Source organism: Bradyrhizobium ferriligni, from assembly GCF_056837965.1.
This window is the reverse complement of sequence record NZ_JBXEJO010000015.1, coordinates 1-57,671: the sequence shown is the minus strand read 5'-3', so window position 1 is coordinate 57,671 and position 57,671 is coordinate 1. Positions and strand designations below refer to the sequence as shown.

Genomic DNA, 57,671 nt, shown 5'->3' with positions numbered 1-57,671 from the left:
CTGCTCGGGCAGCATCGAGAATTTTCCGGTTGCCTTGTCGTACTCGATGTAGCCGGAGGCCGCCTGCGCCGACAGCCACTCCTGGATGTAGCGCTCGGCCGTTCCCGTCGCCTTGGCCAGGGCCGCGGCATTCATCGGCCCGCCCTGCGCGAGAGCCCTGTAGAGCCCGAGCTTGTCGCCCAGCAGCATCAGCGAGGCATTCATCGCCGCGCCGACATCGCCGATCATCTTTCCCATGAATGAATTGAGGCGCTCTTCGTTGACGTCCATGATGTTCCTCCATCGCAATCGCGTTTGGCCAAAAGCCATCATTCGCAATTTCACGCATGCGTCGTCGTCCAGCCGTGTGGCGACGTGATCGCCTGAAAGGTTCGGTGCAATGACCCGATTGTTACCGGGCCGGTGGGATCCCACAGCCGCCGGGCTTCACAAGCCCGCGAGGCGAGCCGCCTACGCCATCACGCGCGGCATGATCAGCCTTTTGTACAGCGCACCATAGCAGGCGGCCGACAGGTCCCAGCTGTAGGACTTGGCCATCGCGCTGGAGCGCATGGCGTTGAGCCGGTCCTTGGCGCGGTAGGCGTCGAAGGCGCGCCTGACGCCGCCGAGGAAGGATTCCGCCGACGGCTGCGCAAACAGGAAGCCGGTCTCGCCGTCGGCGATGGTTTCCGCAAGCCCGCCGGTCTGGTGGCCGATCGGCAGTGAGCCGAAGCGCTGCGCATACATCTGGCTGAGGCCGCAGGGCTCGAAGCGCGACGGCATCAAAGTGAAATCGCTGCCGGCGAAGATCCGGCGCGCCTGCGCGTCGCTGAAGCCGATGATCACGCCGATCGCATCGGGCCGGCGGCGATGCGCGGCCACCAGTGCATCCTCGATGGCGGGCTCGCCGCTGCCGGTGACGACGATCTGTCCGCCGTCCCTGATGATCTCGTCGGCGGCGGATAGCACGAGGTCGACGCCCTTCTGATGCACGAGGCGTGCGACGAGGCCAAAGATCGGTCCGCGCGAGACCGCAAGGCCGAACTGACGGCGGACATAGTCGGCGTTGGCCTGCTTGCCCTTCCAGTCGCCGGAGCCGAACGGCTGTGCGAGCTGCGCGCAGTGGCGCGGGTCCCAACTCTCGTCGATGCCGTTCAGGATGCCGGTCAGCTGGTCGGCGTCGGAGCGCACGCGGAGCAGGCCTTCCAGGCCGCAGCCGAGCTCCGCGGTTGTGATCTCCCTGGCATAGGTCGCGCTGACCGTGGTCAGATGCGAGGCGTAGACGAGGCCGCCCTTGAGGAAGGAGAGCTTGTCGTAGAACTCCAGCCCGTCGATGTGGAACGAGCTTTCCGGTGCGCCGATCCGCCGCAGCGAGTCCTTCGGAAACAGGCCCTGATAGGCGAGATTGTGGATGGTCAGGATCGACGGAATCCGCGCGTTGCGCCAGGCGAGGTAGGCCGGTGTGAGCGCGGCCTGCCAATCGTTGGCGTGTACGAGGTCCGCTGCCCAATTCGTGTCCAGCATTCCGGCTGCAAGTTCGGCAGCGGCCGAGGCAAAACGGCCGAAGCGGATGTCGTTGTCGGGCCAGTCGCGGCCGGACTCATCGCCATAGGGATTGCCCGGCCTCTCGTAGAGTTGCGGGCACAGCAGCACGTAGACCGGAAGTCCGTCCCTGGTCGACGCACGCCCGAGCGTGCAGGCCGGCATCTCGGCGAGCGCTCGGCATTGCCCAACGATTTCAATATGCGTGAACTGTTCGACCACATCCCGGTAGCCGGGAAGCATGATCCTGACGTCGCTCCACGGGCGGAGCGCCCGCGGAAGGGCAGCGGAAACGGCGGCGAGCCCGCCGACGCGGACGAAATCGTCCATCTCCGTCGTGACGAATAAGACCTTCAACAAGCGCCCTCGTTCCAGCCCGTGACAGGGCCATGCAAGATCGGGTCCAATCTGCCTTTGAGTAAAATGCAAGACGGCCCGCGCTCCCGGTCTGGACGAGACGCTTTCCTGCCAGGGCGGCTCACTTTAGGGTCACGCGACGCCGAACAACCCATGACGAAGGTGGAGGAAGCCTTGCCGACGACCATAGCCGCTGACGATGAGGGGAATTTGACACGGAGCTTCGACGGCCTTCGCGTGCTCGATTTTTCGACCACGATCGCCGGACCTCATTGCACGCGGATGCTCGCCGACATGGGCGCGGAGGTGATCAAGATCGAGCCCACTGAGGGCGAGACGATGCGGACGCGGCCGCCGGTGCGCAACAATTGCTCGACGGCGTTCGGCCAGCTCAATATCGGCAAGAACAGTCTGGTGCTCGACCTGAAGTCGGCGGCCGGCGTCGAAGCCGTGCGCCGGCTGATCGCCACCGCCGACGTGCTGGTGGAGAATTTCCGTCCCGGCGTGATGCGGCGGCTGAAGCTCGACTATGCCTCGGTCCGAGACATCAATCCGAAGCTGATCTTCTGCTCGATCTCCGGCTACGGCCAGACCGGCCCGTCGGCGGAATTGCCGGCCTATGCGCCGGTGATTCATGCCGCCTCGGGTTACGAGATGGCGCATCTCGCCTATCAGCCGGGACGCAGCCGGCCGGACTATTGCGGCATCTATCACGCCGATGTGCTGACCGGCGTTTACGCGTTCGGTGCGATCTCGGCGGCGCTCTACCAGCGCGCCGCCAGCGGAAAGGGCCAGCACATCGACGTCTCGATGCTGGAATCGATGCTGAGCCTGACCCTGAACGAGTTGCAATGGTCGCAATTCGAGGTGAAGCAAACCCAGCGCCCGATGTTCGGCCCGATCGAAACCACCGACGGCTACGTGATGGTGGCGATCGCCAGCGAGAAGACGTTCCAGAACCTGATGCAGGTGATCGGCCGTCCCGATTGGGTGTCCGATCCGCGCTTCGCCAAATATTCCGATCGGCGGGACAACTGGGCGGGCCTGATGGAGGGCGTCGAGGCGTGGTCGCGCTCGGTCAGCACGCAGGCCTGCCTTGCCGCGCTCAACGAGTATGGCGTGCCGTCATCCGCCTATCGCACCGTGCGCGAGGCACTTGCCGATCCGCAAATCGCCCATCGCGGCGCGCTGACCGAGGTTGCGGACGGCGGCGGCAGCTTCAAGGTGCTCAATCTGCCGTTCCGCATGTCCGGCGCGACGGTCGGTGCGCGCAAGCGGATGTCGACGCTCGGCGAGCACACACTGTCCTATCTGAAGGAGATCGGCCTCTCCGACGATCAGATCGCAGGCTTCGCAGCGCAACCGGCGAAGACGGGTGCGTAGTTAGAGCATGATCCGGACCCGGAGGGCCGCGTTCACGTAAAGTGGGTACCGGTTTTCCGAAAGATCATGCTCGAACAAGTAGATCAGATCACGATGCGAGCTCACGAGATCGCATCGTGATCGCCCTGCGGCTTTTCATCCGTATTACGGTCTTGTCGCGCGCGGCGATTCCGGACAATCTGCCGCCCAACAGACGACGATCCGGAACACCGGACGTCGCCCACCTGGGAGGGAGCATTGATGAAGCTGGTCGGGCGCGCGCGCGCAGTTGCGCGCATATTTCTTGTGGCGGGATTAGGTGGGGCGATGTCAGCTGCACCGGCCCATGCGCAGAAGCAGGGCGGCACGCTCACCGTCGGCCAGGAACTGGACATTCCGGGCTTCGACCCGCTCAAGGTCGGCGTTTACGATACCTCGGCCAACACCGCAGCGGCCGCGATCTTCGACACGCTGATGACGCTCGACGAGAAGGGCGAGCCGAAGCCGAAGCTCGCGCTGTCGTGGGAGCATTCCGACGACTTCAAGACCTGGACCATCAAGCTGCGGCCCGGCGTGAAATTCCACGACGGCACGCCGTTCAATGCGCAGGCGGTGAAGGAGAACTTCGACCGCCAGAAGGACCCGGCCAACAAGTGCCGCTGCGCCTTCTACATCTCCAGCATCAGCAGTGTGCAGGTGGTCGATGACCTGACGGTGGTCTACAATTTCAGCGACCCGTCGGTGAATTTTCCGGCGACCCAGTCGATCCAGAGCTCCAACAATGTGATGCAGTCGCCGACCGCGTGGAAGACCAAGGGCGAGGATTACAATCGCAATCCGGTCGGCACCGGTCCCTACATCCTGAAATCCTGGACCGCCGGCGACCGCATGGTGCTGGAGAAGAACCCGGACTATTGGGACAAGGGCAAGCCCTATCTCGATCGCATCATCTTAAAGCCGCTGCCGGACGCGCAGTCGCGTTTTGCCTCTCTGCAATCGGGCGAGGCCGACGTCGTCTGGGACGACGAATACGACGCCGACAACATCGTCAAGGCGCAGAAGGACAAGAGCCTGACGGTCCACTCCTATGCCGGCTCCGGCGCGCAAGTCTACGCGTTCAACACCAAGGCGGCGCCGTTCGACGATGTCCGCGTGCGCCAGGCGCTGGTCATGGCGCTCGACCGCAAGAAGATATCGCAGGCGATCACCAACGGCCTGGCGCGGCCGGCCACCAATCCCTATGGCGACGGCTCCTGGGTCAAGTGCAAGGACGACGGCGCGCTGCCGGAAGACGCGGCGAAGGCCAAGGCGCTGATCAAGGACTACGGCAAGCCGGTTGATTTCAAGATGATCGTCTCGGCGACGCCGCGCGGCCGCACCATCGGCCAGGTGCTGCAGCAGCTCTGGAAGCGGGTCGGCGCCAACATGGAGATCGAGCAGGTCGATCAGGCCACGATCGTGCCGCGCGCGTTCATGCGCCAGTTCCAGCTCACGCCGTGGCGCATCGTTGACCTCGCCGATCCCGATCCGCAGATGTATGCCAATTTCCACACCGGCAGCCCGGTGGCGCTGGCGAACTTCTCCGATCCGGAGCTCGACCGGCTGCTGGAGCATGCGCGAACCACCGCCGATGTCGCCCAACGCACCGACGACTATTGCGCGATCAGCCGCCTGATCAACAAGGAGGCGCTCTGGTTCTGGACCTTCCAGAACACCTACTACGCAATCTCGAGCGCGAAGGTGAAGGGCGTGCCGAAGATGTTCAACGGGGTGCTCGACGTCTCCTACGCCTGGAAGGAATAGCCTTTCATGCTGTTCTTCGTCGCGCGCAGGCTCCTGTACCTGGTACCGGTGCTGATCGCGGTCTCGGTGCTGACCTTCGTGATCGCCTCGCTGTTGCCTGGCGATCTGGCCTACGTGATCCTCGGCGACCAGGCGACGCCCGAGAACGTCGCGGCCCTGCGTCACGACATGGGGCTCGATCAGCCGATCTGGCTGCGCTATCTCGGCTGGCTGTGGCACATCCTGCAGGGTGATTTCGGACGGTCCTTCCGCACCGGGCAGACCGTGTTGCAGGCGGTCAGCGAACGCATCCCGGTCTCGTTCGAGCTGATGATCCTGGCCGAGCTGATCGGGCTTGCGATCGGCGTGCCGCTCGCGATCGCCTGCGCGGCCAAGGCCGGCAGCGCGTTCGACCGCTTCACGACCGGCTCGGCCTTCGGCATGCTGTCGGTGCCGACCTTCCTGTCCGCGATCCTCTTGATCTATCTGTTTGCGGTCGAGCTGCGCCTGCTGCCGGCGACCGGCTATGTGCCGTTCACCGAGGACCCGGTCGCCAATCTGCGCTTCATGGTGCTGCCGGCGCTGACGCTCGGACTTGCGGAATGGCCGGGCATCATGCGCGTGCTGCGCTCCGACATGATCGCAGCGCTGCAGGAGGACTATATTGCGCTCGCCAAGGCGAAGGGCCTCAAGCCGTCGCGCATCCTGTTCGTGCACGCGCTGAAGCCGTCGTCGCTGACGCTCGTCACCATCACCGGCATCAATATCGGCCGCCTGATCGGCGGCGCCGTCATCGTCGAGTCGATCTTCGCCTTGCCGGGGATCGGCCGCCTCCTGGTCGGCGCGATCTATACCCGCGATCTGATCATCCTGCAGGGCGTGGTGCTGCTGGTTGCCGCGGGCTTCGTGATCATGAACTTCGTCGTCGACATGCTCTACGCCCTTCTCGACCCGAGGATCCGCCATGGCCACGCTTGAGCTCAGCCTCGAGGAAGAGGCCGGTGCGACGCCGGTCCGGCGCCGCCGCGGGCTCGGCATGCTGTTCTGGATTGCGATCGGCTGGATGGCGCTGGTGTTCGCGGTCGCGATCTTTGCCGACCTGCTGCCGCTGCCGAGCCCGACCGACATGGACATGCTGGAGCGGCGGGCGCCGATCTCGGCCGAGCATTGGCTCGGCACCGACGGTCTTGGCCGTGACGAGCTGTCGCGGTTGATCTATGGCGCGCGTATCTCGCTGATCGTCGGCCTCTGCGCACCGATGATCGGTGTCACGATCGGCGGCGCGCTCGGCATGCTCGCGGGCTATTTCCGCGGCCGGTTCGAATCCTTCGTGGTCGGCAGCATGGACGTGCTGCTGGCGTTCCCGCCGCTGATCCTGGCGCTTGCGGTCACCGCCTATCTCGGCCAGTCGATCTTCAATCTGACCTGCATCCTCGGCGTGCTTGGCATTCCCGCCTTCATGCGGGTGGCGCGGGCGGCGACCTTGTCGCTGGCGCGGCGCGAGTTCGTCATCGCGGCGCAGGCGCTCGGCGCCACGCATGCGCGCATCCTGCTGCGCGAGCTGCTGCCCAATGTGATGCTGCCGCTGCTCGCCTTCTTCCTGCTCGGCGTCGCCGTCACCATCGTGGTCGAGGGGTCGCTGTCGTTCCTCGGCCTCGGCGTGCCGCCGCCGATCTCGAGCTGGGGCAGCATGATCGGGGAGGGCCGTGAGAGCCTCGAGGTGGCGCCGCGGCTCGCCTTCATTCCGGCGATCGCGATGTTCCTGACCGTGCTTTCGTTCAACCTGATCGGCGATACGATGCGCGCGCTGACCGATCCCAGGCAGGGGGCGCTATGAGCCGGACGCTGCTCTCGGTCGAGAATGCGGTGGTCGACCTGCCGACGCCGCGCGGCAATCTGCGGGCGGTCGATCATGTCGATCTTGCCGTCGGCGCCGGCAGGACGCTCGGCATCGTCGGCGAGTCCGGGTGCGGCAAGACCATGCTGTCGCGCGCGATCCTGCAGCTGCTGCCCAAGAAGGCGAAACTGTCCGGCCGCGTGATGTTCGACGGGCAGGATCTGACGAAACTGCCGGCGGAGAAATTGCGCAAGCTGCGCGGCCGCTCGCTCGCGGTCGTGTTCCAGGACCCGATGACCTCGCTCAATCCGGTGCTGACCATCGGCACCCAGCTGATCGAGACCATTGTGGAACATCTCGAGCTCGACGTGGCCCAGGCCAGGCAGCGCAGCATCGAACTGTTGGCGGCGGTCGGCATTCCCGCGCCCGAGCAGCGCCTGGCGCAATATCCGCACCAGCTCTCCGGCGGCATGCGCCAGCGCGTCGCGATCGCGGTGGCGCTGTCCTGCGAGCCGCAGCTCCTGATCGCGGACGAGCCGACCACCGCGCTCGACGTCACGATCCAGGCCCAGATCCTCGATCTCTTGGCGCGCGAGCAGCAGCGCCGTCACATGGCGATGATCATCATCACGCATGACCTCGGCGTGGTCGCCGGCCGCACCGACGAGGTCGCGGTGATGTATGCCGGGCGCGTCGTCGAACGCGCGCCGACGCCGGCATTGTTCAAGCAGATGCGGATGCCCTACACCGAGGCGCTGCTCGCCGCGCTGCCGAAGCTCGACGTCCCGCCGCATACGCCGCTGCCGGCGATCTCGGGACGGCCGCCCGACCCGACCCGGCCGCTCAAGGGTTGCTCGTTCTCGCCGCGCTGCCGTTACTCCGCGGAGCGCTGCGGCACGGAGAAGCCGCAGCTCAGCCGGGCGGAAACGCCGGAACATCTCTACGCCTGCTTCCATCCGATCACCGCGGGGGTCGGCGCATGATGCTGCAGGCCGCACCCGATCCGCTGATGAAGGTGGAAAACCTCGTCGTCGAATATTCGGTGGGAGGCAAGACCATCCATGCCGTCTCCGATGTCAGCCTCGAGATCGCGCGCGGCGAGACGCTGGGGCTGGTCGGCGAATCCGGCTGCGGCAAGTCCACGCTCGGCCGCGCCGTGCTGCAACTGCGCCAGGCCGTCTCCGGCAAGGTGCTGTTCGACGGGCACGATCTCACCGCCCTGAAGGGCGAGGCGCTGCGCAGGATGCGGCGGCGCGTGCAGCTGATCTTCCAGGACCCGATCGCCTCGCTCAATCCGCGGCGGCGGATCGGCGACATCGTCGCCGAGCCGCTGGTGATCGCAGGCGTCAAAGATCCCGAGGAACGCCGGCGGCGGGTCAGCGACGTGCTGTCGGCGGTCGGCCTCGATCCGGCGCTGGTGAGCGGGCGCCTGCCGCATGAATTCTCCGGCGGACAATGCCAGCGCATCTGCATCGCCCGCTCTCTGGTGCTCAATCCGGAATTCGTGATCTGCGACGAGCCGGTGTCCGCGCTCGACGTTTCAATTCGTGCCCAGATCCTCAATCTGCTGGAGGAGATGAAGGCGCGCTACGGCCTGACCCTGCTGTTCATCGCCCACGACCTCGCCGTGGTGAAGGCGGTCTCAGATCGCGTCGCGGTGATGTATCTCGGCCGGCTCTGCGAGGTCGGCCCGTCGGAGCAGCTGTTTGCACGGCCGGCGCATCCCTATACCGCGCTGCTGATCGAGGCGATCCCGGTGCCGGATCCGGATGTCCGCCCGACCCAAAGCGTGCCGGTCGGCGAGCCGCCGTCGCCGATTGCGCCGCCCTCCGGCTGCCGCTTCCGCACCCGCTGCCCGCGGGCCGATGCGCGCTGCGCCGGCGAGGTGCCGGAACTGCGCGTGGTTGCGCCGGGCCAGTTCGCGGCTTGCCATCATCCCCTGATCTAAATATCCGGAGGCCGACACCGCGTTTGTCCCGGACGGGCAGGCGTGGCAAGGTCCGCCGCAAGAACAAGCTACGGGAGAACAGCGATGAAGAGTTTCCAGGTCGTCGATTTCAACGCCCCCTTGAAGGAGGTCGATCAGCCGACGCCGCAGCCGTCGGGCACGCAGGTGCTGATCAAGGTCAAGGCCGCCGGCGTCTGCCACAGCGATCTGCACATCTGGGAGGGCGGCTATGATCTCGGCCACGGCCGCAAGCCGCTGTCGCTGAAGGATCGCGGCGTCTCGCTGCCGCGCACGATGGGCCATGAGACGGTCGGCGAGATCGTTGCCTTCGGGCCCGACGTCAAGGACGCCGATAAGGGCGGCCTCAAGGTCGGCGATGTCGCGCTGGCCTATCCCTGGCTCGGCTGCGGCAAGTGCCCGACCTGCCTCGGCGGCGACGAGAACATGTGCGCGATCAAGCCGAATGCGCTCGGCGTCTATTGCGACGGCGGCTACGCCGATCACATGACGGTGCCGCATCCGAAGTATCTGCTGAACCTCAAGGGGCTCGATCCCGTCACGGCCGCGCCTTACGCCTGCTCCGGTGTCACGACCTACAGCGCGCTGAAGAAGGTCGAGAAGGATCTCGACACGCCGATCGTGATCTTCGGCGCCGGCGGTCTTGGCCTGATGGCGCTCTCGCTGCTGAAGGCGATGGGCGGCAAGGGCGCGATCGTGGTCGATATCGACGCCAGAAAGCGCGAGGCGGCCGAAGCCGCCGGCGCGCTCGCGACCGTCGACGGCAAGGCGCCCGACGCGCTGGAACAACTCGTCAAGAAGGCCGGCCAGCCGATCCGTGCCGCGATCGACCTGGTCGGCAACGCCCAGACTTCGCAGCTCGGCTTCGACTGCCTGACCAAGGGCGGCAAGCTCGTGATCGTCGGCCTGTTCGGCGGTGGCGCGCCCTGGGCGCTGCCGCTGATCCCGATCAAGGCGGTCACCATCCAGGGCAGCTATGTCGGTAATCTGCGCGAGACCCAGGAACTGCTCGACCTCGTGCGGACCAAGAAGATTCCGGCGATCCCGGTCACGCCGATGCCGCTGGCAAAGGCGAACGAGGCGCTGACCAATCTGCAGAAGGGCCAGCTGGTCGGCCGCGCGGTGTTGACGCCGTAGATCAACTCGCCGTCATTCCGGGATGGTGCGTCAGCACCTGACCCGGAATCTCGAGATTCCGGGTTCGATGCTCCGCATCGCCCCGGAATGACTGTTGTGTTCCGGAGAACCCCATGTCCGCCAACGACGCACTTCACATCGCCGTTCTCGGTGGCGACGGCATCGGCCCCGAGGTGATGGCGCCGGCGCTCGACGTGCTGCGCAAGATCGAGGCGTCGGCCGGTCTCAAATTCCGCTTCACCGAGGCGCCGGCCGGCGCGGGCCATTACAAGGAAACCGGTAAGTCGATGCCGGAGAGCACGATCCGGTTGTGCGAGGAGGCCGATGCGATCCTGCTCGGAGCCTGCGGCCTGCCGTCGGTGCGCTACCCCGACAACACCGAGATCGCGCCGCAGATCGAGTTGCGGATGATCTTCGATCTCTATGCCGGCGTGCGGCCCGCGCGATTGATTCCCGGTGTATCGAGCACGATCGTCGGCGCCGACCGGAAGGGCATCGACCTCGTCGTGATCCGGGAATCGACTGAGGGCCTGTTCGCCTCGATGGGCAAGGGCGTCGTCACCGACAGCGAGGCGCGCGAGACGATGGTGATCACGCGCCACACCTCCGAACGGCTGTTCGAGTTCTCGTTCCGGCTCGCCGAACGCCGCAAGGCGCGCGGCAAGGTCAATGGCGGGCTGACCTGCGTCGACAAGGCGAACGTGTTCAAGGCGTTCGCATTCTTCCGGAACATCTTCGACGAGACTGCGAAGCGTCATCCCGACGTCAGGGCTGACCACCTCTACATCGATGCGACCGCGGCTGCGCTGGTGAAGCGTCCGTGGGACTTCGACGTCATGGTGACCGAGAACATGTTCGGCGACATCCTGTCCGATCTCACCGCCGGCCTGATCGGCGGCATGGGCATGGCGCCGTCAGCCGACATCGGCGACCGCTACGCGCTGTTTCAGCCGTGTCATGGCACGGCGCCCGACATCATGGGGCAGGGCAAGGCCAATCCGACTGCGATGATCCTGTCGGCGGCGATGATGCTGGACTGGCTCGCCGACAAGCATGGACTCGAAAGCGCCGCCGAGGCCGGAGAGCGGATCGAGCGCGCCGTCGACAAGGTCTACGCCGACGGCATCAAGCCGTTCGAGTTCGGCGGCAGCAACGGCACGACCGATGTTGCGAAGGCGGTGCTGGCAGCGCTCTAGCGCGAAAGGGTGAGGGGGCCGAAGCCCCCTCGCTGATGATTAGCGATGGTGTCCGCCGTGATGTCCACCGCCGTGATGGCCGCCATGATGGCCGCCGTGATGAGGGCGGTGCCCGTAGTGATGCGGGCGATGGTGGAAGTGCGGACGATGATGCCATCCGTGATGGCGCGGTCCGTAGTAGCCGTATGCGCCCGGCCGCCAATAGCAGCGGCCCCAGCGATCGCAGACCTGGCGCACCTTGTCGACATTGGACGTTTCGCCCGCGATGTGACTGGCTTGCGGAAGCCCGTTGGGCATCGCGGATGCCGCGCCGGACATCAACGCTGCGCTTCCAAGCGCGGCGAGTCCAATAACGGCAAGCTTGATATTCATCGAGATCTCCTTGGTTGAAGCCTGAAAACGTTCATGCGGGCCACTTCGTTGCTGCGACAAAAAAGACAGGCTCGTGCACTCGGTTCTGGCGGCGCCGGTTCAACTGACGAAATGCGGGAGTTATGAGGTCGCCCGATGTGCGGGCGACAATTGGCCGCGCGACAGAATAGCGACGCATTGCGCGCGCCTGCGCTGCGCGAGATGAGAGTCGGAGCGCGAGCTGGAAAAGCGCGGCGTGCATGCGCGGCGATCTGCGCGCATGCTCACGTCGAGCGATGAGATCATGACGCGATGCTCGTCGCCGCTTCATGACCGCGCATCCGCACGGGGACTGAAGCTGTCCGCCTGGATCACAAAATCTTGAAAGACAGAAGCGCCCCAAGAAAAAGCGCTGCCATCGGCAATGGCAGCGCTTCGACATCTTCTCGGCCCGACCGGCATGTGCGGCCGCAGCGGCCGGCGACCGGCCGTTGCGGTGTGGTGGGATCGCGTTCGCGGCGCCGCGACCCGATCCGCGCTCAGTCTTCGTTGGCGGCGATCGATTCCATCAGCGACACCAGCTGACGCTGCACCGTCTGATCCTTGATCTTGCTGTAGGCGCGCAGCAACCGGAGGCTGAACGCGCTGTCGAGGAACAGCAGGCTCTCGACTTCGCGGGCCTTGTTGTCGCCGTCGTAGAAGAAGGTGACCGGCACATCCAGCGCCGTCGCGATCTGCTGAAGGCGGGCAGCGCCGACACGGTTGACGCCCTTCTCGTACTTTTGAACCTGCTGGAAGCTGACGCCAAGCTTGTCGCCGAGTTCGGCCTGCGAGATCTTTTGCTCGACACGGCGCAGGCGAATCCGCTTGCCCAACTCAATGTCCGGCTTGCCGGCACTGCGCTGCTTCATCTTCTTTGCTGCTGATCTGTTCATTCTTGTGACCCGTCCTTCAAATCGAGAATCCCTGGCCCGGCTGGGTCAGGGACACGTTCATGATGTACCGCGTTAAGCTCGAGTGGATCGCCAGTTCGTCGGAACCACGAAATCCAGGAAGATCGCGGGATGGTATCCAACCGCAAAAGCGCATTGGAAACACCCTAGTACCAACTCGGTCGACTACCTGAAGTCGACCGCGCCAAGGTGTCTGTCGACACCCCGCCCTCTACATTTGGCAAAATATTGACCAAACCACAACTAGCGCGAGTTTGATCGACACAGATTTTGCGCACATGCATAATAGGCGTCAACGCACAGCGCCCGTAGTTCTACGGGCCACCATATTGTACGGGCGTCGTTGCGTGGATGCAACCCCAGCTAGTGCAGCCTGAGGTCGAGAAGTGGCCGGCGAGTGCTTGACTGAATCATCCGATTTGCAAGAGTTTGACGTAAGTCCAAGTCAGGCTTTCGGAATGTTGCTGGACAATTGCCCAAAAGTTCTCAATCATCTGGAACAAATGTGTGCCTACGACAAGCCGGCGAACTCTGGCGGGAGGGGCCAATGAAGCGAAAGAGGGGAAGGCCTCGACTCTACCTCGCGGCTTCGGGAGTTGAAGAAATGCCGGTCGCAAACACGGAAGAACGGTTGCTGGCGCTGCTCGCAACGCTGGAGGAATGTCAGGCGTTCCTGACCGACCGGGCGAACACGGAGACGGCGCGGCTGTTGTCCCTTGCCATCCTCGAGCTTCGGATGGAGCTCCACAAGGTGACGGATTCCGAGCTGAAGGCCCTCTGTGACATGATCGCGTCGGACGAGCCCGTGCAGGAACAATCGACGACCCGGCAACTGCCGCCGTATTTGAGGCTGGTCAAGTAATCAGCGCCCCGCGCCACGCGCGGGACGCTGCTCGCTTCGGGACGCGCGGCTCAGCCCGCAGTCACGTCAACCGCCTCGGCGCCTTCGAGCACGCGACGGGCCTTGTCGCGGTCGAGGTCACCTTCCCATGCCGCGACCACGACGGTGGCGACGCAGTTGCCGATCAGATTGCCGACTGCGCGCGCCATGCCGATGAACCAGTCGACCGAAAGCACCAGCACGAGGCCGATCGCCGGGATGCTCGGCACAGCGTTGAGCGTCGCCGCCAGGATGACGATCGCCGACCCGGGTACGCCATGCGCACCCTTCGAGGTGATCAGCGACACGCCGAGCACCAGCATCAGGTCGCCGAACGACAGCGGCGTGTTGGTCGCCTGCGCGATGAAGACGACCGCAAGCGTCAGGTAGATCGAGAAGGCATCGAGGTTGAAGGAATAGCCGGTCGGGATCACGAGGCCGACCACCGAATCCTTGACGCCGAAACGCTCCAGCTTGCGCATCACCTGCGGCAGCACCGCGTCGGACGATGCCGTGGCGACCACGATCATCAGCTCCTCGCGCAGGTAGCCGAGGAACTTGAGGATGTTGATGCCGGCGAGCGCCATCACGGCGCCGAGCACGCCGAGCACGAAGATCGCGACCGACACGTAGAACAGCGCGACCAGCGATAGCAGCTGCTTCAGCGAACCGACTCCGTATTTGCCGACCGTATAGGCGACGGCGCCGAGCACGCCGATCGGAGCGAAGCGCACGATCAGGCCCATGGCGCGGAACAGCACGGTCGAGACCGCGTCGATGAAGGAGGAGATCTTCTCGCCCTTCTCGCCGCCGACCAGCGCCAGGCTGACGCCGAAGATGATGGCGAAGAACAACACCTGCAGCACGTCGTTGCGCGACAGCGCGTCGAACGAGGTGGTCGGGATGATGTTGAGCAGGAAGCTGCCGATGCCTTCGCCCTTCAGCTTCTGCGCGTTGCTGGCATAGTTGCCGAGCGCCTTGGCATCCAGCGTCGAGGTGTCGATGTTCATGCCGTGGCCGGGGCCGAACAGATAGGCGAGCAGCAGGCCGACCACGAGCGCGACCGTCGTCATCGCCTCGAAATAGACCAGCGCCTTGACGCCGACCCGGCCGACCTTCTTGAGGTCGCCGGCACCGGCGATGCCGTGCACGACGACGCAGAACACGATCGGCGCCACGATCATCGAGATCAGCTTCAGGAAGGCATCGCTGAAGATCTTCAGCCCGATCGCGAAATCGGGCGCGGCCATGCCGATGACGATGCCGAGCAGCAGCGCGACAAGCACCTGCACGAACAGTGATGTGTAAAGCGGCTTGCGCGCAACTGTCGCTTCCGCTGCGATGGTCGACATGACTTCCCCCTGGTTCTGGCCGGCCGGACCCGCCAATCTTAGCAACTTGCGTGCCAAGATGTCGCAGGATCGGCCACTCCTGCCAGGTCAGCCGTCGATTTCGAGGGCGCTGGTCACGGTGTAGACGACGCCGTGGGGCAGGAAATCCACGGTGGCCTCGCCGCCGAGCTGGTCGCGGGCGCTGCGCTCGATCAGGCGGGAGCCGAAGCCGCGCTGGACCGGCGCGGTGACCTGTGGGCCGCCGGCCTCCGTCCAGACCATCCGCAGCTTCGGTCCGGGGCTCTCGTTGATGATCTCCCAGTCCAGCGTCACTGTGCCAGTGTCGTTGGACAGCGCGCCATATTTGGCGGCGTTGGTCGCCATCTCGTGCAGGATCATCGACAGCACCAAAGCAAGCCGGGGCGACAGCGGCACGCGGGGTCCGAACATCCTGACCCGCTCGGCGGCGTTGTTCAGCAGATAGGGCCGCAGCACGCGGCTGACCACGTCCTGGAAGTCGGAGCCCTGCCATTTGTCGGTCGAGAGCAGATTGTGCGCCTCGGCCAGCGCGCCGAGCCGCCCCTCGAACTTGTCGCGCTCGGTGCGGCTTGCGCTGCGGAAGGTCTGCGTGGCGATCGATTGCAGGATCGCCAGCGTGTTCTTGACGCGGTGGTTGAGCTCTTCGATCAGCAGGTCGTGCAGCATCTCGCCGCGCGCGATCGTGGTCGCCATCCTCACCGCAAAGCCGAGCCCGACCAGCAGCAGGACGCCACCGATCACGCTGGTGATCGCCAGCGAGCGCCACAGCGGCGCCACCAGCGAGTTCTCGGCGATCCCCGCGGCGACGGTCCAGCCGGTGACGCGCGACCGGGTGAAACCCGTGATCAGCGCCACGCCTTCCAGCGAGACGGTCGGCAGCGTCGCCTCGCTCTGGCGGAACATCTCGGCAAACAGCGACGGCGAGGCGCGCTGGCCGATGGTCGCCTGCGGGTTTGGCACCCGCGCCAGGTTGACGCCGTCGCTGTCGAAGATCGAGATGGTCCAGTCCTGGTTGAGGCGCTGCTTCTCGATGATGGCCTGGAACACCTCGATCGGCGGGCTGAAGGAAATGTCGTAAAGCACTTCGCCGTCGCGCATCACCGGCACCTCGACCGTGATGATCAGCCGCTGCTTCACCGCGCCGAAGAACAGGTTGGAGTATTGCGGCTGCCGCGTCGTGAACACCTTCTCGAGGATCTCGAGATTGTTGCGTGGCGGCAGGCTCGCGGTGTCCGGCGTCAGCGAGGAGAACACCTGGCGTCCGGCGCGGTCCGCCACCAGCACCACGCCATCCTTGCCGTACTGGTCGATGAAGCCGACCGCGACGCGGCGGAAGTTGTCGAAGTCGCTGTTGCGCAGCGAGTTGGTCAGCGCCAGCACCTGCAGCCCGCCGGTCATGCGCTGCATTTCCGCATCGAGCAGCAGGCGGATGCTGCGCGCCGTCTCCAGCACGCGCTGCGTGGCCGCCTGGCGATCCCGCTGATAATTGTGGAAGACGATCCCGACCGCGAAAATGATCAGCGGCAACATCGTTCCCGCGACCAGAAGCGCGAGACGGACTGGCAATGTCAGTTTCGGCACGATGTCCCCAGGTCGGTGCCCATTGGCTGTGAGCTTAGGGGAAGCGGGAAAAGTCCGCCAAAGGAAACAGTTGGTTATCGGAAAAGTTCCGCGGCGCCCAAAGCATGATCCGGAAAAGTGTGAAGCGGTTTTCCGAAAGGATCATGCTCGAACGAGCATATGCGCCGCGGAACGATGTCAAGTCAGAGATTGCTCTCGGTGATCGCGGCGTAGACCATGGTGCGCAGCTCGCGCCGCAGCGGATAGGCGCTCGACGGCAGCACCTGGGTCATGAAGATCGTGATCAGCTCCTCGGCCGGGTCGATGAAGAACGACGTCGTCGCGGCGCCGCCCCAGTTGAATTCGCCCGGGCTGCCGGCGATCAGCGTCTGCGACGGGTGCATGGTGACGGCGAAGCCGAGGCCGAAGCCGATGCCGTTATAGGCGGCTTCGGCGAACATCGAACGCGACATCGCCGGCAGGTCGACGCCTCCAGGCAGATGGTTCGAGGTCATCAGCTTCAGCGTCTTCGGGCCGAGCAGCCTGACGCCGCCGAGCTCGCCGCCATTGAGCAGCGCCCGGCAGAAGGTCAGGTAGTCGGCCGCGGTCGAGCACAGTCCGCCGCCGCCCGAGATCAGCGAAGGCGGCGCCAGGAACGAGCTGGTGGTCGGATCGTCCTGCAGCGTCAGTGTGCCCTTGCGCTCGGCGGCGAGCGGGTTGAAGCCGCCCTGCGGATCGGCGGAATAGCAGGCGGCAAACCGATGCGCCTTGTCGGCCGGCACGAAGAAATCCGTGTCGTTCATGCCGAGCGGCTTGAAGATGCGCTCCTTCAGGAATTGCTCGAACGGCACACCCGAGATCTTGCCGACGAGATAGCCGAGCACGTCGGTCGAGACCGAGTAGTTCCAGGCTTCGCCCGGCGAGAACTCCAGCGGGATCTTCGCCAGGTCCTCGATCATGCCGTCGAGCGTGCCGGCCTTGATGACCTCGCCGATCTTCTTCTCGCGATAGGCCGCGTCGACATTGGAGCGCTGCTGGAAGCCGTAAGTGAGGCCCGAGGTGTGGCGCAAGAGGTCGACGATCTGCATCGGCCGCGTCGGTGGGCGGGTCAGGAAGGCGGGCGCGGTGCCGGCGACGAACACGCCGAGGTTCTTCCATTCCGGAATATACTTCGCGACCGGCTCGTCGAGCGCGACCTTGCCTTCCTCGACCAGCATCATGAAGGCGACCGACGTGATCGGCTTGGTCATCGAATAGATGCGGAAGATGGTGTCGTCCTTGACCGGCACCTTGCGCTCGAGATCGGCAAAGCCCTGCACCGTGGAATGCACGATCTTGCCGCGGCGATAGATCAGGACCTGCGTGCCGGGAAAACGGCCGGCATCGATGTAGCGGCTCTTCAGATGCGCTTCGAGGCGGGTGAGGGCAGTGGTCGACATTCCCGCGGATTCGGGCGAGGCAGGCGTGGGGGCTAGCATCAGGCGTTTCTCCGGCTTGCAAGGCGGCCTTGATAGCCGAAAAGTGTCTGCTGCACCAATCCGCTGCCGCTTACCGGCATTGAGCTGGTGGTGTACGGTCGCCCTTGCAATCGCGCCCCCGAAGGGGCCCAAGGTATCCGTCAAGGGAAACGCCGAGATGACCCAGTTCAACGAAACCGAGCTCACCGCCGCCGTCATCCGCAGCTTCGACCAGACACCCGATCCGCGGGCCAAGTTCCTGCTGCAGGAATTGGTGAAGTCGCTGCACGATTATGTGCGCAGGACCGATCTCACCTTCGAGGAATGGGACCACGCGATCGGCTTCCTGACCCGCACCGGGCAGAAGTGCACCGACATCCGCCAGGAGTTCATCCTGCTGTCCGACGTGCTCGGCGTGTCGATGCTGGTCGACGCGGTCAACCATCGCGATCGCGACGGCGCAACCGAGACCACCGTGCTCGGCCCGTTCTATGTCGGCGAGCACAAGGTGACCCCGCACGGCACCGACATCTCGGCAAGCCTGCCCGGCGAGCGCATGTTCGTGCAGAGCCGCGTCACCGACCTCGACGGCAAGCCGTTGGCCAATGTGCCGGTCGATATCTGGCACGCGGATGACGACGGATTCTACGACTCGCAGAAGCCGAGCTACGCCACCGAAGGTCCGTCGTCGCGGGCGCGCTTCATCACCGATGCCGACGGCCGCTTCTTCTTCCGCACCATCGTGCCGTGCAGCTATCCGATCCCGACCGACGGCCCGGTCGGGCAGATGATCACGCAGACCAACCGTCACCCGATGCGGCCGGCGCATGTGCACTTCCTGGTCAACGCCAAGGGCTACGAGCCGCTGATCACGCATGTCTTCGTCGAGGGCGACAAATACATCGACTCCGACGTCGTGTTCGGCGTGAAGGATGAATTGATCGCCAAGGTCGAGCGGCGCACCGATCCTGTGATGCCCGATGGCCAGCGCTTCGATGGGCCGTGGAGCCTGATGACCTACGAATTCCACGTGAAGCCCGGTGGCGGAATGGCGCCCGCGCCGCTCGGCACCAAGGTCTCCGAAGACGCCTGATCGGTTTCTGGACGCTTCTGCTCAATTCTTGTGCGTCGCACAAAGATTGGGCGTATCGCAAATTTTGGCAGCGCGCGGAAATTTCGCGCACGCTGCGACATGTTGCGCAACGCTTTGCAGCGAAACCCATTTTTGCACTGCGGTAGGTTGGCACAAGGCTTGAATAATCATTAGCCGACGCCATTGAAGCCGTCCCTCGAGGCTACCCCATCGGATTTCTGACGCCGCCAGACCGGGGCTTCCCGGTGCACGCCTTTTTGCGCCCTGCGCGCGTCGCCATTCGAAGGACGGCGCTCGACGCACTGACGCAACACCGCAACGCAACGACGCAGCAAAGGACGACCGATGACCAAGCCCACCAACCAGCCTTCTGGCCGCGGCCTCAGCCGCCGTCAGCTTCTGAAGGCAACCAGCGGCGCCGCCGCGCTGCTTGCCGCGGCCAAGCTGAACTTTCCCGCTGGTGCATTCGCGCAGGGCGCGGGTCCGGAAGTGAAGGGCGCCAAGCTCGGCTTCATTGCGCTGACCGATGCCTCGCCGCTGTTCGTCGCCAAGGAGAAGGGCATCTTCGCCAAATACGGCATGCCCGATGTCGAGGTGCAGAAGCAGGCCTCGTGGGGCACCACGCGCGACAATCTCGTGCTCGGCTCCGAGGGCAACGGCATCGACGGCGCGCATATCCTGACCCCGATGCCGTATCTGATCTCGGCCGGCAAGGTGACGCAGAACAATCAGCCGACGCCGATGTACATCATGGCGCGGCTCAACCTGAACGGCCAGTGCATCTCGGTCGCCAAGGAGTATGCCGATCTGAAGGTCGGCATCGACACCGCGCCGTTCAAGGTGGCGCTGGAGAAGAAGAAAGCTTCCGGCAAGGCGGTGAAGGCCGCGATGACCTTCCCCGGCGGCACGCACGACCTCTGGATCCGCTACTGGCTCGCCGCCGGCGGCATCGATCCCGACAAGGATATCGAGACCATCGTGGTGCCGCCGCCGCAGATGGTGGCCAACATGAAGGTCGGCACGATGGACTGCTTCTGCGTCTGCGAGCCGTGGAATCTGCAGTTGATCCATCAGGACATCGGCTATACCGCGATCACGACCGGCGAGCTCTGGGACAAGCATCCGGAGAAATCGTTCGGCCTGCGCGCTGCCTGGGTCGACAAGAATCCGAAGGCCGCGAAGGCGCTGCTGATGGCGGTGATGGAAGCCCAGCAGTGGTGCGAGAAGGCGGAGAACCGCGAGGAGACCGCGGCGATCTGCGCCAAGCGGCAGTGGATCAACTGCCCGGTCGAGGACATCACCGACCGCATGAAGGGCAAGTTCGACTACGGCACCGGCCGCGTGGTCGAGAATTCGCCGCAGCAGATGCGGTTCTGGAGCGACAACGCCTCCTATCCGTATCAGAGCCACGACCTCTGGTTCCTCACCGAGGACATCCGCTGGGGCAAGTACGAGGCAGGTTTCGACACCAAGGCGCTGATCGCCAAGGTGAACCGCGAGGATCTCTGGAAGGAGGCCGCCAAGGAGCTTGGCGTGTCGGACATTCCGGCCTCGACCTCGCGCGGCAAGGAAACCTTCTTCGACGGCAAGGTGTTCGATCCTGCCGACCCCGCCGCCTATTTGAAGTCGTTGTCCATCAAGCGTGTTGACGTCTGATTTGAGCGAGCCGCGCGTGCAGCGCGGCTCTCCCTTTGACCACGGAGATTTTCGTTCAATGTCGATGCCTGCCATGAAGACCGAAGTGTCGGCGGTCGCGATCCCGCCGGCCGCTGCCGCGGCGCCGGTCGTGACCATGACGCCGAAGCGCGCGCCGCGCGCCGAGGCCTACGCCAGGATGGCGAAGGAGACCGCGGCGCGTGTGGTGCCGCCGCTGATCGTGGTCGCGCTGCTGCTGGTGGTGTGGGAGCTGATCTGCCGGCGCGCCGGCTCCAGCCTGCCGCCGCCGTCGAAAGTGTTCAAGGACACCAAGGAGTTGATCCTCGATCCGTTCTTCGACAATGGCGGCATCGACAAGGGCCTGTTCTGGCATCTCTCCGCCAGCCTGCAGCGCGTCGCCTACGGCTATTCGCTGGCGGCGATCGCGGGCATCGCGCTCGGCACGCTGGTCGGACAATCGGTCTGGGCGATGCGCGGGCTCGATCCGCTGTTCCAGGTGCTGCGCACGATTCCGCCGCTGGCGTGGCTGCCGCTGTCGCTGGCCGCATTCCGCGACGGCCAGCCCTCGGCGATCTTCGTGATCTTCATCACCTCAGTGTGGCCGATCATCATCAACACCGCGGTCGGCATCCGCAACATCCCGCAGGACTACCGCAACGTCGCGGCCGTCGTGCAGCTCAATCCGCTGGAGTTCTTCACCAAGATCATGATCCCGGCGGCCGCGCCCTACATGTTCACCGGCCTGCGCATCGGCATCGGCCTGTCCTGGCTCGCGATCGTCGCCGCGGAAATGCTGATCGGCGGCGTCGGCATCGGCTTCTTCATCTGGGATGCGTGGAATTCCTCGCATATCAGCGAAATCATCCTGGCGCTGTTCTATGTCGGCATCATCGGCTTCGTGCTCGACCGGCTCATTGCGGGCCTCGGCAAAGTGGTGACCCGCGGCACGGCGGCGAACTGAGGAGAAAGTCATGCAGGCCTATCTGAAGCTCGATCACATCGACAAGACCTTCACCCGCGGCAACGCCACCACGGAGGTGCTGAAGGACATCAACCTGACGATCGAGAAGGGTGAATACGTCTCGATCATCGGCCATTCCGGTTGCGGCAAGTCGACCCTTCTCAATATCGTCGCCGGCCTCACCGGCGCCACCAATGGCGGTGTGCTGCTGGAGAACCGCGAGGTCAATTCGCCGGGACCGGATCGGGCGGTGGTGTTCCAGAACCACAGCCTGTTGCCGTGGCTCACCGTCTACGAGAACGTCAAGCTCGGCGTCGACAAGGTGTTTGCAAGGACCAAGAGCAGGGCCGAGCGCGACGCCTGGGTGATGCACAATCTCAGCCTCGTGCAGATGGCGCATGCCAAGGACAAGCGGCCGAGCGAGATCTCGGGTGGCATGAAGCAGCGCGTCGGCATCGCGCGTGCGCTCGCGATGGAGCCGAAGGTGCTGCTGCTCGACGAGCCGTTCGGTGCACTCGACGCGCTGACCCGGGCGCATCTGCAGGATTCGGTGATGGCGCTGCACCAGAAGCTCGGCAACACCATCCTGATGATCACCCACGACGTCGACGAAGCGGTGCTGCTGTCGGACCGCATCGTCATGATGACCAACGGTCCGAGCGCGCGGATCGGCGAGGTGCTCGAGGTGCCGTTGGCGCGCCCGCGCAAGCGGCTCGAGCTCGCGACCAACCAAGGCTACCTGAGGTGCCGGCAACGCGTGCTCGAATTCCTCTATGAGCGCCACAGCTTCGTCGAGGCGGCGTGATGATCACGTCGACGGCAAGCGCGTTTCCGCTTTGAACCGAAACGCCGGATGCAGCTACCAATGCTCGCATTTTGCAGGTCATTCCAGAACCAGGGAGAGTCGAGATGAATCCGGCCCAAATCAAGCTGGTTCAGGACAGCTTTGGCAAGGTCGCGCCGATCTCGGAGCAGGCCGCGGTCATTTTCTACGATCGCTTGTTCGAAGTCGCGCCCGCCGTGCAGGCGATGTTTCCGGCCGACATGAAGGAGCAGCGCAAGAAATTGATGACGACGCTTGCCGTCGTTGTGAACGGGCTGAGCAATCTTGATACGATCCTGCCGGCCGCGAGTGCGCTGGCCAAGCGGCATGTCAGCTATGGCGCCAAGCCCGAGCATTATCCGGTGGTCGGCGGCGCGTTGTTGTGGACGCTGGAGAAGGGGCTCGGCGAAGCCTGGACGCCTGACGTCGCCGCCGCATGGACCGCGGCCTACGGCACGCTGTCCGGCTACATGATCTCGGAAGCCTATGGCTCGGCGCAGCCGGCCGAATAGCAGGCGGTGACAGACTGAAGCCTTCCACGTCGCTGCAAGAGTCCTTCCGTCCGGCCATCGCTCAGGCGGATAGGTGGATTGCTTCGTTGCGCTCGCAATGAAGCACGCAAGCATCTATGGTCCGCCCCGCTCCGCCAACGGGTGAACCAACAATGATGTTCCTGGAAACGCCGCCGAAACTGATCCCGACCGAAATCTTCTCCGCCGTGCCGGCCGAATTCCGCCGCAACATGGCGAGCGAATGGGCCGACGCCAACCGCCCGGGCGCGGTGACCGATTGCTTCATCGAGGGACCGTCGTTCGATGCCGATGGCAATCTCTACATCGTCGACATCCCATTCGGCCGCATCTTCAGGATCGCGCCTGACAAGTCATGGTCACAGGTTGCCGAATATGACGGCTGGCCGAACGGGCTGAAGATCGATGCGATGGGCCGCATCCTGATCGCCGACTATCGGCACGGCCTGATGGAGCTCGATGCCAGGTCCGGCGAGGTCACGCCGCTGCTGCGCTCGCGCAATTCGGAATCGTTCCGCGGCTGCAACGACCTGCACATCGCCTCGAACGGCGACATCTATTTCACCGATCAGGGCCAGACCGGGCTGCACGATCCGACCGGCCGCGTCTATCGACTGCGGGTGAATGGAGCGCTCGACTGCCTGATCGACACCGGCATCAGCCCGAACGGCCTGGTGCTCGATCCGCACGAGGCAGTCTTGTTCGTCGCCATGACGCGCGACAATGCGGTCTGGCGCGCGCCGTTCATGAAGGACGGCAGCGTCTCCAAGGTCGGCCGCTTCTGCTCGCTGTTCGGCGCGAGCGGGCCCGACGGCATGACGATGGACGTCGCCGGTCGGCTGTTCGTCGCGCACGCCTCGCTCGGCCATGTCTTCGTGTTTGCGCCGAACGGCGAGTGCATCGCGCGGATCAAGTCCTGCGCCGGGCCAAGCTGCACCAACGTCGCGATCGGCGGCGCCAACCGCGACCGTCTTTACATCACGGAATCGGTGACGGGCTCGGTGCTGGTCGCCGACATCGGCGGCCTCGGCTAGACATCTTCCTGTCTGTCGATCCTCGTCATCGCACCTGGCGCGGGTCCCGAAGGATCGACGGCCACCAGGTCGGCCGCCGCCGGGTGTGGCCTGATCAGCGGTCCGAATGCAGCTTCTCGAGAAACTCCTTCACGCCGCTGACGGCGCCGGTGTTGGAGGCGACATAGCCGGGAAGGGCGCCCACGGCCTTGTGAAACTCGCTGCTCTTCATGATGTCGAGCACGCGCTGCATCGGCTCGGTCTCGAGGAAGGCGCGCTTGCAGACGAAGAAATAATCTTCCGTGAGCAGGCGGATGAAATCGAGCCCGAACTGCCGGGCCGCGGCCTCGACGCCGAAGCTAGCATCCGCCATGCCGCTGGCGACATAGGCGGCGACCGCGGCATGGGTGAACTCCATGTGCTGGGCGCCGTTGATCCGCCCTTCCGGGATCTTGTGCAGCGCCAGCAATTGATCGAACAGCAGCCGCGTGCCGGAATCATGGTCGCGGTTGACGAAACGGGCCTTGCGCTCGACCAGGTCCTTCAGCGACGCGATCTTCAGCGGGTTGCCGCGCTTGACCATCAGGCCCATCTCGCGCGTCACGAAATTGATGACGCGGTCCTCGCGCGGATCGAGCCATTCGCGGCAGGCCTTGATGCCTTGCGCGCGCAATTCGCCGCGCGGCAGGTGCACGCCGGAGAGATCGCAGGCGCCCTGCGCCAGCGAGACCAGCGAGTTCTGGTTGCTGACATAGCGCAGATCGACGCCGACGCCGCCCGCGCGGTCGAGGAACTCGCGCAGCTTGGACACCGCAAAGCCGTGGCTGGCATGGACCCGGATCACCGACGGCCGCTGCTCGAGAAACGGCTTGATCTCGGTGACCAGTTCCTGCGCGAGGTTCTCGAGCTGCAGCCCGAGCCGCGCCTGCATGCGCTCGCCGGCCCACACCAGCTTCTCGCCGAATGGCGTCAGCTTCGAGCCCTTGCCGCGCTGCGTCTCCACCAGCGGCACGCCGAAGAAGGCGGTCCATTGCTCGATCAGGTTCCAGACATGGCGATAGGACAGCTGCGCGTCGTTGGCGGCGCTGGTGATCTTCCCGGTCTTCCTGATCTCGTTGAGGATGCCGAGCATCACGACCGCGGTCTGCGGGCTGTCCTCTTTCCGGAATCGCCAGACGGTCTCGATCTCGATCTGCAGCATGGTGGTCACCGATTATGAAATTGACTTCATATCCTGGCATGCCAATAGGCACAAGATATCATATTTACTGCTGATCGAAGCCCCCTACGTTGAATGACAGCACCAGGAGGAAATATGATGTCAGTTGCATATGACTATGAGCGTGACGCCCGCCGCGCCCCGACCATCAGGGACGAATTGCTGCTGATCGACGGCGCCCGCGTCCGTTCGCTGTCCGGAAACACCTTCAAGTCGCTCAATCCCGCCACCGAGCAGGTGATCGCGACGATTGCTGAAGGCAATGAGGCGGATGTCGATCGTGCCGTGGCGGCCGCCCGCCGCGCCTTCGAGGGGCCGTGGCGCACCATGCGCGCGGCCGAACGTGGCCATATTCTGCTCCGATGGGCCGAGCTGCTGAAGCAGCACGCCGATGAAATCGCAGCGCTTGAGAGTCTCGATGCCGGCAAGCCGATCTCGGCGGTGCTGCGCCAGGATGTTCCGGCCGCCATCGACACGCTGACCTATTACGCCGGCTGGGCCGACAAGATCAGCGGCGATGTGGTCTCGGCGCGCGACGACGCGCTGACCTATACGGTGCGCGAGCCGGTCGGCGTGGTCGCCGCGATCGTGCCGTGGAATTTCCCGCTGATGATCGGCATGTGGAAACTCGCGCCGGCGCTCGCCTGCGGCTGCACGGTGGTGATGAAGCCGGCCGAGCTGACCTCGCTGTCGGCGCTCAGGATCGGCGAGCTCGCGCTCGAGGCCGGACTGCCGAAGGGTGTGCTCAACATCGTAACCGGTCCCGGCCGCATCGTCGGCGATGCGCTGGTCAATCATCCCGATGTCGACAAGGTGACGTTCACCGGCTCGCCCGGCGTCGGCCGCGGCATCATGAAGGGAGCCGCCGGCAACTTCAAACGCGTCTCGCTCGAACTCGGCGGCAAGTCCGCCAATGTGATCTTCGACGATGCCAATCTCGAAGCCGCTGCCAAGGCCGCGGCTGCCGGCATCTTCTTCAACGCCGGGCAGGTCTGCTCGGCCGGCTCGCGCGTGCTGGTGCAGGAGAACGCCTATGACGAGGTGGTCGAGCGTCTGGTCGCCCGCGCCGAGGCGTTGCGGATCGGCGATCCCGCCGATCGCGCCACCGCGCTCGGGCCCGTCATCTCCGAGAAGCAGCTGCGCTCGATCCTCGATTATGTCGAGATCGGCAAACATGAAGGCGCGCTGCTGGCCACCGGCGGCGCGCGGGTCGGTGACCGCGGCTATTTCATCAGCCCTGCGGTGTTCGCCAACGTCGCGCACGAGATGCGCATCTCGCAGGAGGAGATTTTTGGTCCCGTCGTCAGCGTGATCAAGTTCAAGGACGAGGCCGATGCGCTGCGCATCGCCAACGGCACGGCGTACAGCCTCGCCGCCGGCGTCTGGAGCGCCGATATGGGCCGCGTGCAGCGCTTCGCCAAAAAGGCCCGCGCCGGCACGGTGTGGATCAACACCTATGGCTACACCGATGTGCGGCTGCCGTGGGGCGGCGAGCGCGATTCCGGCCTCGGCCGCGAGCACGGCACCGCCGCGCTCGATAACTTTACCGAGCCGAAGGCGGTGTGGATGAACCTCAACGTTTGACGTGCGTCGAGAGACGCGAGAGCGCGCGTCACAATATAGCTGTCGTCCCGGCGAAGGCCGGGACCCATAACCACGAATATCTGTTGTTGCACACGGGTGGGATGACGAGTCCCGCCAACAACGACTGCTGCGGAGTATGGGTCCCGGCCTTCGCCGGGACGACGATGCGGAGATATCGCGCCGGGACGACGATGTGGAGACATGGTCGTCCGTTTGCTTTATCGTCCTGCGCGGGGGCTACAAGCGAACACGCGGGACGAGGCGATCGTGCAGACAAAAAAATTCGGCGACAACGGCCCGCAGGTCTCGGTGATCGGGCAGGGCACCTGGTATCTCGATCGCGGTGACCGCAAGGCGGCCGTCGCTGCGCTGAAGCGCGGCATCGATGCCGGCATGACGCATATCGACACCGCCGAGATGTACGGCGACGCTGAGCTTGTGATTGCGGATGCGATCGCCGGCCGCCGCGACGAAACGTTCCTGGTCTCGAAAGTCTTGCCGAGCAACGCCTCGCGGCGCGGCACCATCACCGCCTGCGAGCGCTCGCTGAGGCGGCTGAAGACCGATCGCCTCGATTGCTATCTGCTGCACTGGCGCGGAACCACTCCGCTTGCCGAGACGGTCGCGGCGTTCGACGAATTGATCGCGGCGGGCAAGATCCGCGCCTGGGGCGTCAGCAATTTCGACGCCGAGGATCTCGACGAACTGCTCGATGTCGCGGGTGAGGGCACGATTGCCTGCAACCAGGTGCTCTACCATCTGCAGGAGCGCGCCATCGAGCACGCCGTGATTCCGTGGTGCGAGCAGCACGGCGTTGCCGTCGTCGCCTACTCGCCGTTCGGTCACAATGATTTTCCTTCGCTGTCGACCAAGGCCGGCGCGGTGCTGCAATCGATCGCGCAGGCGCACAAGGCAACGCCGCGCCAGGTCGCGCTGAGCTTCCTCACGCGGCTGCCGTCGGTGCTCGCGATTCCGAAGGCGTCGAACGCGGAACACGCGGCGGAAAATGCGGCGGCAGGAACTCTGAAGCTCAGCGGCGATGAACTCGCGGCGCTCGATGCCGCGTTCCCGCGCGGGCCGAAGCCGCGCTCGCTGCCGATGCTCTGAGCGAGAGCGGTTCACTTCGCTCCACACAGTTCTTAACAAACTGTTGCAGTTGCGGCGGCACACAGCCTGCGGCGGGCGGTCGCGCGCGCTGGTGCATATCGGAGTCCCGTTTTCGGGCATTGTTCTCGCGGCGGAATTGGCGTTTTGTACGAGCAGCAGATTCCCTTTATTTTGCCTTCGAGATTGCCGTGACACCGCCCCCCGCAGCCGTGGCCGCCAGGCTGGACAGCGTTCCCCTTTCATTGCCCGCAAAGACCGCGCCTGCAGCGACAAGCAAGGCGCCCGCCCGCACCGACCGGCCGTTCAAGGGTATCGCGCTGATCCTGCTGTCGACCGTGTTCCTGGGCACCTCCGACGTCACGGCAAAATATCTCTCCTCCACGCTGCCCTCGATCGAGATCGCCTGGATCCGCTTCCTGGTGTTCGCGATGATCATGACGCCGGCGATGCTGCCGGGCTCGCCGCTGTTCGCGCTGCGCAGCAGCCGTCCGGGGCTGCACGTGCTGCGCGGCGCCGCGCTGCTCGGTTCCTCGCTGATCTTCATCACGGGACTCGGCTTCCTGCCGATCGCCGAAGCCTCCGCCACCAGCTTCGTCTCGCCGTTGTTCGTCACCGCGCTGTCGATCGCTTTCCTCGGTGAGAGGGTCGGCATGCGACGCTGGATCGCGACCGCGGTCGGCCTCGCCGGCGTGTTCATCATCCTGCGGCCGGGCACCAGCGCGTTCCATCCCGCCGCGATTTTCCCGCTCGTCTCGGCGCTGGCCTGGGCCGGCACGCTGATTCTGACGCGCATGATGAGCGGCAGCGAGCGCCCGATCACGGTGATGACCTATTCGTCCATTGTCGGCGTCGCCATCGTCAGCGCGCTGGTGCCGTTCGTCTGGGTCACGCCGAGCTGGCACGACATCATGTTCGGCATCCTGATCGGCGTTGCGTCCACCGTCGGACAGTGGATCGTGGTGCTGGCGTTCCGCTATGGCGATGCCTCGGTGCTAGCGCCGTTCTCCTACACGCAGCTGCTGTGGGTCAGCATCCTCGGCTTCATGATCTTCGGCGAAGTGCCCGACAGCTGGACCATCCTCGGCGCCGGCTTCATCGTCGCCTCGGGCCTCTACACCGCGCATCGCGAGCGCGTCCGACGGTCGCAGCTGCTGACCGTGGCCAGCGAGCCGTCGCCGAACGCCTGACCAGAGTACCGAGAATCGTGCGCTGGTTGCGAGGCCAGCCTCCGCTAGCGTTGCGGGTGTACAACAGTGGGGCCGAAACTTCGACCTCCGGAAGCTGAATCGAAGGATTTCGGACACAACCAGCAATCGCGCGTTTGGCAGCATGCTAATCTCACCCCAAGAGCGCCGTAGAGCGTTTGGGGGCAGTTCACGTGCATTTTGGTTCGTTCTTTTTTTCGTTTGCTCGGCAGTTTCGCGGTGTGCTGGCTTCGGCAGTCTGCGTCTCGGCGGCTGCAAGCCTGTTGCCGTCCAGTTCGGCACAAGCCCAGAGCTTCACCTGGGGTGGCAGCGGCAGCACCACGAGCAGCGACGATTACCAGCTCTCGACCAACTGGTCGACGACGTCGCCCGGCGCGCCGCCGATCCTCCCGTCCCAATCCGCCATTTTCGATTCGACGGGATCGGCGACGGTCACGATCGGCGCTGGCCCGATGCTGCCGGACTCGTGGACCTTCACCGCCAATTCGAAGTCGTACACGATCAGCGGTAACCCGGTTAACTTCGCCTTGACGGGGCCGAGCGGCGGCCTGATCAACCGGGCCAACAGCGGCCAGACCATCACCATCAGTGCGAACATCAACGACGGGCTTGCGCCCGGCGTGATGGTGCAGCAGCTCGGCAACAGCACGTTGGTGCTCGCGGGCACCAATGCCTACTCCGGCGGCACGCTGATCTCCGCTGGAACCGTGCAGGTGACGAATGCGGATTCGGTCGGCACCGGCACCATCACGCTCAATGGCGGCACGTTCCAGATGCAGTCGCCGACGGTCTCGAGCATCGCCTTCGCCAACAACATCGCGGTCAACGCGGCCGGCGGCACGGTCGATGCGAACGGCGCCCAGGTCAATCTCCAGGGCGTGATCGCCGATGGTGCCGGCGCTGGCGTTCTGCGCCTGATCGACTCGTCGGCGTCCGGCTTCTCCAACGTGCAGCTCTCCGGCGCCAACACCTATTCCGGCGGCACGCTGGTGGTCGATACGACCGTTGTCGTCGGCAACAACGGCTCGGTCGGGTCGGGCACCGTCACGCTCGACAATGCCTCGTTTCAGGCCGACGGCCTCGGCAACCTGACCTTCGCCAACAACTTCAAGATCAACACGTCGGCCATTGGCAGCGCGATCGACGCCAATGGCGTGACGCTCACGATCGCCGGCAACATTGCCGACGGCAACGGCCCTGGCAAGCTGACGGTGCTGGACAATTCGGGCGGTCTCGGCCGCGTGGTGCTAACAGGCACCAACACCTACACCGGCGGCACCACGATCTGCGATTGCGCGACCTTGCAGCTCGGCGACGCCACCCACACCGCCTCGATCGTCGGCGAGGTCGCCGTCGACGGCAAGTTCGACATCGTCAATGCCAACACGGCGGGCATTACCAAGATCGTCAACGACGGCTTCAACGGGATCGCCACCACAACGTTCTACAATTCCACCACGGCGTCGACGGCGACGATCGTTAACCAGAATTTCGGCATCACGGAGTTTCGCGACAGCAGCACCGCGGGCAATGCCACCGTGAGCAACACCAATGGTGCGCTCACGATCTTCCGCGACACCAGTTCTGCCGGCAACGCCAGATTCACCAACACCAACGGCGGCACTGTGGTGTTCGGCGACGCGTTTGGTCCTCCCGGCGGCTCCGACACCAGCACGGCCGCCAAGGCCGTGATCGACAACTCTAACGGCGGTGCCGCGGTGTTTCTGGGCCACACCAATGCGGGGCAGGCCACCATCACCAACGGCGCCAATGGCGGCTCGACGCAGTTTTTCGAGTCCTCATCTGCGGCTTCGGCAACCATCGTCACGCTCGCGGGCGGTCAGGTCGCCTTTTTCCAGAACAGCACGGCGGCAAACGCCAGCTTCGACAACAGCGGCGTGCTCTATTTCGGATCTGGCGGTTTCAACCCGGTAGAGGCGCCGACCGCGGCCAACGCGACGATCGTCAATCGGGACGGCAGCGTTCTCCAGTTCGATGCCTATGCCACCGCGGGCAATGCGACCATCGACAACCAGGCCGGCAGCCAACACATCTTCACGGCGTTCGCTACGGCGGGCGATGCCACCATCACCACCGAAGCCGGCAGCACCATCAGGTTCTTCAACAACGCGACCGGCGGCAACGCACAGTTCATCACCAACGGCACCGGACTGGTCGATTTCTCGCTCAGCACGGGGCTGAACGGCGACGGGCGCATCACCGCGGGTTCGATCGCAGGCTCCGGCTTCTACTATATCGGCTCAGGCAACACCCTCGCCGTTGGCAGCAATAATCTCTCGACGACGCTCAGCGGCGTGCTTGCCGACTTCGATCCGTCGAATCCATTCCACATCTGTGGCTGCTTCGGCGGTGGCCGCACCGGTCCTGCCAATTTCGAGAAGACGGGCAGCGGCACCCTGACGCTGTCCGGCGTCAACAGCTATACGGGCACCACGACGGTCAACGGCGGCATTCTTCAGGTCGACGGCTCGATCGCCTCGTCGAGCCTCACCACGGTGAATGCCGGCGGCGCGCTGTCCGGCGTCGGCACCGTCGGCAACACGACGATTGCAAGCGGCGGCATCCTGATGCCCGGCAATGCGACATCAGGCACATTCCTGAACGTGGCGGGCAATCTCGCCTTCCAGTCCGGTGCACTTTATCTCGTCGGGCTCAATTCGACGGCGTCCACCCTGGCCAAGGTGAGCGGCAGCGCGACGCTGGCCGGATCGGTCGGCGTCAGCGTCGCCGCCGGCAGTACGATCGCCAAGCAATACACCATCCTGTCGGCGGCCGGCGGCCGCAGCAGCACGTTTGCGGGTGTCGACTCAGCCGGGCTGCCGTCGAACCTCGTCGCGACGCTCGGCTATGACGCGAGCAACGCCTATCTCAACTTCGCGCTCGATTACGGCGCGAAGTCGAAGCTGAACGTCAATCAGCAGAACGTCGCCACCACGCTGCAGAACTTCTTCAACGCCAATGGCGGTATCAATGCGGTGTTCGCCGGACTGTCGCCGAATGGCCTGACGCAGGCCTCGGGTGAGGGCGCGACCGGCTCGCAGCAGGCGACGTTCAACGCGATGGGCCTGTTTCTGGGATTGTTGACCGATCCGTTCGTCGCCGGGCGCGATGGTGGCTTCGGCGGCGGCGCGGGGGCGACGCCGTTCGCCGAGGAGAGCACGCCGCTCGCCTATGCGGCGCGCGAGCCGCGCGATGCGCTGGCCGCGATCTACACCAAGGCGCCGCCACCGCAGCCGAGCTTCGAGCAGCGCTGGAGCGTATGGGCGGCGGGCTATGGCGGCTCGCAGAGCACCAGCGGCAATGCGGTGCTCGGCTCGAACAACACCAGCAGCAGCCTCTATGGCAGCGCGGTCGGCGCCGACTACCGCTTCTCGCCGAACACCATTGCCGGCTTTGCGCTCGCCGGCGGCGCCACCAGCTTCAGCGTCAACGGTCTCGGCTGGGGCCGCTCCGATCTGTTCCAGGCCGGTGCGTTCGTTCGCCACAGCGTCGGCGCGGCGTACTTAAGCGCGGCGCTCGCCTATGGCTGGCAGGATGTCACCACCGACCGCATCGTCACTGCGGCCGGCGCCGATCATCTGCGCGCCAACTTCAATGCCAATGCCTGGTCGGGCCGGCTCGAGGGCGGCTATCGCTATACCACGCCGTCGATTGGGCTGACGCCTTACGCGGCGGCCCAGTTCACGAGCTTCGAGCTGCCGGCCTATGCGGAGAGCGTGGTCTCCGGCGGCGGCGCCTTCGCGCTGAATTATGCAGCGAAGAGCGTCACCGACGTCAGGAGCGAACTCGGCCTGCGCTCCGACAAATCGTTCGCGGTTGACGGCGGCATCGTGACGCTGCGCGGTCGCGTCGCCTGGGCGCACGACTTCAATCCGGACCGCGCCGTTGGTGCCGTGTTCCAGACGCTGCCCGGCGCGGCCTTCGTGGTCAACGGCGCGGCGCAGGCGAGCGACTCGGCGCTGACCACGGCCTCCGCCGAGCTGAGGTGGCGCAACGGCTGGTCGGCCGCCGCGACCTTCGAAGGCGAATTCTCCAACGTGACACAGTCTTACGCCGGCAAGGGCGTTATGCGCTATACGTGGTGACCCTCCGTGCTATAGCCTCCTGCGGCGAAAGCTTGTCCCGGACGTGATCCGCGACAGCATTTCGCGGGACGAAATACGCATCAAAATGAATGGGACAAAACCCACGCGGGAGGGAATATGCGCGCAGCGATCTTCAGGAACGGCGAGATTGTCGTCGACCGGGTGCCCGAGCCGAAGCCCGGCGCTGGCCAGGTGCTGGTCAAATCGCTCGCCTGCGGCATCTGCGGCTCCGATCTGCACGCACGCAAGCATGCCCACCGCATGGTCGAGCTGAGCAAGTTCCTGCCCGGCCGCACGCCGATGGATCTGTCGCGCGACGTCGTGTTCGGTCACGAGTTCTGCTGCGAGGTCCTCGATTACGGCCCGAACACCACGCGCAAGCTGAAGCCGGGCACGCGCGTATGCTCGCTGCCGGCGCTGCTGACGCCGGAGGGGCCGAAGGGCATCGGCTATTCCAACGATCATCTCGGCGGCTATGCCGAACAGATGCTGCTCAGCGAGCCGCTGCTGCTCGAAGTGCCGAACGGGCTTGCGGCCGAGCACGCCGCGCTCACCGAGCCGCTTGCGGTCGGCGTGCATGCGGTGGCAATGGCCAACATCAGGGGCGGCGAGGTGCCGCTGGTGATCGGCTGCGGACCGGTCGGGCTGGCGGTGATCGCGGCGCTGAAGATCAGGGGGCTCGGACCGATCGTTGCTGCCGATTATTCGCCGGCACGACGCCTGCTCGCCGAGAAGATGGGCGCCGATGTGGTGGTCGATCCTGCCAAGACGCAGCCCTATGCGAGCTGGGCCGAGCATGCCCAGATGACCGACGCGGAGAAGGCGGCGCGGCCGCCGATGCAGGCGCTGCTGCCGCCGCTGAAGCCCGCGCTGATTTTCGAATGCGTCGGCGTGCCCGGCGTGCTGCAGCAGGTGTTCGAGGGCGCCCCGCGCAGCGCCCGTGTCGTCGTGGTCGGCGTCTGCATGGAGACCGACAAGTCCGAGCCGATGCTCGGCATCATCAAGGAGCTCAACGTCCAATATGTGCTCGGCTATACGCCCGAGGAATTCGCCTATTCGCTGCGCCTGATCGCGGAAGGCCAGGTCGATGCCGCGTCGCTGGTCACCGGCCGCGTCGGCATCGACGGCGTCGCGCAGGCGTTTGCTGATCTCGCCAATCCCGAGGCGCACACCAAGATCCTGGTCGAGCCGTGGCGCTGATTTGGCGTTGAAACCTGGCGCTACAGTGACGGCGAGGGGTGCGGTTTGCATTTCGTGGCGCCGAACCTATAGTTCGCTGTCTCTTATCGCACTGACTGCACGCACCTCATGCGCGTTTCAATCATCACGGGAGGCGGCTCCGGCATCGGCGCCGCAGTCGCGCGCCGGCTCGCCGGCCCCGCTCAATCCCTGATGCTGCACGGACAGGGCACCGAGGCCGCCGGCCTTGCGCGGCTGAACTCGGTTGCGGAGGAATGCCGCAGCAAGGGCGCGAAGGTCGAGGTCTGCACCGGCGATCTCGCCAAGGTCGGCGCCGGCACCGCGCTGGTCGCGGCAACGCGGGCCGCGTTCGGGCCGATCGACAGCATCGTACACGCCGCAGGCTTCGCCGACCGGCGCGAACTCCTGAGCCTGCCGCGCGAGGCGCTGGAGCGCGCCTTCGCGGTGATGGCGGCGGCCTTCCATGAAATCGCAGCGGCCGCGCTGTCCGACCTCACGCGAAGCGCGCAAGGCCGCGTCGTCGCGGTGTCGAGCTTCGGACCGCATCGCTTCGTGCCCGGCGCCACCTATCCGGGATCGGCCGCCGCGAAGGCCGCGCTCGAGGTGCTGGTGAAGTCGCTCGCGATCGAGCTCGCCGCGTCAGGCGCCACCGCCAATGCCGTGATGCCGGGCTACACCCGCAAGGATCGCGGCCTGTTCGGCGCGCTTGATACCGCGACCTGGGAGCGCGTCGCAAAGGCCAATCCGATGCAGCGGCTGGCCGAGCCCGACGAGGTCGCCGCCGTCGTCGCCTTCCTGCTGTCGCCGGAAGCCGGCCACGTCACCGGCGCGACGCTGCCGGTCGATGGCGGCCTGACCTTGATGTGATGGCATGAGCGAGGGCATGGCAGCACACCAGGTCGATGTCGCCGTGCTCGGCGCCGGCATGGTCGGCGTCTCGGCGGGCCTCGCCGCGCGGCAGCGCGGGCTCTCCGTCGTTGTCGTCGATCGCCGCGAGCCCGGCAGCGAAACCTCCTACGGCAATGCCGGCATCATCTCGTCGGGCTCGATCCTGCCGCTCAATACGCCGTCGCTGCTGAAGAACCTGCCGAAATATCTGACCAACGCGCATCCGGCGCTGCGCTGGAATATTGCGTGGGCGCTCGCCAACGCCGGCTGGGTGATGCGCTTCCTCGCGACGGCAACGCCCTCGCGGACCAAACCGCGCGCCGCCGCGCTGCACGGCCTGATCGGGACCTCGCTGAAACTGCATCGCGACTGGATCGTGCAGGCCGGCGCCGGCCATCGCATCCGCGAAACCGGCTGGCTCAAGGCCTGGCGCGCCGACGGGCTCGCCGCCGCGCAGGCCGAGCAGGCAGCGCTCGCCGAGTTCGGCATCAGGAGCGAGGTGCTTGACCGCCAGGCGATCTCCGCGCTCGAGCCGAACATCATCCCTGCCTACAGCACGGGTCTCCTGCACACGCAGACGGCATCGGTCGATTCACCCGGCGCAGTGGTCAAGGCCTACGGGCGGATGCTTGCCGCTGGCGGCGGCACGATCAGGCAATCAGGGATCCGGCGCATCGAACCGCGCGGCGACAGCTGGCGCGTGCAGCTCGCCGACGGCGAGATCGCCGCGCGCCATGTCGTGGTCGCGCTCGGGCCGTGGTCGGCCGAGCTGCTGCGGCCGCTCGGCTATCGCGTGCCGCTGGCGTTCGAGCGCGGCTATCACCAGCATTTCGTGCCGAACCCGGCACGCAAATTGCTGCGGCCGATCCATGACACGGAGGGCGGCTTTCTGATGACGCCGATGGAGCAGGGCGTTCGCGTCACCAGCGGCGTCGAGCTCACCGCGCGCGACGCACCGTCGAATTTTGCGCAGCTCGAGGCGGTGGTGCCGATGGCGCGCAGCGTGGTCGAATTTGGCGATGCGGTCGGCGAGCGCTGGCGCGGCGCGCGGCCGACGCTGCCCGACAGCCTGCCGATGATCGGTAAGGCGCCGCGGCATCGCGGACTCTGGCTCGCCTTCGGCAACCAGCATATCGGCTTCACCACCGGCCCCGGAACGGGCGCCGCAATCGCGGCGTTGATCGCGGGCGATGCGCCGCCGTTCGAGGTCAAGGCATTTTCGCCGAACCGGTATATCGCGTGACTTGCGCGAGGCCGCCTGCGATGTTTGGCGATCAAGCGCGCGGCAACCGAGGGGCAGGATGAACTACGTCTGGGATTTCGGCATCCTTGCCAAATACAGCCATCTGTTTTGGCTCGGGCTCGGCTGGACCATCGCCTACACGATCGGCACCATCATCCTCGGGACCTTGATCGGCCTGATCGTCGGCATGTTGCGGCTGCGCCGCATTCCCGTGATCGACTGGCTCCTGATCGCCTATATCGAATTGTTCCGCTGCACGCCGCTGCTGGTGCAGATCATCTGGTTCTACTACGCGTTTCCGGTGGTGATCGGCGTCAATATCCCGGCGCATGTCGCCGCCGTCAGCGTGCTGTCGCTCTATGGCGGCGCGTTCTACGCCGAGATCGTGCGCGGCTCGATCGAGAGCGTGCCGGTCGGGCAGTGGGACGCCGCGAAGGCGCTCGGCTTCCGCGGCTGGCGCCTGATGCGGCTCGTGATCCTGCCGCAGGCGCTGAAGCCGATGATGGCGCCCTATGTCAACCAGTCGGTGACGCAGCTGAAGAACACCTCGCTGGTCTCGATCATCGCGGTGCCCGATCTCGTCTACAACGCCACCCTGATCAACGCCGACACCTACCGGCCGCTCGAGGTCTACACCATCGTGGCGCTGATCTATTTCGCGATCCTGTTCCCGTCGACGCTGGTGGCGAGGCGGCTGGAGCGCGGGCTGACCTACGACAAGGTGTGAGTAATTCTGAGAAGCGGCCGCATCGGTGGTTCACCTCCCCCGCTTGCTTGCGGGGGAGGTCGGATCGCATCGTAAGATGCGATCCGGGTGGGGGCTCTTTCCACCCGAAGGTTCCGACGCACGGTGACACCCCCACCCCAGCCCTCCTCCGCAAGCGGGAGAGGGAGCCGACCGCCGATGCGGTGGCTCAAATACTTAACTCCACCGGCACATCCTCGGGTTTGACGCCGGCGAGGCCGAGGCCCTTGACGAACCATTCGCGCATCTGGCCGATGCCGCGGTTGTAGTCGATCCACACCGAGAGGAAATCGCGCCAGCGTTTGTCGGCTTCGCGCCGCACCGCCGTGCCGCTCGCGATCGTCACCGACGGCGAGGCCAGGATCTTGTAGGTGCCGAGGTTCGGGTTCTTGGCGATCGCGGTCAGCCCGAGCACCAGCGCGTTGACCACGCAATCGACACGACCCGACGACATTTCCAGCATCACCTCGTCGCGCGACTTCAGTGACTTGATAGTGGCGTTCGGCGCAAAGCGGCGCGCCACCGCTTCGTTCGCTGAGCCGACGTCGACCGCGATCTTCACCTCGGGCTTGTTGATGTCGGCCCACGTCTTTGCCTCCAGGCCCTTCTTCAGCATCGCGCCGAACGGGTGCGGGAACACCAGGCTGGTGAAGTCGACCACCAGCGCCCGCTGCGGCGTCGGGTTGAGCGCGAAGCCGAGATCGATCTTGTTGGCCTGCAGATCGAGAATTGAATTGCCGTAGGTCGACTCGACATATTCCAGCTTGACGTCGAGCAGTTTGGCCAGATCGTTGGCCATCTCGATCGAGAATCCGGACCAGGTGCCCGAGGCGAGGTCCTTGTTGAAATAGGGCAGCTCGCCCGGCAGCACCGCGATCCGCAGCACCTTGCTGGCCCGGATGCGATCCAGCGTGTTGTCGGCTTGCGTCTGCGCCGCGGCCGGGACGGCCATCGCGGCCGCGAGCGCGGCGCCGCTGCCGATCCCGAGCGCATAGCGCAGCGCGTCGCGGCGATCTTCGGAGATTGTGATGTCGTCGGATTGAGTCAAGCGGGCCTCCCTGCACCAGATCGGGGAAGCCTAGCGTCGGTATCCGGTGCCAGCAAGTGCGCGCGCCTGCACCATTGGTAGGCGAGGCGAGGGCGCGGTTGCCTATGTTCTGGACTTACCTCTCCCGCTTGAGAGGGAGGTCGAATAAGCCGCGAACCGCGCCCTTAGGGGTTAGCAACGATAGGTCATGTTCGCCCCTGTGACCGAAGAAAAGAAAACGGCGGGGAAGCTCAGTTCGGCTACCCAATCGAGCACTTGGTTGTCGGTCTGGGTTTCAGGGCTTGAAAGGTGTGGAAATTGAAAAAGCACCGTCCCGTGAATGTCTAAAAGAACGAGACGATCGATAACCCAAACATCACCGTCGTCGGTCGAGAAAAATTTTGCCAGCAATTCTGCTGTTCCGTCAGAACGAAGCCTGAGAGTGGGGCCGTTGTTCAGGGTGCCGTTCAAGAAGCCGGACAGCTTGCAATCGCCGTAACGAATAGGCGCGCTCCAGCTGAGGTCAAGGGTTTGGATGGCATGTGTCGCAACACCCTTATAGCTTTCTGGCTGGTCGGTCGCCGAGCTTTTGCTTTCAAGATGTTCTTTCAACATAGCGTACGCCTCCTTCTAGCCCGCGAATTGCGAGCAACCTCTGGTTTAGAGGGAGGGCGTAAAAGGACCAGTGAGCTGCCTCACAATCTACAATCGCGATTTAGTGATCCTCCCCCGCAAAGCAGGGGAGGACAGAGCGTGCACGTGCTCCGATCAATACCGTCCCGGCACGTACATCTCCGGCGGGATCGGACCGCGGTGATAGTCGGGGTTGCGCACCCGCGGCGGCAGCACCACCGGCTGGTGGGTGACCGTCTGATAGGGGATCTGGCTCAAGAGATGCGAGATGCAGTTGAGCCGGGCGCGCTTCTTGTCGACGGCATCGACAATCCACCACGGCGAGTCCTGCAGATGCGTGCGTTCCAGCATCGTCTCCTTGGCCTTGGTGTAGAGCTCCCAGCGGGTCCGCGCCTCGACGTCCATCGGGCTCAGCTTCCACTGCTTCAGCGGATCCTGGATCCGCATCGAGAAGCGGAACGCCTGTTCCTCGTCGGTGATCGAGAACCAGTATTTCAGGAGGACTGTGCCGGAGCGGATCAGCATGCGCTCGAAATCCGGCACCGAGTTGAAGAATTCCTCGTACTGCTCGTCGCTGCAGAACCCCATCACCTTCTCGACGCCGGCGCGGTTGTACCAGCTGCGGTCGAACAGCACGATCTCGCCGCCGGCCGGCAGATGCGAGACATAGCGCTGGAAGTACCATTGCGTGCGCTCGCGCTCGTTCGGCGCCGGCAGCGCCGCGATCCGGCAGACCCGCGGATTGAGCCGCTGGGTGATGCGCTTGATCACGCCGCCCTTGCCGGCGGAATCGCGGCCTTCGAACAGCACGACGACCTTCTTCTTCTCGTGCTGCACCCAATCCTGCAGCTTCACCAGTTCGGCCTGCAGGCGCAGCAATTCGCGGAAATAGAACTTGCGGTCGATCGACGGCTTGCCGGCGGCGCCGTCATGGTCGAGCTCGTCGAGCCTCATGTCGTCGAGCTCGAGCTCGAGTTCCTCGTCGAGGCTGTCGGCCATCTCCTGATGGACGCGGGCGCGCAAGGCTTCGTCGCGCAAGGCTTCATCCCGCAAGGCTTCATCCCGGGAGATTTCGTCGGTGAGGGCGGAGGTCGTCATGAAGGTCCGTCTTTCAGTGTGTTAGATGGATCGGACGGCAGCATTGACGGGCGATGTTACCCCTCTATGACAATGCCATGACCGCTGTTTCACGCCGCCGGGCGGACTGTGCTAACAAGCCGACAAAACCAAAAAGGGAGATGTGCCGATGATTTCGCTCACGCCAAAAGACGTCCTGCCGGAGGACGGCACCGCCGGCACGCTGGTCGGACGGGTCTGGCTGCCGCAGGCCTGCGGGCCGGCTGTCGTCGCGGTTCGGGCAGACGGGTGTGTTCGACGTCACGGCGCGGTTCCCGACGGTGAGCGCGCTCTGTGAGGAAAGCGATCCCGCGGCCGCGCTGCGCGCCACGCGCGGCGAGCGGATCGGCGATTTCGAGGCGATCCTCGCCAACACCCCGCCCGACGGCCGCGACAAGGCCAGGCCGCATCTGCTGGCGCCGGTCGATCTCCAGGTGCTGAAGGCCGCCGGCGTCACCTTCGCGATCTCGATGCTGGAGCGCGTGATCGAGGAGCGGGCGCGCGGCAATCCGTCCTCGGCGGACGCGATCCGCAAGGAGGTGGTGCGCCTGGTCGGCGACGATCTCTCCAAGCTGAAGCCCGGCTCCGAGCAGGCGATGAAACTGAAGCAGGTGCTGATCGATCAGAATGCCTGGAGCCAGTATCTCGAGGTCGGCATCGGTCCCGACGCCGAAGTGTTCACCAAGGCGCCGACGCTGTCCTCGGTCGGATCAGGCATGGATGCCGGGCTGCATCCGAAGTCGACCTGGAATAATCCGGAGCCGGAGGTCGTGCTTGTTGTCTCCGCCGCCGGCAAGATCGTCGGCGCCGCGCTCGGCAACGACGTCAATCTGCGCGACTTCGAGGGGCGCTCGGCGCTCTTGCTGTCGAAGGCCAAGGACAACAACGCCTCCTGCGCGATCGGCCCGCTGCTCCGGCTGTTCGACCAGACCTTCTCGCTCGAGGATGTCAGGAAGATGGATGTCGGCCTGACCGTGACGGGCGCAGACGGCTTCGTGCTCGAGGGCCATTCCTCGATCAGCAAGATCAGTCGCGATCCGACCGATCTGGTCGCCCAGACCATCGGCCCCGTGCATCAATATCCCGATGGATTTGCGCTGTTCCTCGGCACGATGTTCGCGCCGGTCAAGGATCGCGACGCCAAGGGCGAGGGTTTCACCCACAAGCGCGACGACATCGTCACCATCGCCGCGCCGCAGCTCGGCAAGCTGGTCAACCGGATGCGGGGCAGCGACGAGTGCGAGCCCTGGACCTTCGGCGTCGGCGCGCTGATGAAGAACCTCGCGCAGCGCAAGGTGCTGTGAGGAGCGGGACGGGACGGCTAGTCCACTACCTCGGCCGTTTCGTCGGCCATGTGCGGCCTGTCGCGTGGCGGCAGGTCGGCGCTGCGCTCGCATCCGGTGACGTTCAGCCGCCTCTTGCAGCGCGTTGAACGCGATGATGGTGACTGTGCCGAAGCGGCGGCATTGTCGAACATGTTCAGAAACTTGCGCGGCAGATCGACCGCGTGACGCAACTTGAGCGCGCTAAAACACGCGGAATTTGCCGCTTTTTCCTGGCTTTATGTGAACCAGTTCATCCTCGTTCGCGCCGGTCCGCTCCAGCATATTGGCTCGACGCGAACAGAAGGAGTCGCGGACATGAGCGAGCAGCCATCAAACGGAATGCCCGGTTGGCTCACCACCGACATGCTGGTCATTGCCGTCTCACTGGCCATCATCGTGATTGGGATTTGGATCGCGCCGTAGCCTGATTGTCGCGGCGAGGCCGTTCAGCCGGGCAGGGCGCCAACGCCAATCACTGAGTTGCCCGACGGCGCAAGCCTCCTTTGCAAAACGGAACGAGATGCAAAGCTCGGACGAAAGATGTCGCGAGAATGCGAAGTTATGCCCACTGACAGCGCAACACACTCAGTGTCGTCCCTGCGAAAGCAGGGACCCATAACCACAAATGCTGATTGTTGAACGATGTTGGGACAACGAGTCCCGTTCTCAGCACCCGCTGCGGCGTATGGGTCCCGGCCCCCGTGCGCAATTGCGCACTAGGCCGGGACGACACTGTGGTGTTGGCGTCATTCGAGTGACCAACCAACGCCCTCACACCGGCAACGCCGTCGAATACTTCACCTGGCTCAACGCAAAGCTCGACTCGATCGAGGCGATGCCGTCGAGGCGGGTCAGCTTGTTTTTTAGGAATGCTTCATAGGAGGAGAGGTCGGCGGCGACGACGCGCAGCAGATAGTCGCGATTTCCCGTCATCAGATAGCATTCGAGCACCTCGTCCCATTTCGAAATCGCGCGCGCGAAGCGGTTGAGGTCTTCCTCCTTCTGCCGCGCCAACTTGATCGAGATGAAGACGGAGACGTGCAGCCCGATCGACTTCTGGTCGACGGTTGCGATGTAGCGAGAGATCACGCCGCGCTCCTCGAGCAGCTTGACCCGGCGGTGGCAGGGCGACACCGACAGCCCGACCTTGTCGGCCAGTTCCTGCATGGTCATGCGGCTGTCGGTCTGGAGCAGACTCAGGATCTTGCGGTCGATGGCATCGAGGGCAGGCATTGGGATGAACTCGTCAGTTGAAGCCGGATCGTGGGAATTTATCCCAATTTTTCCTGTGCTGTCGCGTGGAATTGAGATTTTCGCCGCCGCTTGCGGCAGTAACATTCCGGCATATCGCCCCGGAGCATTGCCATGGGAATCGCGCCTGAACGCCTCGACATGCTGTCCGCCCTGGCCCGCAAGGTGCTGTGGCTGTCGTCGTGGACCATCCATCACGCCAACCATGTGCGGCCCTCGACCGACGGGTTGAAGGTCGGCGGCCACCAGGCGTCGTCGGCCTCGCTCGCCAACATCATGTCGGCACTTTATTTCTCGGTGTTGCGCCCGCAGGACCGCGTTGCGGTGAAGCCGCATGCGAGCCCGGTGTTCCACGCCATCCAGTATCTGTTCGGCCACCAGACCCGCGACAAGCTGGAGAACTTTCGCGGCTACAAGGGGGCGCAGTCCTACCCGTCGCGCACCAAGGACAGCGACGACGTCGACTTCTCCACCGGCTCGGTCGGCCTCGGCGTGGCGCAGACCTTGTTCGCTTCGCTGGTGCAGGACTACGTCAAGGCGCATGGCTGGCTGAACGACCGGCCGGAGGGCCGCATGATCGCGCTGGTCGGCGACGCCGAGATGGACGAGGGCAACATCTTCGAGGCGCTGCTCGAAGGCTGGAAGCACGGCCTGCGCAACACCTGGTGGGTGGTCGACTACAACAGGCAGTCGCTCGACGCCGTGGTGCGCGAGGGGCTCTGGGCCAAGTTCGAGACCATGTTCCGCAACTTCGGCTGGGACGTGGTGATCGTGAAGTACGGCAAGCTGATGCTCGAGGCGTTTGCCGAGCCCGGCGGCGAGGCGCTGCGGCGCTGGATCGACAACTGCCCGAACCAGATGTACGCCGCGCTCTGCTTCCAGGGCGGCGCCGCGTTCCGCAAGCATCTGCGCGACGACATCGGCGACCAGGGCGAGGTGTCGGCGCTGATCGAGCGCCGCAGCGACGACGAGTTGCTGGCGCTGATGTCGAATCTCGGCGGCCACGACATGGCGAGCATGATCGAGGCCTTCGAGGCGATCGACCATGATCGGCCGGTCTGCTTCATCGCCTACACCATCAAGGGCGTCGGCCTGCCGATGCAGGGCCACAAGGACAACCACGCCGGCCTGATGACGGTGGCGCAGATGGAGAAGTGGCGCGCCGCGCAGAGCATCCGCCCCGGCCACGAGTGGGACAAGTTCGAGGGCCTGTCGCTGCAGCCTGCGAAGCTCGAGGCGTTCCTCGCCGAGGCGCCGTTCAACCGCGAGGGACGCCGCCGCCTGTCGGCGCCTGAAATCAATGTGCCGGAACGGCTGGCCTTCAAGGCCTCGGCGCAGATGTCGACGCAACAGGGTTTTGGCCTCGTGCTGCACGAGCTGGCGCGCGGCGACAGCGAACTTGCCTCGCGCATCGTCACCGCTTCGCCCGATGTCACCGTGTCGACCAATCTCGGCGCCTGGGTCAACCGCCGCGGCCTGTTCGCGAAGGCGGAGAACCACGATCTGTTCCGGCAGGAGAAGATCCCGTCCGCCTACACCTGGGAATATTCGCCGAAGGGACAGCACCTCGAGCTCGGCATCGCCGAGATGAATCTGTTCATCATGTTGTCGGCGCTCGGCCTGTCGCACCAGATCAACGGCGCGCGGCTCTTGCCGGTCGGCACGCTGTACGATCCCTTCATCGAACGCGGCCTCGATGCGCTGAACTACGCCTGCTACCAGGATGCCCGCTTCATGGTGGCGGCGACGCCGTCGGGCATCTCGCTGGCGCCGGAAGGCGGCGCGCATCAGTCGATCAAGACGCCCTTGATCGGGATCGGGCAGGACGGGCTCGCCTCGTTCGATCCGGCCTTCGTCGATGAACTTGCCGTGATCATGGGCTGGGGCTTTGGCCACATGCAGCGCGAGGGTGCCGAGGGTGGTTCGGTTTACTTGCGACTTTCGACGCGGACGCTGGAGCAGCCGCAACGGATTATGACCCCGGACCTGCAGCGCGACATTACCGATGGCGCCTACTGGATGCGCAAGCCGGGCCCGAACTGCGACATCGTCATTGCGTATACCGGCACCGTCGCGCCGGAGGCGATCGAGGCGGTCGGCCTGATCGGCGAGAGCCACCGTGACGTCGGTCTGCTGGCGGTAACCTCCGCCGACCGGCTCTATGCGGGTTGGTCCGCCGCGCGGAATTTACGCCGCGACCGCCGCGCCGCGCAGCATTTGAGTCATATCGAGCGCATGCTGGCGCCGCTCGGCCGCGACTGCGGCATTGTGACCGTGATCGACGGCCATCCGGCAACGCTCGGCTGGCTCGGCAGTGTGCGCGGCCACCGCGTCGAGGCGCTCGGCGTCGAGCATTTCGGCCAGACCGGCACGATCGGCGACCTCTACCGCCACTACGGCATCGACGCCAACGCCATCATCGACGCGGCGGAAAGCGTCTCGGTCGGCGCCCCGGTGCGGCATCGCAAGATGGCCGTGTGAGGCATTGCAGGCTCCACATCGTCGTCCCGGCCTAGTGCGCAATTGCGCACGGGGGCCGGGACGACGGATATAGCCTTGCCACACGTGCGGCTCGGACCTTATATCTCGCGGACGCGCACGAGCCGCGTCCCGCATGTGGCGGGTTCAATTCGCCGGGCTTTCGTGCAAGGATGCCTGCCGAACGCTTTCGTTCCCCATTCCATACGCCCCGTACAAGAGGTTTCCGATGGTCAATCGCATGCAATTCTACATCGATGGCGCCTGGGTCGATCCCGTCGTCAAAGGCAAGTCCACCCCCGTCGTCAATCCGGCGACCGAAGACGCGATGTATGAGATTGCGCTCGGCTCCAAGGCCGATGTCGACAAGGCAGTCGCTGCCGCCAAGCGCGCCTTCGAGACCTATTCTAAGACCAGCCGCGAGGAGCGCATCGCGCTGCTCACCAAGGTTGTCGAGGTCTACAAGGGCCGCATGAAGGAGATCGGTGCTGCTGTCTCCGACGAGATGGGCGCGCCGCTGCCGATGGCCGAGAAGCTGCAGGCCGGTGCCGGCCTTGGCCACCTCATGAACACCCTCGAAGTGCTGAAGAAGTACGAGTTCGAGGAGACCATGGGCACCGCCGTGATCGTGCGCGAGCCGGTCGGCGTCGTCGGCATGATCACCCCCTGGAACTGGCCGCTAAACCAGATCGCCTGCAAGGTCGCGCCCGCGCTCGCCGCCGGTTGCACCATGATCCTCAAGCCGTCGGAGTTCACCCCGACCTCGGCGCTGATCTTCGCGGAAATCCTCCATGAAGCCGGCGTGCCGAAGGGCGTGTTCAACCTGCTCAACGGCCTTGGCCCGGAGGTGGGTGCGGCGATGAGCGAGCACCCGGACATCGACATGATCTCGTTCACCGGTTCGACCCGCGCCGGCGTCGACGTCGCCAAGCGTGCGGCGCCGACCGTGAAGCGCGTCAGCCAGGAGCTCGGCGGCAAGTCGCCGAACGTGATTCTCGACGGTGCCGACCTGACCAAGGCGGTGACCGGCGGCGTGATGCACATGTTCAACAATTCGGGCCAGTCCTGCAACGCGCCGTCGCGCATGATCGTGCCGCTCTCCAAGATGAAGGAAGTGGCCGCGATCGCGAAGGGCGTCGCCGACAAGACCAAGGCCGGCGATCCGCGTGCCGACGGCACGACGATCGGTCCGGTGGTCAACCGCGGCCAGTGGGACAAGATCCAGGCGTTGATTCAGAAGGGCATCGACGAGGGCGCAACGCTGGTCGCCGGCGGCCCGGGCCTGCCCGAGGGTGTCAACAAGGGCTTCTATGTCCGTCCGACCATCTTCGCCGATGTCACCAACGACATGACGATCGCCCGCGAGGAGATCTTCGGACCGGTGCTGACCATCCTCGGTGCCAAGGACGAAGCCGACGCCGTGAAGATCGCCAACGACACGCCGTATGGTCTCGCCGGTTACGTCTCGGCCGACACCGTGGAAACCGCGCGCCGCGTCGGCCGCCAGATCCGCGCCGGCAACGTCAACCTGCAGGGCGTGCCGAACGAGCGCACCGCGCCGTTCGGTGGCTACAAGCAGTCCGGCAACGGCCGCGAGTGGGGCCGTTACGGTCTGGAGGAATATCTCGAGGCCAAGGCGGTCGCCGGCTACAACGCCGCGTAAGCCGAGCCAAGAGAGACACGACTTTTGGCGCCGGGGCGGTTCACCGCTCCGGCGTCAGACGTTTTGGGAAGGCAGAAGTTCTTATCGTCGTCCCGGCGAAGGCCGGGACCCATTACCACAGGCCTTCGTTTTGCGAAGATTGCGGTCCGAGCCTGCCAAGCCAAAGTCCATCGATGGTGATGGGTCCCGGCTCCAAGTGCGCAATTGCGCACGAAGGCCGGGACGACGAAGAGACTTAACCGCCGAGCGCGCCTTGGGTGTTGACGTAGAGCGCATAGATCGACTGGCTCGCCGCCATGAACAGTCGGTTGCGCTTGATGCCGCCGAAGCAGAGGTTCGCGCAGCGCTCCGGCAGCGCGATGCGGCCGATCATGACGCCGTCGGGCGCGAACACGACGACGCCGTCGAGCTCGGGATCGCCCATGCCCCAGCCGCACCACAGATTACCGTCGATGTCGCAGCGCATGCCGTCGGGCGTGCCCGGGCCGGCGTCGACGAAGACGCGCTTGTTGGAGATCGTCTTGCCGTCGGTTGCGACGTCATAGGCGAGGATCTTGCGGTTCGGCTCGCCGCGGGATTCCACGACATAGAGGATATTCTCGTCCGGCGAGAAGCACAGCCCGTTCGGCCCCAGCACGCCCTCGGCGACGATGGTGGCCTTGCCGGTTTCGGGATCGAGCCGGTAGACGTTGGGCTCGATCTCGGGATCGGCCTTGTAGCCTTCGTAATTGCCGAGCAGGCCGAAGATCGGATCGGTGAACCAGATCGAGCCGTCGGATTTCACCACGACGTCGTTCGGCGAGTTCAGCCGCTTGCCGCCGAAGGAATCGATCAGCACCGTAATCGATCCGTCATACTCGGTGCGCACCACGCGGCGGCCGCCGTGCTCGCAGGTGACCAGCCGGCCCTGGCGATCGCGGGTGTTGCCGTTGGCGAAGTTCGACGGCTTGCGGAAGATGCTGACCGCGCCGGTCTCTTCCTCCCATTTGAGGATGCGCTGGTTCGGGATGTCGCTGCACAACAGATAGCGGCCGTCGCCGAACCACACCGGACCTTCGGCCCAGCGCAGGCCGGTCGCGACGCGCTCGACGGCGGAGAGTTTCAGCCAGTATTTCTCGAAACGCGGATCGAGCGCGCGGATCGCGGGATCGGGATAATAGGTCGCGGGACGCCAGCCGGCGGAATGAACATCGGACATTTGCTGTTCTCGTTGTTGTGTTTCGATGGTGTTTCCTTGTGCGCCTGGTTTGCTATCATTGTCGGCCTGCGACCGCAATTCGATCGCAGCAATCAGGAAAGAAGAGGGACGGCATGCCACGCATATTGATGACCGGCGCATCGGGGGGAATCGGAACGAGCCTGCGCAAGCTGCTGCCGCCGATCTATCCGGATCTCCTGTTGAGCGATATCAAGCAGCCCTCCGATCTCGGCAGCAACGAAAAGTTCAAGGCGGCCGATCTTGCCGACCTTGCGCAGGTCGAGGCGATCTGCGAGGGCGTCGACGGCATCCTGCATTTCGGCGGCTATTCGGTCGAAGGCCCGTGGGACGCGATCCTGCAGTCCAACATCATCGGCTGCTACAATCTGTTCGAGGCGGCGCGCAAAGAGGGCGTCAAGCGCGTGATCTTCGCCTCATCCAATCACGCGGTCGGGTTCTATCCGCGTCATCACCGCGTCGGCACCGACGTCACCGCGCGGCCGGACAGTCGTTACGGTGTCAGCAAGGTGTTCGGTGAAGGCGTCGGCGCGCTCTATGCCGACAAGCACGGCATCAAGGTCACCTGCCTGCGGATCGGCAATTTCGGCGAGGCGCCGCTCGACCACCGCCGGCTCTCGATCTGGCTCAAGCCGGAAGACCTCGTCCAGCTCTGCCGCATCGGGCTCGAGCATCCCGACATCCATTTCGAGGTGCTGTACGGCGCGTCCTACAATGAGCGCTCGTGGTGGGACAATCACCGCGCCTACGATCTCGGCTATCGCCCGACCGGAAGGGCTGAGGATTTCCGCGAGCACGCGATGGCCGAGCAGGCCAAGCTGCCGCCGGATCCGGTCGGCGACTACTACCAGGGCGGCACGTTCTGCAGCATGGAGTTCGACGGCGACAAGGAGAGGGTGATCGACTGGAAGAAGTGATCAATCCTCGCATTGCGGCAGCTGCTTCACGGATTCGGTGTGCTGCTGCGCGTCCTTCGAACCTTGCCCGGATGTCTTGGGCGGGCTGCCGGGCCCGTCAAAGGTCTCGGCGAAGTGCGTGAGGGGAAAGGCGAGGCTGATGGTCTGCCCGGTGAGGTTCTTGGCTTCGACGGCGATGGTCTGCGCGTGCTTCAGCCGCTCGATCATTTCGCCATCGGCCTCGAGCGTGCCGCCGCAGCCGAGCGTGTAGCAATGCGGCTTGGCGATCCGGATCGGCTCGTCCTGATCGATGCGGAGGCTGATCGTACCCTCCAGCATGGTCCGCGTTCCGACGTTGGCGCTCACGATCGCGCGCTTGCTGCTCTGCGGCGAGACGCTGAGCGTGCCGCCCGACGGCACGCATTGGCCGCGCGCAGCCGCAGCGACGAAGCAGCTCGCCTCTGTCAGGCAGGTCTTGGTCCAGGGCTCGTAGGTGAGCTGCGTCGCGCGCGGATCGGCCGCTTCGCCGACGCCGCCGAGCGCAAGCTGCACGGCGAACGATCCAAGGAATATAGCCAGGTAGCGCATCGCGGTCTCCTTCACGAGGAGGCCGCGTATCGCGCTATTGCGGCTTTTTGTCGTTGGAGATGCGGACGAGATAATCCGCCTTGCTGTACTGCATGTGATCGACACAGAGCTGCGCCAGCGCCCAGCTGTCGCGGCCCTTCAAGAGCTCGATCATCAATTCGTGCTGGCGGCGCGACAATGCGAGGCCCTCGCTGTCGGCGAGATTTTTGGCGCGCATCGGCAGCGTCAGGTTCATGTAGTCCTGCAGCGAGCGGACCAGATAGGGATTGCCGCAGGCGGAGAACAGCGCGAGGTGGAACGCATCGTTGGTCTCGTGAATGCCGCGCATGTCCTGCGCCTCGGCCTTGATGCAGTAATGCCGTTGCAGTTCGCTCAATTGATCGATCAGGCTTTGCGGCGCGGGCAGCGCGATCATCAGCGCAGCCTGGCGCGTCAGCATCTCGCGCACCTCATAGATCTGCCGCACTTCCTCGGCCGAATAGAACCGCACCGTGGCGCCGACATTCTTCTCGCGCAGCACGATGCCCTGGCGCTCGAGCTGGAACAGCGCCTGGCGGACGAAATGCCGGCTCGCGCCATAGCGCTGCATCAGGGTATCCTCGACCAGGCGCAAACCGGGCGCGAAGCGGCCGAAGATGATGTCCTCCTCCAGCCGGCGGATCACCTCCGCCTGTTCCTCCTCGCGCGAGGGGGCCTGGAGTTCGGGCAATGTGGGCTCGGCTGTCATGCGCTCTCGGCTTCGGATCGGTGCCTGAGGTCAGCATGGCGTCACGGTTATTGTCAATAATGGGGACGATTTTGCCGCAGACCAGCCACCCACCGAGACCGGATTATCTCATATTGACAATAATTCCTGCCCCTCCTTAAGTGCGGCCGAACAACCACGGGATAGAAGAAAATGGCCGACGGACTTCGCAAGGGACTGACAAGCTATGGTGACGCCGGCTTCTCGCTGTTCCTGCGCAAGGCGTTCATCAAGGCGATGGGCTATTCGGACGATGCGCTCAATCGCCCGATCGTCGGCATCACCAACACCTACAGCGACTACAATCCCTGCCACGGCAACGTGCCGCAGATCATCGAGGCCGTGAAGCGCGGCGTGATGCTGTCGGGCGCGATGCCGTTCGTGTTCCCGACGATCTCGATCGCCGAGAGCTTTGCGCATCCGACCTCGATGTATCTGCGCAACCTGATGGCGATGGATACCGAGGAGATGATCCGCGCCCAGCCGATGGATGCGGTGATCGTGATCGGCGGTTGCGACAAGACCTTGCCGGCGCAGATCATGGCCGCGATCAGCGCCGATCTGCCGACCGTGGTGATTCCGGTCGGGCCCATGGTCGTTGGCCATCACAAGGGCGAGGTGCTCGGCGCCTGCACCGACTGCCGCCGGCTGTGGGGCAAGTATCGCGCCGGCGAGATCGACGACAACGAGATCGAGGCGGTGAACGGCCGCCTCGCGCCGTCGGTCGGCACCTGCATGGTGATGGGCACCGCCTCCACCATGGCCTGCATCACCGAGGCGCTCGGCCTGTCGCTGCCGATGAGCGCGACGATCCCGGCGCCGCATGCCGAACGCTTCCGCTCCGCGGAGGCCAGCGGCCGCGTCGCCGCCGAGATGGCGAAGACCAAGGGACCGAAGCCGAGCGAGATCCTGACGCCATCCTCCTTCCGCAACGCCCAGGTCGTCATGCAGGCGATCGGCGGCTCGACCAACGGGCTGATCCATCTCACGGCGATCGCCAACCGCTCGCCGTACAGGATCGACCTCGAGGCGTTCGACAAGCTCGGCCGCGAGGTCCCCGTGCTGGTCGACCTCAAGCCGTCGGGCGAACACTACATGGAGCATTTCCATCATGCCGGCGGCGTGCCGAAGCTGATGGCGCAGCTCGGCGACCTCATCGACCTCGATGCCAAGACCATCACCGGCCAGACCCTGCGTGAGGTCGTCGCGAATGCCGAGGATGTGCCGGGGCAGGACGCGATCCGCTCCAAGGCGAACCCGATCAAATCCGAAGGCGCGATGGCGATCCTGCACGGCAATCTCGCGCCGCGCGGCGCCGTGATCAAGCAGTCGGCGGCGAGCCCGAAACTATTGCAGCACACCGGCCGCGCCGTGGTGTTCGAGTCGGTCGAGGACATGACGCTGCGGGTCGACGATCCCGCGCTCGATGTGACCGCCGACGACGTGCTGGTGCTGCGCAATGCCGGCCCGAAGGGCGCGCCGGGCATGCCGGAGGCGGGTTACCTGCCGATCCCGAAGAAACTCGCGCGCGCCGGCGTGAAGGATATGGTCCGCATCTCCGATGCGCGGATGAGCGGCACCGCGTTCGGCACGATCGTGCTGCACATCACGCCGGAATCCGCCGTCGGCGGTCCGCTCGGGCTGGTGTGGAACGGCGACATGATCCGGCTCGATGTCGCCAAGCGCAGCATCGACCTGTTGGTCGACGAGGCCGAATTGCACAAACGCCGCGAGGCGCTCGCGCCGGCCGGGACGCCCGATTGGGCCAAGCGCGGCTACGCGCATCTCTTCAACGAGACTATCCTGCAGGCCGACGAGGGCTGCGATTTCGACTTCATGCGCGCCAAGGGGAAGTAGCAAGTCGCCCGCGTCGTTCGGCCCGGCGTCGAATTGTCGATAATTTCTGCGATGCGGCACTCAATGATACCCGCAGGCGGCCCGTTTCGCCTGTTTTATTGACAATCCCGCGCGACTGGTGGGATGATCCCCTCAACCAAAAACAGGGGGAACGTCGCGATGGGCTATTCAGCCAGGATCGTCGGGATTGCCTTGGCCGCGGCAGCGCTGCTGCTGTCCGCGGGCGCCGGCGCGCAGGAGGTCAAGCACTTCCGCTTCGCCTACGATCAGCCGCGCAATACCGGCTATTCGGTTGCCGGTGATCTGTTCGCCGACAAGCTCAAGGAATTGAGCAAGGGAACGATGATCGTCGATCAATATCCCGGTGCGCAGCTCGGCCAGGAGCCGCAGCTGCTGCAGCTTGTCAAGTCCGGCGATATCGAGTTCGCGATCATCTCCTCCGCCAACACGGCGACGATCTCGCCGCAGGCCGGCGTGATGTCGCTGCACTTCCTGTTCCGCAACGACGCCCATGTGATCAAGGCGCTCGCCGACCCGAAGGTGTTCGACGCCATCAGGACGATGATCGACGACACCGCGCAGGGCCTGCATGTGATCGGCACCGGCTCGCAAGGCGTACGCCACATCTACAGCAAGAGGGAGATCCGCAATGTCGGCGACCTCAAGGGCGTCAAGGTCCGGGTGCAGGCAACCGCGACCGAGGACACCATGTTCCCGGCCTATGGCGCGCAGACGGTGCACATGCCGTTCGGCAGCGTCTACACCTCGCTGCAAACCGGCGTGGTCGACGCCGCCGAGAACAGCATCAACGTCTATCTCGTCAACAAGCACTACGAGGTCGCGCCGGTGCTCTCGATCACCGAGCACGAGGCCAACAATGCGCTGCTGTTCGTCTCCGACAAGCTCTGGCAGAGCCTCACCGCCGAACAGAAGCAATGGGTGCAGGCCGCCGCCAACGAGGTCAGCGCCAAGGAGCCGCAGAAGGCCTTTGAGCTCGAGCGCAACGCGCTGACCAAGCTGAAATCGTTCGGCGTCAAGGTGGTCGAGGATGTGGACAAGAAGAGCTTTACCGCGATCGCCGATCCCTATCTCGACAAGCTCGCCAAGGACCTCGGGCCGCATGCGGAGAAGATCAAGAATTTGATCCGCGCGATCAACTAGCCCGGGACGACGAGGAATTTCGAGCCATGGCCATCGCCGACACGCTGGTGCTGCAACGGCAGCGGCATCTGAAATGGCGGGCGCTCGACCGGCTCGAGCTGATCCTGATGATGCTGTGCGGCTTGCTGTGCTTCGGCTTCTCGCTGTCGGTGACCGCCGATATCGTCACCCGCACCATCGGCCATCCCTGGCTGTGGCTGCAGGAGGTGACCTCGACGCTGTTCATCTACGCGATCTTCGTCGGGGCCGCGGTCGCGACACGGCGCAACGATCACCTCTATCTCACCGCGATCTCCGAAGCGCTGCATGGCAGGTCGCGGCTGTTCGTCGAGATCGTCATCCGTCTGGTGGTGCTGGGCGTCGCCTTCTGCCTGGTCTGGTACGGTTATCAAAATTACCTGCGCGGCTTCGGCAGCTTCCGCCTGCCGTCGGGTACGCCGATCGCCTCGCTCTATGCGGTGATCCCGCTGTCCGGAATCCTGATCGGCCTGTTCACGATCGAGCAGCTCGTCAACGGCATCCGCAACGGCTTTGACCATCCGGAGCCGCCGGATGACGACCTTCCGATTCCTGCGATCGACCCCCGCGCGACGACGGGAGTGCAGCCGTGAGCGCAGCACCGGTCGTGCTTGCGTTGATGTCGTTCTGCTTCCTGTTCTTCGGCTATCTCGGCGTGCCCGTGCCGTTCTCGCTGATGGCCGGCGTGTTCGTCGGCGCGCTGCTGTCGGACGTCTCGCTGGCGGCGATCATCCAGAAGATCTTCGACGGCGTCGATTCCGAGGCGCTGCTTGCGATCCCGTTCTTCCTCTTGGTCGGCGAGCTCATGAGCTCGGCCAATGTCGTGGTCCGCATCGCCAATCTGTCGGTCTCGCTGGTCGGTCACATCAGGGGCGGGCTGTCGCAGGTCGTCGTCGTCTTCAGCATGTTCTTCTCGGAGATGTCAGGCTCGACCACCGCCGACGTCGCGGTCATGAGCCGGGCGCTCGGCGGGCCGATGCGGCGGGAAGGGTACGAGCCGGCCTTCATCGCCGCGATCATCGCCTCGGCGTCGACGATCGCAGCGCTGGTGCCACCGAGCATCACGGCGGTGGTCTATGGCGCGGTCGGCAATGTCTCGATCGCCGGGTTGTTCATGGCCGGCGTGGTCCCCGGGCTGATGATCGGCTTCGGGCTGATGATCTACTGCTACTTCTTCGGTCCCTCGGGACTGCGCAAGCCGCGCGCGCCGCTGCGCCAGGTTGCGTTCGCCGCCGGTGACGCGGCGCTGCCGATGATGATCCCGGTGATCCTGCTCGGCGGCATCCTGACCGGCTGGTTCACGCCGACCGAGGCCGGCGTGGTCGCGGTCGCCTACATCATCGTGGTGGTGATCCCGGCGCTGAACCGCGGGCACCTGAAGAAGATCCCGTACGATTTCTGCCTGGCCGGCCTGATCTTCTCGCTGCCGCTGATCACGATCGGCGCGGCGAACGCGTTCGGCTGGATGCTGGCCTATCTGCGCGGCGCGATCTATATCGCCGATTGGATCACCTCGATCGCCGGCAACGACCCGCATCTCATCATGCTTTTGATGGTGCTGCTGTTCACCGTGGTCGGCGATTTCATCGAGCCGGTGCCGACCATCATCATCTTCATGCCGCTGGTCAACGCGCTGACCCAGGCCGGCGACATCAACGGCGTGCATATGGGCGTGGTGCTGATCGCAACGCTGGCATTCGGCCTGATCACGCCGCCCTACGGGCTCGTGCTGCTGATGGCCTCGAAATTCGTCGGCATCAGCTTTGCAAAAGCGCTGCGGGCGGCGTTGCCGATCTATGTCGTGTTCCTGGTCACGATCTGCTTCACGATCTATTTTCCGAAGGTCGTGCTGTGGCTGCCCAAGCAGGTGATCCCGGAGTCGGTCGGGTGCTTCAAGGCGCCCGGCGGCACGGGATACATCTGCCCTAACTAATCTTACCGGCACAGAACCCTCATGGTGAGGAGCGCGGAACGCGCGTCTCGAACCATGAGGCCCGTCTGTGGCCTCATCCTTCGAGACGCGCGCGATCCGCGCTCCTCAGGATGAGGGGAAAGACCACTGTAACGCTGTCGCAATTATTGTTCCTACTTCGACTTGCTGGTGAACTTCTTCACGGCGACGCGGAAATCGTCGGTATGCATCGCCGTGATGATCTTGTGTTCCTCGGCGTCGAGCTGCTGCTTGGTCGGCGTGGTGGCGGCCTGATAGACCAGTGATTTGGTCCCCGCGATTGCGGCGGGCGGATTTTGCGCCAGGCGCTCGGCGAGCTGCCGCGTCGCGGCCTTCAGCTCGGCCGCGGGGACGGTCTTGACGACGAGACCCCATTCATAGGCCTGCTGCGCGGTGAACCCATCCTCCGCGAGGAAAATCTGCAGCGCGCGGCGGGTACCGACCGTGCCGACGATGCCGACCGTGCTGCCGCCATCCGGCGACACGCCGATCTTGGCATAGGCGGGCGTGAAGCGGGCATCCTCTGCGGCGATACACAGGTCGGTCACGAACGCGAGGCCCATGCCGGCTCCGGCCGCCGAACCATGCACGCTGGATAGCACGATCTTCGGCATCCGCCGGACCGTCTCGATGAAGGCATGGTAGTGGTGAAGCATCTCGCCGACCACGGGGGCGACATTGTTGGCTTCGGTCGCAGCGCCGATGGTCTGCAAATCGCCACCGGCGCAGAAGGCGCGGCCTTCGCCCTCGATGACCAGTACGCGAACGTCCTTGTTGGCTTCGACCTGGGCGCTGAGTTGCTCGAGCTTCTTGGCGATCGTCATGTCGATCGCGTTGAACGCGGCCGGCCGGTTCAGCGTGATGGTCGCGATGGCGCCGTCGATGCGGAGCAAAGCGGGGTCGTTGGCGGAGGGGGCGGGTGCTGGCATATTGAAGACCTTGGGCTTGTTGGTTCCGCACATTTAAGGCCTTGGCGGGAGCCGTGGCAATCCGGCCCGGCGGCCGGGGACCGCGGGTACGCCCAGAATCGCCTGAGACCCCCTTGCATCGGTGCGAGCCATGAGGCCAAATGGCACGCGCCTTCGGTACGCAGACACGAGCGCTGTGGGGACGGGGCAAGCAAGCTAACATCGACAAGAGGAAACGGCATGGGTCACTCCTGCTCGCGCGTATTTGGGTTGTTCCGATGACGGGCTCGGTCATCATCGTCGGCGCCGGACACGCCGGCTTCCAGCTCGCGGCGTCGCTGCGCCAGGCCGGCTTCGCCGAACGCATCGCCCTGATCAATGATGAAGGCCATTTGCCGTATCAGCGGCCGCCGCTGTCGAAGGCTTATCTGAAGGGGACCGGCGGGCCCGAAACCCTGATGTTCCGGCCCGACAAGTTCTACCAGGACAACAAGATCGAGCTGATCACCGATCGCGCCCATGCGATCGACCGCAATGCGCGGAAGGTGGCGCTCGCCTCCGGCGCGTCGCTCGACTACGGCCATCTGGTGTTCGCGACCGGCGCGCGGAACCGGCTGCTGGACATCCCCAACGCCAGGCTCGACGCGGTCCGCTACCTGCGCATCCTGGACGAGAGCCAGGCGCTGCGCGACTTGATCGCGCCCGGCATGCGCGTCGTCGTGATCGGCGCGGGCTTCATCGGGCTCGAATTCGCCGCCACCGCCCGGGCCAAGGGCCTCGAGGTCGACGTGGTCGAACTCGCCTCCCGCGTGATGGCGCGCGCGGTGACCGCGGAGATTTCCGAGTTCTCGCAATCCCGCCACAGCGCGGCCGGCATCCGGATTCACCTGGGGGTGCAGGTCACGGCGATCGAGGCCGATGGCGGCAAGGTTACCGGCGTCAGCCTGAGCAACGGCACGCATATCCCGGCCGATCTCGTCGTGGTCGGCGTCGGCGTGCTGCCGAATGTCGAGCTTGCCGCGGAGGCCGGCCTGCCGGTCGCATCCGGCATCATCGTCGACGAGCATCTGTTGACAGTCGATCCGAATGTCTCCGCGATCGGCGATTGCGCGCTCTACACCAGCAAACGCTTCGGCGGATCGCTGCGGCTCGAGTCGGTGCAGAACGCGACCGACCATGCGCGCTGCGTGGCGTCGCGGCTGACCGGCAAGACCGAGGTCTATGACGGCCTGCCGTGGTTCTGGAGCGACCAGGGCCCCGACAAGCTGCAGATGGCGGGTCTCACCACCGGCTACGACCGTGTCGTGGTGCGCGGCGACCGCGCGCAGGGCGCGTTCTCGGCGTTCTGCTATCGCGGCGACAAACTGCTCGGCATCGAGTCGGTCAACCGCGCCGGCGATCACATGTTCGGCCGCCGGCTACTCGGCGCCGGTGGCTCGATCACCCCGGAGCAGGCGGGAGATGCGAGCTTTGATTTGAAGAGTGCGTTGACGTGAATGCAAGCGTCGTCCCTGCGAAAGCCGGCAACTGTTATGTCGGTTTGGTCTGTAGGTACGGCTTTCGGTCTCGCATCATGGCATTGAGGACCGTGAGCAGCTTCCTGGCGACGGCGATGAGGGCGAGTTTGGCTGGTTTTCCGGCCTGTCGCAGTCGTGCATAGAAGGCCTTGAACGGATCAGCTCTGCGAACTGCGTTGAGGGCCGCCATATAAAGGGCGTCACGAACGCGCTTTCGGC

General features: G+C 64.9%; 48 protein-coding genes and 2 pseudogenes (1 of these 50 running past the window's edge). 33 read left to right on the top strand and 17 right to left on the bottom strand.

What is annotated here, in order from left to right:
• Positions 1-270: the start of a class I SAM-dependent methyltransferase gene (locus tag AC1VNY_RS11285; RefSeq protein WP_035630961.1), read on the bottom strand. 789 nt of this gene lie to the left of the window's left edge; only the first 270 of its 1,059 coding nucleotides appear in the window; it begins with the start codon at positions 268-270; the stop codon falls past the left edge of the window.
• A gap of 180 nt (positions 271-450) precedes the next feature.
• On the bottom strand, positions 451-1,878 hold the full coding sequence (gene glgA / locus AC1VNY_RS11280) for a glycogen synthase GlgA (protein ID WP_482405191.1): 1,428 nt from the start codon (positions 1,876-1,878) through the stop codon (positions 451-453).
• Between the two features lie 153 nt (positions 1,879-2,031).
• Between glgA and AC1VNY_RS11275 the strand changes: the two genes are divergently transcribed.
• The 8 genes from AC1VNY_RS11275 to AC1VNY_RS11240 all read left to right on the top strand — a co-directional run bounded on the left by AC1VNY_RS11275 (position 2,032) and on the right by AC1VNY_RS11240 (position 11,158).
• The gene (locus AC1VNY_RS11275; RefSeq protein ID WP_482405190.1) at positions 2,032-3,261 is read left to right on the top strand and encodes a CaiB/BaiF CoA transferase family protein; all 1,230 of its coding nucleotides are present in this window, start codon (positions 2,032-2,034) and stop codon (positions 3,259-3,261) included.
• Between the two features lie 306 nt (positions 3,262-3,567).
• Positions 3,568-5,043 carry an ABC transporter substrate-binding protein gene (locus tag AC1VNY_RS11270; protein ID WP_482405189.1) on the top strand — a complete coding sequence of 492 codons (1,476 nt, stop codon included), beginning with the start codon at positions 3,568-3,570 and terminating at the stop codon, positions 5,041-5,043.
• Between the two features lie 6 nt (positions 5,044-5,049).
• Positions 5,050-6,000: an ABC transporter permease gene (locus AC1VNY_RS11265; RefSeq protein WP_482405188.1), complete on the top strand. Its 951-nt coding sequence runs from the start codon at positions 5,050-5,052 to the stop codon at positions 5,998-6,000.
• Positions 5,987-6,859, top strand: coding sequence for an ABC transporter permease (locus AC1VNY_RS11260; RefSeq protein ID WP_253609711.1), 873 nt, complete (start codon positions 5,987-5,989; stop codon positions 6,857-6,859). Before AC1VNY_RS11265 ends, AC1VNY_RS11260 begins: the two co-directional genes overlap by 14 nt.
• On the top strand, positions 6,856-7,842 hold the full coding sequence (locus tag AC1VNY_RS11255; RefSeq protein ID WP_482405187.1) for an ABC transporter ATP-binding protein: 987 nt from the start codon (positions 6,856-6,858) through the stop codon (positions 7,840-7,842). Before AC1VNY_RS11260 ends, AC1VNY_RS11255 begins: the two co-directional genes overlap by 4 nt.
• The gene (locus AC1VNY_RS11250) at positions 7,839-8,807 is read left to right on the top strand and encodes an ABC transporter ATP-binding protein (RefSeq protein WP_482405186.1); all 969 of its coding nucleotides are present in this window, start codon (positions 7,839-7,841) and stop codon (positions 8,805-8,807) included. The genes AC1VNY_RS11255 and AC1VNY_RS11250 overlap by 4 nt, the downstream gene beginning before the upstream one ends.
• A gap of 84 nt (positions 8,808-8,891) precedes the next feature.
• A complete protein-coding gene (locus AC1VNY_RS11245; RefSeq protein ID WP_028334327.1) occupies positions 8,892-9,962 on the top strand; it encodes an alcohol dehydrogenase in 1,071 nt (356 codons plus the stop codon).
• Positions 9,963-10,075: 113 nt separating this feature from the next.
• On the top strand, positions 10,076-11,158 hold the full coding sequence (locus AC1VNY_RS11240; protein WP_482405185.1) for an isocitrate/isopropylmalate dehydrogenase family protein: 1,083 nt from the start codon (positions 10,076-10,078) through the stop codon (positions 11,156-11,158).
• A 39-nt stretch (positions 11,159-11,197) separates the two neighbouring features.
• Here AC1VNY_RS11240 and AC1VNY_RS11235 read toward each other — a convergent pair whose 3' ends face one another.
• Together AC1VNY_RS11235 and AC1VNY_RS11230 are read right to left on the bottom strand one after the other, a co-directional pair.
• A complete protein-coding gene (locus tag AC1VNY_RS11235; protein WP_075968771.1) occupies positions 11,198-11,530 on the bottom strand; it encodes a hypothetical protein in 333 nt (110 codons plus the stop codon).
• Between the two features lie 518 nt (positions 11,531-12,048).
• A complete protein-coding gene (locus tag AC1VNY_RS11230) occupies positions 12,049-12,444 on the bottom strand; it encodes a helix-turn-helix domain-containing protein (protein WP_016844123.1) in 396 nt (131 codons plus the stop codon).
• 565 nt (positions 12,445-13,009) lie between these two features.
• Between AC1VNY_RS11230 and AC1VNY_RS11225 the strand changes: the two genes are divergently transcribed.
• Entirely contained in the window at positions 13,010-13,324 is a 315-nt protein-coding gene (locus tag AC1VNY_RS11225) for a hypothetical protein (protein ID WP_281446628.1), read from the top strand.
• Positions 13,325-13,374: 50 nt separating this feature from the next.
• On the opposite strand, the gene AC1VNY_RS11220 is transcribed toward AC1VNY_RS11225, so the two are convergent.
• The 3 genes from AC1VNY_RS11220 to AC1VNY_RS11210 all read right to left on the bottom strand — a co-directional run bounded on the left by AC1VNY_RS11220 (position 13,375) and on the right by AC1VNY_RS11210 (position 17,750).
• Positions 13,375-14,694 (bottom strand): dicarboxylate/amino acid:cation symporter, encoded by a 1,320-nt coding sequence (locus tag AC1VNY_RS11220; RefSeq protein WP_304499220.1) that lies wholly within the window; start codon positions 14,692-14,694, stop codon positions 13,375-13,377.
• Between the two features lie 87 nt (positions 14,695-14,781).
• Positions 14,782-16,293, bottom strand: coding sequence for a sensor histidine kinase (locus AC1VNY_RS11215; protein ID WP_482405184.1), 1,512 nt, complete (start codon positions 16,291-16,293; stop codon positions 14,782-14,784).
• Positions 16,294-16,475: 182 nt separating this feature from the next.
• On the bottom strand, positions 16,476-17,750 hold the full coding sequence (locus AC1VNY_RS11210) for a serine hydrolase domain-containing protein (protein WP_482405183.1): 1,275 nt from the start codon (positions 17,748-17,750) through the stop codon (positions 16,476-16,478).
• 157 nt (positions 17,751-17,907) lie between these two features.
• Here AC1VNY_RS11210 and AC1VNY_RS11205 point away from each other — a divergent pair, with 157 nt between their 5' ends.
• The 6 genes from AC1VNY_RS11205 to AC1VNY_RS11180 all read left to right on the top strand — a co-directional run bounded on the left by AC1VNY_RS11205 (position 17,908) and on the right by AC1VNY_RS11180 (position 23,826).
• Entirely contained in the window at positions 17,908-18,822 is a 915-nt protein-coding gene (locus AC1VNY_RS11205) for an intradiol ring-cleavage dioxygenase (protein WP_482405182.1), read from the top strand.
• Positions 18,823-19,167: 345 nt separating this feature from the next.
• Positions 19,168-20,478 (top strand): CmpA/NrtA family ABC transporter substrate-binding protein, encoded by a 1,311-nt coding sequence (locus tag AC1VNY_RS11200; RefSeq protein ID WP_482405181.1) that lies wholly within the window; start codon positions 19,168-19,170, stop codon positions 20,476-20,478.
• 58 nt (positions 20,479-20,536) lie between these two features.
• Positions 20,537-21,439 (top strand): nitrate ABC transporter permease, encoded by a 903-nt coding sequence (ntrB, locus tag AC1VNY_RS11195; protein WP_225643299.1) that lies wholly within the window; start codon positions 20,537-20,539, stop codon positions 21,437-21,439.
• 10 nt (positions 21,440-21,449) lie between these two features.
• Positions 21,450-22,244 (top strand): ABC transporter ATP-binding protein, encoded by a 795-nt coding sequence (locus AC1VNY_RS11190; RefSeq protein WP_482405180.1) that lies wholly within the window; start codon positions 21,450-21,452, stop codon positions 22,242-22,244.
• 104 nt (positions 22,245-22,348) lie between these two features.
• The gene (locus tag AC1VNY_RS11185) at positions 22,349-22,774 is read left to right on the top strand and encodes a globin family protein (RefSeq protein WP_482405179.1); all 426 of its coding nucleotides are present in this window, start codon (positions 22,349-22,351) and stop codon (positions 22,772-22,774) included.
• 152 nt (positions 22,775-22,926) lie between these two features.
• A complete protein-coding gene (locus AC1VNY_RS11180; protein WP_482405178.1) occupies positions 22,927-23,826 on the top strand; it encodes an SMP-30/gluconolactonase/LRE family protein in 900 nt (299 codons plus the stop codon).
• 94 nt (positions 23,827-23,920) lie between these two features.
• On the opposite strand, the gene AC1VNY_RS11175 is transcribed toward AC1VNY_RS11180, so the two are convergent.
• A complete protein-coding gene (locus AC1VNY_RS11175) occupies positions 23,921-25,006 on the bottom strand; it encodes a substrate-binding domain-containing protein (protein ID WP_482405177.1) in 1,086 nt (361 codons plus the stop codon).
• 117 nt (positions 25,007-25,123) lie between these two features.
• Here AC1VNY_RS11175 and AC1VNY_RS11170 point away from each other — a divergent pair, with 117 nt between their 5' ends.
• The 8 genes from AC1VNY_RS11170 (at position 25,124) to AC1VNY_RS11135 (ending at position 37,084) form a co-directional block, all read left to right on the top strand.
• Positions 25,124-26,608: an aldehyde dehydrogenase family protein gene (locus tag AC1VNY_RS11170; protein WP_482405244.1), complete on the top strand. Its 1,485-nt coding sequence runs from the start codon at positions 25,124-25,126 to the stop codon at positions 26,606-26,608.
• Positions 26,609-26,875: 267 nt separating this feature from the next.
• Positions 26,876-27,715: an aldo/keto reductase gene (locus AC1VNY_RS11165; protein ID WP_482405176.1), complete on the top strand. Its 840-nt coding sequence runs from the start codon at positions 26,876-26,878 to the stop codon at positions 27,713-27,715.
• Positions 27,716-27,924: 209 nt separating this feature from the next.
• On the top strand, positions 27,925-28,902 hold the full coding sequence (locus AC1VNY_RS11160; RefSeq protein ID WP_482405243.1) for a DMT family transporter: 978 nt from the start codon (positions 27,925-27,927) through the stop codon (positions 28,900-28,902).
• A 242-nt stretch (positions 28,903-29,144) separates the two neighbouring features.
• Positions 29,145-33,026 (top strand): autotransporter domain-containing protein, encoded by a 3,882-nt coding sequence (locus AC1VNY_RS11155; RefSeq protein WP_482405242.1) that lies wholly within the window; start codon positions 29,145-29,147, stop codon positions 33,024-33,026.
• Between the two features lie 117 nt (positions 33,027-33,143).
• Positions 33,144-34,226 (top strand): zinc-binding dehydrogenase, encoded by a 1,083-nt coding sequence (locus tag AC1VNY_RS11150; RefSeq protein WP_482405175.1) that lies wholly within the window; start codon positions 33,144-33,146, stop codon positions 34,224-34,226.
• A 108-nt stretch (positions 34,227-34,334) separates the two neighbouring features.
• The gene (locus tag AC1VNY_RS11145; RefSeq protein WP_482405174.1) at positions 34,335-35,093 is read left to right on the top strand and encodes an SDR family NAD(P)-dependent oxidoreductase; all 759 of its coding nucleotides are present in this window, start codon (positions 34,335-34,337) and stop codon (positions 35,091-35,093) included.
• A gap of 16 nt (positions 35,094-35,109) precedes the next feature.
• The gene (locus AC1VNY_RS11140; RefSeq protein ID WP_482405173.1) at positions 35,110-36,357 is read left to right on the top strand and encodes an NAD(P)/FAD-dependent oxidoreductase; all 1,248 of its coding nucleotides are present in this window, start codon (positions 35,110-35,112) and stop codon (positions 36,355-36,357) included.
• Positions 36,358-36,415: 58 nt separating this feature from the next.
• Positions 36,416-37,084, top strand: coding sequence for an amino acid ABC transporter permease (locus tag AC1VNY_RS11135; protein WP_016839817.1), 669 nt, complete (start codon positions 36,416-36,418; stop codon positions 37,082-37,084).
• Positions 37,085-37,271: 187 nt separating this feature from the next.
• Here the strand turns inward: AC1VNY_RS11135 and AC1VNY_RS11130 are convergent, their stop codons facing one another.
• The 3 genes from AC1VNY_RS11130 to ppk2 all read right to left on the bottom strand — a co-directional run bounded on the left by AC1VNY_RS11130 (position 37,272) and on the right by ppk2 (position 39,761).
• Positions 37,272-38,150 carry a transporter substrate-binding domain-containing protein gene (locus AC1VNY_RS11130; RefSeq protein ID WP_482405172.1) on the bottom strand — a complete coding sequence of 293 codons (879 nt, stop codon included), beginning with the start codon at positions 38,148-38,150 and terminating at the stop codon, positions 37,272-37,274.
• Between the two features lie 171 nt (positions 38,151-38,321).
• Entirely contained in the window at positions 38,322-38,744 is a 423-nt protein-coding gene (locus AC1VNY_RS11125; protein WP_028331873.1) for a DUF6294 family protein, read from the bottom strand.
• Between the two features lie 153 nt (positions 38,745-38,897).
• Positions 38,898-39,761, bottom strand: coding sequence for a polyphosphate kinase 2 (ppk2, locus tag AC1VNY_RS11120; RefSeq protein ID WP_482405241.1), 864 nt, complete (start codon positions 39,759-39,761; stop codon positions 38,898-38,900).
• Positions 39,762-40,008: 247 nt separating this feature from the next.
• On the opposite strand from ppk2, the pseudogene AC1VNY_RS11115 reads away from it, so the two are divergent.
• Both AC1VNY_RS11115 and AC1VNY_RS11110 read left to right on the top strand, forming a co-directional pair.
• A pseudogene (locus tag AC1VNY_RS11115) lies at positions 40,009-41,182 on the top strand (fumarylacetoacetate hydrolase family protein).
• A gap of 213 nt (positions 41,183-41,395) precedes the next feature.
• A complete protein-coding gene (locus AC1VNY_RS11110; protein WP_482405171.1) occupies positions 41,396-41,626 on the top strand; it encodes a hypothetical protein in 231 nt (76 codons plus the stop codon).
• Between the two features lie 348 nt (positions 41,627-41,974).
• On the opposite strand, the gene AC1VNY_RS11105 is transcribed toward AC1VNY_RS11110, so the two are convergent.
• Positions 41,975-42,436, bottom strand: a complete 462-nt coding sequence (locus AC1VNY_RS11105; protein ID WP_016841346.1) for an Lrp/AsnC family transcriptional regulator — start codon at positions 42,434-42,436, stop codon at positions 41,975-41,977.
• A 132-nt stretch (positions 42,437-42,568) separates the two neighbouring features.
• Here AC1VNY_RS11105 and AC1VNY_RS11100 point away from each other — a divergent pair, with 132 nt between their 5' ends.
• Complete coding sequence (locus AC1VNY_RS11100; protein ID WP_482405170.1) at positions 42,569-44,935, top strand: transketolase; 2,367 nt, start codon at positions 42,569-42,571, stop codon at positions 44,933-44,935.
• Between the two features lie 226 nt (positions 44,936-45,161).
• A complete protein-coding gene (locus AC1VNY_RS11095) occupies positions 45,162-46,595 on the top strand; it encodes an aldehyde dehydrogenase family protein (protein ID WP_482405169.1) in 1,434 nt (477 codons plus the stop codon).
• A 235-nt stretch (positions 46,596-46,830) separates the two neighbouring features.
• Here AC1VNY_RS11095 and AC1VNY_RS11090 read toward each other — a convergent pair whose 3' ends face one another.
• A complete protein-coding gene (locus AC1VNY_RS11090; protein WP_482405168.1) occupies positions 46,831-47,793 on the bottom strand; it encodes an SMP-30/gluconolactonase/LRE family protein in 963 nt (320 codons plus the stop codon).
• A 113-nt stretch (positions 47,794-47,906) separates the two neighbouring features.
• On the opposite strand from AC1VNY_RS11090, the gene AC1VNY_RS11085 reads away from it, so the two are divergent.
• Positions 47,907-48,728 (top strand): NAD-dependent epimerase/dehydratase family protein, encoded by an 822-nt coding sequence (locus AC1VNY_RS11085; RefSeq protein ID WP_482405167.1) that lies wholly within the window; start codon positions 47,907-47,909, stop codon positions 48,726-48,728.
• On the opposite strand, the gene AC1VNY_RS11080 is transcribed toward AC1VNY_RS11085, so the two are convergent.
• Both AC1VNY_RS11080 and AC1VNY_RS11075 read right to left on the bottom strand, forming a co-directional pair.
• The gene (locus AC1VNY_RS11080) at positions 48,729-49,295 is read right to left on the bottom strand and encodes an invasion associated locus B family protein (RefSeq protein WP_482405166.1); all 567 of its coding nucleotides are present in this window, start codon (positions 49,293-49,295) and stop codon (positions 48,729-48,731) included.
• A 34-nt stretch (positions 49,296-49,329) separates the two neighbouring features.
• On the bottom strand, positions 49,330-50,022 hold the full coding sequence (locus AC1VNY_RS11075) for a GntR family transcriptional regulator (protein ID WP_028331865.1): 693 nt from the start codon (positions 50,020-50,022) through the stop codon (positions 49,330-49,332).
• 171 nt (positions 50,023-50,193) lie between these two features.
• Between AC1VNY_RS11075 and AC1VNY_RS11070 the strand changes: the two genes are divergently transcribed.
• From AC1VNY_RS11070 to AC1VNY_RS11055, 4 genes are all read left to right on the top strand, one after another.
• The gene (locus AC1VNY_RS11070) at positions 50,194-51,897 is read left to right on the top strand and encodes an IlvD/Edd family dehydratase (RefSeq protein WP_482405165.1); all 1,704 of its coding nucleotides are present in this window, start codon (positions 50,194-50,196) and stop codon (positions 51,895-51,897) included.
• A 159-nt stretch (positions 51,898-52,056) separates the two neighbouring features.
• Positions 52,057-53,058: a TRAP transporter substrate-binding protein gene (locus tag AC1VNY_RS11065; RefSeq protein ID WP_482405164.1), complete on the top strand. Its 1,002-nt coding sequence runs from the start codon at positions 52,057-52,059 to the stop codon at positions 53,056-53,058.
• 26 nt (positions 53,059-53,084) lie between these two features.
• On the top strand, positions 53,085-53,669 hold the full coding sequence (locus AC1VNY_RS11060; protein WP_482405163.1) for a TRAP transporter small permease: 585 nt from the start codon (positions 53,085-53,087) through the stop codon (positions 53,667-53,669).
• A 26-nt stretch (positions 53,670-53,695) separates the two neighbouring features.
• On the top strand, positions 53,696-55,009 hold the full coding sequence (locus tag AC1VNY_RS11055; RefSeq protein WP_482405240.1) for a TRAP transporter large permease: 1,314 nt from the start codon (positions 53,696-53,698) through the stop codon (positions 55,007-55,009).
• A 152-nt stretch (positions 55,010-55,161) separates the two neighbouring features.
• Here the strand turns inward: AC1VNY_RS11055 and AC1VNY_RS11050 are convergent, their stop codons facing one another.
• Positions 55,162-55,956 carry an enoyl-CoA hydratase/isomerase family protein gene (locus AC1VNY_RS11050; RefSeq protein WP_482405162.1) on the bottom strand — a complete coding sequence of 265 codons (795 nt, stop codon included), beginning with the start codon at positions 55,954-55,956 and terminating at the stop codon, positions 55,162-55,164.
• A gap of 257 nt (positions 55,957-56,213) precedes the next feature.
• Here AC1VNY_RS11050 and AC1VNY_RS11045 point away from each other — a divergent pair, with 257 nt between their 5' ends.
• Positions 56,214-57,431: an NAD(P)/FAD-dependent oxidoreductase gene (locus AC1VNY_RS11045; protein ID WP_482405161.1), complete on the top strand. Its 1,218-nt coding sequence runs from the start codon at positions 56,214-56,216 to the stop codon at positions 57,429-57,431.
• A 34-nt stretch (positions 57,432-57,465) separates the two neighbouring features.
• Here AC1VNY_RS11045 and AC1VNY_RS11040 read toward each other — a convergent pair.
• A pseudogene (locus AC1VNY_RS11040) lies at positions 57,466-57,671 on the bottom strand (IS110 family transposase); the annotation flags it as partial.

Bases quoted from the DNA above. Each gene is read 5' to 3' on its own strand.
- AC1VNY_RS11140 (WP_482405173.1), top strand. From the start codon at position 35,110: ATGGCAGCACACCAGGTCGATGTCGCCGTGCTCGGCGCCGGCATGGTC.
- AC1VNY_RS11260 (WP_253609711.1), top strand. From the start codon at position 5,987: ATGGCCACGCTTGAGCTCAGCCTCGAGGAAGAGGCCGGTGCGACGCCG.
- AC1VNY_RS11095 (WP_482405169.1), top strand. From the start codon at position 45,162: ATGGTCAATCGCATGCAATTCTACATCGATGGCGCCTGGGTCGATCCC.
- AC1VNY_RS11205 (WP_482405182.1), top strand. From the start codon at position 17,908: ATGACCCAGTTCAACGAAACCGAGCTCACCGCCGCCGTCATCCGCAGC.
- AC1VNY_RS11070 (WP_482405165.1), top strand. From the start codon at position 50,194: ATGGCCGACGGACTTCGCAAGGGACTGACAAGCTATGGTGACGCCGGC.
- AC1VNY_RS11075 (WP_028331865.1), bottom strand. From the start codon at position 50,022: ATGACAGCCGAGCCCACATTGCCCGAACTCCAGGCCCCCTCGCGCGAG.
- AC1VNY_RS11175 (WP_482405177.1), bottom strand. From the start codon at position 25,006: ATGCTGCAGATCGAGATCGAGACCGTCTGGCGATTCCGGAAAGAGGAC.
- AC1VNY_RS11180 (WP_482405178.1), top strand. From the start codon at position 22,927: ATGATGTTCCTGGAAACGCCGCCGAAACTGATCCCGACCGAAATCTTC.
- AC1VNY_RS11060 (WP_482405163.1), top strand. From the start codon at position 53,085: ATGGCCATCGCCGACACGCTGGTGCTGCAACGGCAGCGGCATCTGAAA.
- ppk2 (WP_482405241.1), bottom strand. From the start codon at position 39,761: ATGGCCGACAGCCTCGACGAGGAACTCGAGCTCGAGCTCGACGACATG.
- AC1VNY_RS11250 (WP_482405186.1), top strand. From the start codon at position 7,839: ATGATGCTGCAGGCCGCACCCGATCCGCTGATGAAGGTGGAAAACCTC.
- AC1VNY_RS11135 (WP_016839817.1), top strand. From the start codon at position 36,416: ATGAACTACGTCTGGGATTTCGGCATCCTTGCCAAATACAGCCATCTG.
- AC1VNY_RS11090 (WP_482405168.1), bottom strand. From the start codon at position 47,793: ATGTCCGATGTTCATTCCGCCGGCTGGCGTCCCGCGACCTATTATCCC.
- AC1VNY_RS11085 (WP_482405167.1), top strand. From the start codon at position 47,907: ATGCCACGCATATTGATGACCGGCGCATCGGGGGGAATCGGAACGAGC.
- AC1VNY_RS11210 (WP_482405183.1), bottom strand. From the start codon at position 17,750: ATGCTAGCCCCCACGCCTGCCTCGCCCGAATCCGCGGGAATGTCGACC.
- AC1VNY_RS11080 (WP_482405166.1), bottom strand. From the start codon at position 49,295: ATGCGCTACCTGGCTATATTCCTTGGATCGTTCGCCGTGCAGCTTGCG.
- AC1VNY_RS11255 (WP_482405187.1), top strand. From the start codon at position 6,856: ATGAGCCGGACGCTGCTCTCGGTCGAGAATGCGGTGGTCGACCTGCCG.
- AC1VNY_RS11230 (WP_016844123.1), bottom strand. From the start codon at position 12,444: ATGAACAGATCAGCAGCAAAGAAGATGAAGCAGCGCAGTGCCGGCAAG.
- AC1VNY_RS11145 (WP_482405174.1), top strand. From the start codon at position 34,335: ATGCGCGTTTCAATCATCACGGGAGGCGGCTCCGGCATCGGCGCCGCA.
- AC1VNY_RS11240 (WP_482405185.1), top strand. From the start codon at position 10,076: ATGTCCGCCAACGACGCACTTCACATCGCCGTTCTCGGTGGCGACGGC.
- AC1VNY_RS11265 (WP_482405188.1), top strand. From the start codon at position 5,050: ATGCTGTTCTTCGTCGCGCGCAGGCTCCTGTACCTGGTACCGGTGCTG.
- AC1VNY_RS11190 (WP_482405180.1), top strand. From the start codon at position 21,450: ATGCAGGCCTATCTGAAGCTCGATCACATCGACAAGACCTTCACCCGC.
- AC1VNY_RS11045 (WP_482405161.1), top strand. From the start codon at position 56,214: ATGACGGGCTCGGTCATCATCGTCGGCGCCGGACACGCCGGCTTCCAG.
- AC1VNY_RS11270 (WP_482405189.1), top strand. From the start codon at position 3,568: ATGTCAGCTGCACCGGCCCATGCGCAGAAGCAGGGCGGCACGCTCACC.
- AC1VNY_RS11170 (WP_482405244.1), top strand. From the start codon at position 25,124: ATGTCAGTTGCATATGACTATGAGCGTGACGCCCGCCGCGCCCCGACC.
- AC1VNY_RS11050 (WP_482405162.1), bottom strand. From the start codon at position 55,956: ATGCCAGCACCCGCCCCCTCCGCCAACGACCCCGCTTTGCTCCGCATC.
- ntrB (WP_225643299.1), top strand. From the start codon at position 20,537: ATGTCGATGCCTGCCATGAAGACCGAAGTGTCGGCGGTCGCGATCCCG.
- AC1VNY_RS11065 (WP_482405164.1), top strand. From the start codon at position 52,057: ATGGGCTATTCAGCCAGGATCGTCGGGATTGCCTTGGCCGCGGCAGCG.
- AC1VNY_RS11125 (WP_028331873.1), bottom strand. From the start codon at position 38,744: ATGTTGAAAGAACATCTTGAAAGCAAAAGCTCGGCGACCGACCAGCCA.
- AC1VNY_RS11275 (WP_482405190.1), top strand. From the start codon at position 2,032: ATGACGAAGGTGGAGGAAGCCTTGCCGACGACCATAGCCGCTGACGAT.
- AC1VNY_RS11055 (WP_482405240.1), top strand. From the start codon at position 53,696: ATGTCGTTCTGCTTCCTGTTCTTCGGCTATCTCGGCGTGCCCGTGCCG.
- AC1VNY_RS11105 (WP_016841346.1), bottom strand. From the start codon at position 42,436: ATGCCTGCCCTCGATGCCATCGACCGCAAGATCCTGAGTCTGCTCCAG.
- AC1VNY_RS11200 (WP_482405181.1), top strand. From the start codon at position 19,168: ATGACCAAGCCCACCAACCAGCCTTCTGGCCGCGGCCTCAGCCGCCGT.
- AC1VNY_RS11245 (WP_028334327.1), top strand. From the start codon at position 8,892: ATGAAGAGTTTCCAGGTCGTCGATTTCAACGCCCCCTTGAAGGAGGTC.
- AC1VNY_RS11220 (WP_304499220.1), bottom strand. From the start codon at position 14,694: ATGTCGACCATCGCAGCGGAAGCGACAGTTGCGCGCAAGCCGCTTTAC.
- AC1VNY_RS11100 (WP_482405170.1), top strand. From the start codon at position 42,569: ATGGGAATCGCGCCTGAACGCCTCGACATGCTGTCCGCCCTGGCCCGC.
- AC1VNY_RS11225 (WP_281446628.1), top strand. From the start codon at position 13,010: ATGAAGCGAAAGAGGGGAAGGCCTCGACTCTACCTCGCGGCTTCGGGA.
- AC1VNY_RS11150 (WP_482405175.1), top strand. From the start codon at position 33,144: ATGCGCGCAGCGATCTTCAGGAACGGCGAGATTGTCGTCGACCGGGTG.
- AC1VNY_RS11185 (WP_482405179.1), top strand. From the start codon at position 22,349: ATGAATCCGGCCCAAATCAAGCTGGTTCAGGACAGCTTTGGCAAGGTC.
- AC1VNY_RS11235 (WP_075968771.1), bottom strand. From the start codon at position 11,530: ATGAATATCAAGCTTGCCGTTATTGGACTCGCCGCGCTTGGAAGCGCA.